Origin of the sequence: Streptomyces sp. STR69 (assembly GCF_024519455.1) — a bacterium.
In the GTDB taxonomy this organism is placed as follows: Bacteria; Actinomycetota; Actinomycetes; order Streptomycetales; family Streptomycetaceae; genus Streptomyces.
This window is the reverse complement of the sequence record NZ_JALJRY010000007.1, coordinates 347,638-403,085: the sequence shown is the minus strand read 5'-3', so window position 1 is coordinate 403,085 and position 55,448 is coordinate 347,638. Positions and strand designations below refer to the sequence as shown.

The following is a 55,448-nucleotide window of genomic DNA, read 5'->3' as shown; positions in this document are numbered from 1 at the left end:
TGTTTCCCCAGGACAGACTCCGTCCGACCCCGGTCGGTTGCACCCTACTTCGCGAATCCGGGCGTCAACTCGGGCGGGACGGAACCCATTCGGTCACAGGCGTCGACGACCGCCTCCTCCACCTCGTCCAGTGGACGGCCCGCCGCCACCGCTTTGACGATCGCCAGGGCCGCGGTCTGCACGGTCAGGGCGCGGGCCGGGACGTCCAGGGCGGGCCAGGGGTCGCCGTCCGCGGGGACGGCCGGGCCGCCCGCCGCGCGGTACGCGGCAAGGAAGCGGGCCCACTCGTCGGGCGGGAGCAGCCCACAGGCGTACCAGGCGGCGGGGCGCGCGAGGTCCCACCCGGGGACTCCCACGCCCAGGTCGTCGACGTCGATCAGCAGCCAGGGGCCGTCGGGGGCCGGGTACCGGACGAGCTGGCCGAGGTGGAGGTCGCCGTGGCAGAGGGTGGTCGTGTCGGGCTGGGGTGCCTCCGCGCGGGCCCACGCCGGGAGCAGGGTCCAGGCGTGCAGAACGGGGGCGGCAGCGGGGTGGCCGCCGACGGCCTCGCGGAGGCGGGTGATCGCGCGGACCGCCTTGAGAGGGCCGCGCATGGGCGGGAGGGGGGTCGGGGCGGGGGTGCGGTGGAGGCGGGCGAGGAGGGTGGCTGCCGCTTCCCAGGGGGCCGCGTCGGGATCGTCCGGGTCCACGGGGGTGCCGTAGGGCCAGAACGTCACCTGGCGGTCGTGCAGGGTGACGGGGGCGGGGTCCAGTGGGGGCAGGAGGATGCCGGGGAGACGCGTGGCCGTGGTGAGGCGGGCGGTGAGGTCGGTGGGGTTTGTGTTCGGGGCGTGGGCCTTGGCGACGGTGGCTGCGTGGCGGACGACTGTGCCGTCTGGGCGGTCCGTGAGGGTGGCTCCGCCGGGAGTGCAGGGGCAGGCCGGGGTTTGGGTGTGCGCTGCTTTTGTGGCCCGGGCTGTCAGGTCGGGCAGCAGGTGGGTGGTGGTCACGGGGTCCCCTGGGTCGTACGGCTTTCGATGGGAGCGTACGGCTGGGCGTGTGGCTTGGCTGCCGGCCGGTGGGGGCTGGGCACGCCCACTCGGCGGAGCCGAAAATCGATACAGCCCCGCGCCACTTTGGGGCGCTCCAGTCCGGGGTGTTCTCCCGCGAGGGCAAAGCAAAGCCGGCGCAGCTCCCCAGCTGCGCCGGCTTTTTTTGCCGTCCGCCGCACCCCCGTCCCCACGGGGTTTCATGGGTTGATGTCCCCGCCCGGACCGCTCTTCCGGGCCTGGGGTCGCCGCTCAGCGCCCCAGCATCACTCCCACGGACGACGCCTGTGTGGCCACGGTCTCCCAGCCGTCGAAGACGACGAGGAGCAGGACCGCCAGGGGAAGTGCCATCAAGGTCGCCACCAGTGGGTGGCGACGGCCTGTGCGGCGGGTGCGGAACGCCGCGTTGTACGCCTTGCGTCCCTCTTCGCGGATCAATGCCCGCGGTGCCGTATGGGCCATGGTCCCTCTCCTGACCGTGCTCCGTTGACCGAACTCAGTTGTCGTTGGCAGCGGCGGGTGTCTGACCTCGGGGGACGAGTGCTGCACCCGCCGCTTGACCTCAAATCTAGGCGTGCGGCGGGTGCGGGTCGTCATGCCCTCGTACCGATTGGCGGGCCTCCCGGAGGATGAGCAATGACCTGCGAACTACTCCCCTGGGTGGAGACGAGGTCCTAGGTCTCGGGGTCTTCCCGGAGAGGGAGTCCGGTGTGCCCCGCTTTCTCTGAGCTGTCCTCGCGCGGGACCGGCTGCTCGACCAGGGCGAGGACCCGGGTCGCCATGAAGCGGGCGGTGCGGACGACGGAGCCACTGCGGGTGACTTCGCTCACTTCCACGACACCTCGTCGTACCGCCGTCTCCACCCTGCGGCCCGCCCTGCTCGCCACCACCTCGTATGTACGTGTGGTGTCGCCGGCGTCCACCACTATCTCGACGCGATCACCCTTCACGCGCTCAATCCCCCTTCTGTGATGGTTGGTTGGGGTTGGGGGCAGTACGAAGTCCTGCTGTTCGCACGGCCTCTGACCACCCTTCAAAGTTTCCCACCCGGCACTGACAATCCGTCGGTCCGAGAGGGCGCGGCCTTTGCGCGCGGGCGGCGGTGGAAACGTAAGCTGTCGCTCGTCATACGGACCGGGCAGCGGGGATGAACATGGCGATGATGCGCCTGAGGCGCGAGGACCCGCGCGTCGTCGGCTCGTTCAGGCTTCACAGACGGCTCGGCGCGGGCGGAATGGGCGTCGTCTATCTGGGTTCCGACCGCAAGGGTCAGCGGGTCGCGCTGAAGGTGATCCGGCCGGATCTGGCGGAGGACCAGGAGTTCCGTTCGCGGTTCGCGCGCGAGGTGTCGGCCGCCCGGCGGATCCGCGGCGGGTGCACGGCCCGGCTGGTCGCGGCGGATCTGGAGGCCGACCGGCCGTGGTTCGCCACGCAGTACGTGCCCGGGCCCTCCCTGCACGACAAGGTCGCCGACGAGGGCGCGCTCGGCGCGGCCGAGGTCGCCGCGATCGGGGCCGCGCTGTCCGAGGGGCTAGTCGCCGTTCACGAGGCGGGTGTCGTCCACCGGGATCTCAAGCCGTCGAACATCCTCCTCTCCCCCAAGGGCCCGCGGATCATCGACTTCGGTATCGCCTGGGCGACCGGTGCCTCGACGCTCACGCACGTCGGTACGGCGGTCGGTTCGCCCGGCTTTCTCGCGCCCGAGCAGGTGCGCGGGGCGGCGGTCACGCCGGCCACGGACGTGTTCTCGCTCGGTGCCACGCTGGCGTACGCCTCGACGTCCGACTCGCCCTTCGGGCACGGCAGTTCAGAGGTGATGCTGTACCGCGTGGTGCACGAGGAGGCGCAACTGCACGGCGTACCGGACGCGCTCGCGCCGCTGGTCCGCGCGTGCCTGGCAAAGGACCCCGAGGAGCGGCCCAGCACCCTCCAACTGTCCTTGCGCCTCAAGGAGATCGCCGCCCGCGAGGCCCAGGGTCTGTCGGACGTACGACCGCCCGCGCCGCGTGGTGGCGAAGCGGACCGGCCCACCGGGCGGCTCACCGAGAGCTATCCCGAGCAGCAGCGCACGCAGGGCGGTCGGCGTCCGCAGGGCTCGCAGGGGCCGCAGGGGACCCCGGCTCCGCGCGGTGCGGCTCCACCCTCGCGGGGCGGTGGCAGTCCCTCCCGTGGAGGCGGCGGCGTTCCTTCCCGGCCGGGCTCGGCACGGCCGACTCCGGCCGGGCGCAACACCACCCGGTCCGGCAACGGCAGCGGCAGCCGTCCCGCCCCGCGCAGTGGCACCGGTCGGCCTGGCCCGCGTACCACGGGCACCGGTCGGCGACCTGCCAACCCGCGCCTGCTGCGGCAGCGGCTGTTCGTGTTCGTCGTGGTGACGTTGCTGGTCGCGCTCGGTATCGCGGTGGCCCAGGGCTGCTCGGGCCCCGCGCACGGGCTCGGTCGCACGGGGGACGGTGTACCGCAGGGGCACGAGAGGGTCGTAGCGGCGGACGGGCGGTTCGGGGCTGTGGGCGGTTTCGCCGGGTAGCGCGCGGTGCGGGTGGGGTTGTTTCGCCCCCCGCTTCGGCCCTGAGCGGGCCTCGTCCTCACACGCCGGACGGGCTGGTGGGTGTCCAGGCGCGCTTACAACGTCGGCAGGACACGCTCGAAGAACTCGCGGTCCGCGTCGAAGAGCGGGGTCATCGTCAAGAACTCGGCCGGAGTGACCCAGCGGACCTCGGAGACCTCGCCCGGGTCGGGGACGATCGTGCCGTTGCCTGTTTCGGTGGCGGTCCACCAGTGGAGGCGGAAGCGGCCGTCGTGGGCCTCGGACTCCCAGACCTTGGTCAGGGGGGAGACCGCGAGGCCGACCTCCTCGTGGACCTCTCTGACCAGGGCCTCTTCCTGAGTCTCGCCCGGTTCGAGCTTGCCGCTGAGCGGGGCCCAGTAGCCGGCGCGGTCGGAGTCCGGGCCGCGGCGGATGACCAGCACGCGCTCCGCGCGCCGCAGTACCGCCACGATCGCCTCGCGCTGGGCCAAGCCGTGCTCCTAGAGTTCGGGGCGGCCGGTGGCCACCGCGTAGAAGGCTACGGCAGCCGCGGCGCCCACGTTGAGCGAGTCGACGCCGTGGGCCATCGGGATGCGGACCCATTCGTCGGCGGCGACCAGGGCCTGGGTGGAGAGGCCGTCGCCCTCGGCGCCAAGCATCAGGGCGACCCGGTCCATGCGGTGCGGGGCGGCCTCGTCGAGGCTCTTCGCCTTCTCGTCGGGGGTGAGGGCGAGGAGCGTGAAGCCCGCTTCGCGGACCGACTCCAGGCCCTTGGGCCAGCTGTCGAGGCGGGCGTAGGGGACGGAGAACACCGCGCCCATCGAGACCTTCACGCTGCGGCGGTAGAGGGGGTCCGCGCAGTCGGGGGACAGCAGGACCGCGTCCATGCCCAGCGCCGCCGCCGAGCGGAAGATCGCGCCGATGTTGGTGTGGTCGTTGACCGACTCCATGACGACGACCCTGCGGGTCGTCTGGAGGAGTTCGTGCGCGGTGGGGAGCGGTTTGCGCTGCATGGAGGCGAGGGCGCCCCGGTGGACGTGATAGCCGGTGACGCGTTCGGCGAGTTCGGGGCTCACCGCGTAAACGGGGGCCGGGAGTTCGTCGATGACGTCCCGCATGACGTCGACCCACTTCGCGGACAGCAGCATGGAGCGCATCTCGTAGCCCGCGTCCTTGGCCCGTCTGATGACCTTCTCGCCCTCGGCGATGAACAGGCCCTCGGCCGGTTCGCGCTTGCGGCGCAGCTCTACGTCGGTCAGGCCCGTGTAATCACGCAGGCGCGGGTCGTCGGGATCCTCAACGGTGATGAGATCGGCCACAGGGTGATACTGCCTTGTCCTGGGTGTCGTGCCAACGGCTGGGAACGGGTTGTGTTACCCCGGGTTACGCAGATGTCTTCGGGCCTACGGTGACTACCGCGCCGATGACGATCACCGACGGCGGCTTCACGTCCTCTGCGCGTGCCGTCTCGCCGACCGTCGCGAGGGTCGCGTCCACGCGGCGCTGGGCGGCCGTCGTGCCCTCCTGGATCAGGGCGACGGGCGTGTCCGCCGGCTTGCCGTGCGCGATCAGGGTTTCGGCGATCTTCCCGATCTTGTCCACGCCCATGAGGACCACCAGCGTGCCGGTGAGCTTGGCGAGGGACGGCCAGTCCACCAGGGAGCGCTCGTCGTCAGGGGCGACATGGCCGCTGACCACCGTGAACTCGTGTGCGACCCCGCGATGGGTGACCGGGATACCCGCGGCTCCGGGGACCGAGATCGAGCTGGAGATGCCGGGCACCACCGTGCACGGGATGCCGGCCTCGGCGAGCGCCTGGACCTCCTCCATGCCACGGCCGTAGACGTACGGGTCGCCGCCCTTCAGCCGTACGACCGACTTGCCCTGCTTGGCGTGTTCGATCAGCGCGTTGTTGATGGCCTCCTGGGCCATGTAGCGGCCGTAGGGGATCTTCGCCGCGTCGATCACCTCGACGTGCGGGGGGAGTTCGGCGAGGAGGTCGCGGGGGCCGAGGCGGTCGGCGATGACGACGTCGGCCTCGGCGAGGAGTCGACGGCCGCGGACCGTGATGAGGTCCGGGTCGCCGGGGCCGCCGCCGACGAGGGCGACGCCCAGGGTTCGGGTGCGGTGGTGGGGGGCGACGAGGGTGCCGTCGCGCAGGCCCGCGACGACCGCGTCCCGGATCGCGGCGGTGTGCCGGGGGTCCCGGCCGCGCGCGTCCGTGGTGAGCACGGCGACGGTGACGCCCTCGCTGTGGCCGGTCGCCGGGGTCCACGCGGTGGCCTCGTCGGCGTCGTCCGAGCGCACGCACCAGACGCGGTGGGCCTCGGCCTCGGCGGAGGCGGCCGTGTTGGCCTCGGGATCGGTGGTGGCGATCAGGGCGTACCAGGCGTCCGCCAAGTCGCCGTCCGCGTACGGGCGTCGCTCCCAGGAGATCTCGCCCGCGTCCGCCATCGCCTCGACGGACGGGGTCGCCTCGGGGGACACGAGCACGATGTCCGCGCCCGCCGCGATCAGCGCCGGCAGCCGCCGCTGGGCGACCTGGCCGCCGCCCAGGACGACGACCCGGCGGCCGGTGAGGCGGAGGCCTACGGGGTAGGCGGGGTTTTCGGCCATGAGGGTGCGGCTCCTCTTTTACGGCGGGTGTGCCCGACGTGCTGTACGACGTGCGGTGGCCCTGACGTGCAGATTTTACGGGCAGGGGGCTGTGGCGGCTCAGCCGGTCCACTGGCTGAGCCGCCACAGTCCCCTGCGGGCGCCTACTTCTCGGTCACCCCGGCAGAATCGAACGTCGCCACCTCGTGCATCGCCCGCGCCGTGCTCTGCACCAGCGGCAGGGCCAGCAGCGCGCCCGTGCCCTCGCCGAGGCGGAGGTCGAGGTCGACCAGGGGGCGCAGGCCGAGCTTGTTGAGCGCGGCCACGTGACCCGGCTCGGCGCTGCGGTGGCCCGCGATGCAGGCCGCGAGGACCTCGGGGGCGATCGCGCGGGCCACCAGGGCGGCGGCGCCGGCGCTGACGCCGTCCAGGATCACCGGCGTACGCAAGGACGCGCCGCCGAGCAACAGGCCTACCATCGCCGCGTGTTCGAAGCCGCCGACCGCGGCGAGAACGCCGATGGGGTCGGCCGGGTCCGGCTGGTGGAGTTCGATCGCGCGGCGCACGACCTCCGTCTTGCGGGCCAGGGTCTCGTCGTTGATGCCGGTCCCCCGGCCGGTGACCTCGGCGGGGTCGGTGTCCGTGAACACCGAGATCAGGGCGGCGGACGCGGTCGTGTTCGCGATGCCCATCTCCCCTGTGAGCAAAGCCTTGTTGCCCGCCGCCACGAGGTCGCGGGCCGTCTCGATGCCCACCTCGATGGCCTGCTTGGCCTCCTCGCGGGACATCGCGGGACCGGTCGTCATGTCGGACGTACCGGCCCGGATCTTGCGGGGCAACAGGCCCGGTGTGGCCGGGAGTTCGGACGCCACGCCGACGTCCACGACACACACCTCGGCGCCCACCTGGCTCGCGAAGGCATTGCAAACGGCGCCGCCACCAAGGAAGTTGGCGACCATCTGGGCCGTCACCTCCTGCGGCCAGGGCGTGACGCCCTGCGCGTGCACACCGTGGTCGCCCGCGAAGATCGCGACGGCCGCGGGCTCCGGGATCGGCGGCGGGCACTGCCGGGAAAGACCGGACAACTGCGCGGAGATGATCTCCAGCATGCCGAGCGAGCCCGGCGGCTTCGTCATCCGCTTCTGCCGCTCCCACGCCTCGCCGAGCGCCTTCGCGTCCAGCGGGCGGATCCCGGCGACCGTCTCCGCGAGCAGGTCGTGCGGGTCCTCACCGGGCAGGGCACGGCGGCCGTACGTCTCCTCGTGCACGACCCACGACAGCGGGCGGCGCTTGGACCAGCCGGCCTGCATCAGCTCGGGCTCGTCCGGGAACTCGTCGACGTAGCCGACGCAGAGGTACGCGATGACCTCCAGGTGCTCCGGCAGGCCGAGCGCGCGGACCATCTCGCGCTCGTCGAAGAAGCTGACCCAGCCGACCCCGAGGCCCTCGGCGCGCGCCGCGAGCCACAGGTTCTCCACCGCGAGGGCGGCGGAGTACGGCGCCATCTGCGGCTGTGTGTGACGGCCGAGGGTGTGCCGGCCGCCACGGGTCGGATCGGCGGTGACGACGATGTTCACCGGGGTGTCGAGGATCGCCTCGATCTTCAGTTCCTTGAACTGCTTCGCCCGGCCCTTGGGCAGCGACTTCGCGTAAGCCTCGCGCTGGCTCTGGGCCAGTTCGTGCATGGCTCGGCGGGTGTCGGCGGAACGGATGACCACGAAGTCCCACGGCTGGGAGTGCCCGACGGACGGAGCGGTGTGCGCCGCCTCCAGCACGCGCAGCAGCACGTCGTGCGGGATCGGGTCACTGCGGAAGCCGTTGCGGATGTCACGGCGTTCGCGCATCACCTTCAGCACGGCCTCGCGCTCGGCGTCGTCGTAGCCGGGTGCCGCAGGGCCGGTGGACTCTCGTACGTCTTCCACTGCGGCCGTGCTCTCTTCTTCCTGGTCCGCGGCCCGGGTGTCCAGGTCGTCCGCGTGCTGTACGAGTTCGGGCTCACCGTCGGCATCGGCCTCACGGGGGCCGGGGACGGTGGCGAAGGATTCCGGACCGCCGGACGGGTCCTCCGTGGGGAGGATGAGGGGGTGCGGCGGGGTCGGTGCGAGGTGCGGGGTGGTGGGCACCGTGCCCTCCACCGGCACGAACCGGCCGAGGGAGTCGTCTGGGTTGGGTGCCACGGGCACGGCCTGCGGCACCTCGGCGAACTCGACGAACTCGGCGTCCGGGGTGGCGGGTTGGGCGAGGGGGTGTGTCTGCGGGGCGGCGGCTTCCGCTCCACGGCCCTCGGCGGTGGTCGGCTGCGGCGCGAGTGCCGGCTCCGCCTCGACCGTGAACTGCTGGTCCGCTACGGCTTCGGGCGCGGCGGTGGGCTGGGAGGTCGGGTCGCCCGAGGCCGCGTCGAGGAGGGCGGGTGAGCCTTCGGCGAGTGGAGCGGGGACGGCCTCGGCGGGCGTGACCGCGCTGTCGGGGTGCACCGCGTCCGGGACCGGGTAGGCCTCGGCGAGCGGAGCCGAGTCGGCGGCCGTGGGTGCGTGCTGTGTCGTATCCACGGCGGTGGCGACAGGCTCGGCCTCGTAAGCGATCGGGGTCTCGACTCCCGTGGGAACAGGGGGAGTTGCCCCGGCGTCCTGAACCTCGTCCGCTCCGTCGAGGAGAGCGGTCTCCTGGACCTGAGCAGCGTCGGGAACCTGGTCGGCACCGGGGACGAACGCGACGCCCTGCACCTGGACCGGCTCCGCAGCGGCTACGTCTTCCGCGGCCGGGGCGGCGACGAACGCGCCCTCGGCGACCTGGCCGGTGGTCTGAGCCGACGCGGAATCGGAAACGGGGGCGTCGTCGACTTGCGCGAGCGCGACTTCGGACACGGGGGTGCCGGCTTGCGCGAGTGCGGCATCGAGGGCTGAGCCTGCCACGTGCAGCAGTGCGGCCTCGGAGCCAGATCCGTCACCGTGCGCGACGGCGGCCTCAGGACCGGAGCCCTCGCCGTGCGCGAGTACGTCCTCGGGGCCGGAGCCCTCGCCGTGGGCGACTGCGGCCTCGATGCCGGAGCCGTCACCGTGCACGACGACGGCCTCAGGACCGGTGCCATCACCGTGGACGACCGCGGCCTCAGGGCCGGACCCGTCACCGTGGACGACTGCGCCCTCAGTGCCGGGGCCGACGCCATGCGGGAGCCCGGCCTCCGCGCCGGGTCCGGCACCGTGCACGGCCTCAGGGCCGACAGCGGTGCCGTCACCGTGCGGGAACTCCGCCATCTCGGAGCCCGCGTGGGCGCCCTGCGTCAGGACGTCCTCGGCGCTCGGGCCGACGCCCTGTCCGAGTGCGGCCTCCGGAACCGTGCCATCGCCGGAGCCGAACGCGGCCTCGGGGGCTGTGCCGTCGCCGTGCGTGAATCCGGCCTCCGGCGCTGCGCCGACACCGTGGACGAATCCGGTCTCGGGGTCCACCCCGGCATGGTGGCCGGGCAGCGCCTCGGCGCCGAGGGCTTCGGCATGGTGAGCGCCGTCGGCCTGGGCGACCTGCCCGGCGCTGTAAGCCACGCCTGCATGGTCGTGTCCGTTGACGAACCCGGCGTCGGCGGTCTCCCCGGCCCCCGGCACCGACCCGGCACCGGAGACGAACGCCTCCTCGGCTCCCGGCACCTGACCGGCGGCAGAGGCCGAAGCGCCGTCCTGGACCTGCCCTGCGCTCAACTCCTCGGCACCCTCAGGCAGTTGACCCGTCTCAGGGTCGCCAGCGGTTCCAGAGCTCTCCGTGCTCGCGTGCACCGAAGAAGCGGAAGAAGTCGAGGGAGCCGAAGCGGACGCCGTCGCCGTCGCGGCCGCCATCGCCGTCTCCACCGCGTACAGCTGACCGTGCCCCTGCCAGGCCTCCCCCGCGTCGGGGGCCGTGGCGACCGCCCCGTTCACCGCTTCCGTGGCGAGCCTCGCGACCGCGGCCTGGGCCGCGCCGCCGGGCTCCGTGCCCGGTTCGGGCGCCGGTGCCGGAGCAACCGTTTCCGCCGTTCGCACCCCTGCGCCGGCCGACGCCTGGGCGCCCCAGGGGGCCGCGCCCTGCGGGGGCAGGTCGCGGAGTTGGGATGTGTCGAGGTACTCGGGGCCGGTCGTCGGCGGGCCGGGCTGCCGTACCGGCGCGCCCGCGGGGCCGCGGTCGGCGAGGGAGCGGACGGGGCTCGCGGAGGTGTCGGGGAGGGGCGGGCCGAGGTGCAGCGGGCGGCGCGGGGTGACCGGCGCGGGCGGCGGTTCGGCGAGCCGGACGGCGCCGAGGTCGACGGAGCCACTGTCGCGGCCGGCCGTCTCGTGCGGCCCCGGCTCGTGCGGAGCGGGTTCCTGGACGGTCTCGACGACGGGCTCGGGGACGGGGGGCGGGACCTCGTTGCCCCAGGCGCCCTGGGCGCCCGGCAGCAGCAACAGGTCCTCGTCCTCGGCGGTGGTCTCGGAGTGGTAGGTGTACGCGCCGTGTGCGGGAACGCTCGGCTGTTCCACCATGCCTGCGTTCTCCGGCAACCCCTCGGCCGGGACCTGGCCGGTGTCGGTCATGCGTACCCCTCGCCCATCGGTTAGTGCTTCTTCGACCCGCTCTCCGGGAACGGCGCACCGACCGCCCCGCAGTGGAGAACGAGCGTGCCTGTCCAGCGGCACGAACGACCCGACGCCAAAAAGCGACAAAGCCATTTAGACGACAAAGCCATTGAATGGCATTGTCGCGGCCGTTGCGCCGTCACGGCAGCTTGATCCGCGATGGCCCGCTGTGGACTGCGCCACGTTGCGCGTCCTCCGGTTCCGCTGTACCACACACACCCCAAAACGGGCGGGTTTTCCGGACATTGGCGAACGAAGCGCCGGTCCACCCTGTGCGGTACAACGGTCCGCCAGCCTACCGCGCGCAGTACGACAACAGGATCACGGGGACGGTACGGGGGGTCACGAAACGCGCTCCGGAAGGAGGCCGCTGAGCAGGAACGCGACACTCCGTTCCGTCTCCGTCCAGGCCCTGGTGTCGAGTTCGACGGACTGGAGGAGGGCGCACTCGACGTGGTAGCCGTGCTCCGTCAGGTCGCGGCCGACGAGTTCGGCCTCGTCGCGGGTGGAGGCGTGCGCCACGATGCGCTGCGGGCGCCGGTCGGCGACCGCGGAGACGACGGCCACTCCCCCGCCGCCGACCCGTACTACGTCGGGTTCGGGGAGGTTCTCCAGGATGTGCGGGGCGTCGCCCTTGACGATCTGGAGGTGCACGCCGAAGCTGCGGGCCGCGGAGTCGGTGCGGGCGCAGGCCTGGGCGTCGCGGTCGACGGCGATGACGGCGGCTCCGGCGCGGGCCGCCTCGATGGCGAAGGCGCCGCTGCCGCAGCCGATGTCCCACACCAGGTCCCCGACGCGCGGGCCGAGGCGGGCGAGTTGGGCGGCCCGGAGCAAGTCCGTCTCGCCCTCGCCGAGTTCACCGCCGTAGGCCTCGGCGGGCAGGGTCCAGCCGCGGGCGACGGCGGCCGGGTCGCGGCCGGCGATCCACCCCTCGCCCGGGCCGGCGGTGACGGCGGGGCCGACCGGGCCGCCCAGGACGATGACGACGTTGGGGTCGCGCCAGGTACGGTCGGCTGCCTTGTCGGAGGTGAGGACGGTGACCTGCTCGTGCTCGGTGCCCAGTTCCTCGCAGATGACGAAGGTGCGGTGGACGCCTTCCAGCAGCAGGCCGAGTTCGGCGGGGCCGGCGCCCGGTGAAGTGAGGACGGCGACTTTGGTGTGGGCCCGGCATACGTTCACCGCGCGTCGCAGGGTGCGCCGGTGTGCGACGACCACCTGTGCGTCGTCCCAGGGCATTCCGGCGCGGGCGAAGGCGGCGGCCACCGAGGAGACGGCGGGGACGACCTCCACCTCCAGGCCGAACTCGGGTGCGCGCAGGGTGCGTACGACCCCGAAGAAGCCCGGGTCGCCGTCGGCGAACACCACCGCGGTACCCCGGCGGCCGGCGATACGGCGGGCGGCGAGGGCCACGCTGCCGAGGCGGATGCGTTCGGCGCGCGCCGGTACCTCGGGCAGCTCCAGATGGTGGGGCGCGCCGGCCACCAGGGTGGCGGCGCTCAGGGCGGAGCGTGCCGCAGCTGTCAGCGGAGAGCCGTCCCAGCCGATCACCGTGACGCGGTCGGCCATCGTCGTCAGTCTCCAGGGGTACATCGCAGGTCGTCAGGGGCAGCGGCCCGTACGCGGGCACCGTGAGGGTACCTGGTGCGGCTGGGCGGTGCTCCCGTGGTCGTACCCGCCGAATTCAGTTCCAGTCGGCGAGTGACGTGAAACCGTCGACGTCGGCGAGCTGCTCCGCCGTGCCCTCCAGGTCCTCCGGGAGGAGGCTCCACACGATGAAGTCGGTGCGGACGTCGATCCAGGTGCCGTCGTCGGCGTGGACGTGCGCTATGCACGCGCTCCGCAGGACGCCCTCGCTGATGCAGCCGATCTTCTGGGCCACCTGCTGGGAGGCGGTGTTGTCGGCGGCGGTGCGCAGTTCGATGCGCTCCAACTTCTGGTCGCCGAACAGCCATTGGGCGGTGGCGAGCGCGGCTTCGGATGCGTAGCCCTCGCCTCGGGCCCAGGGGGCGATGATGTACGACAGCTCGGTGGACCGGACATGCCAGTCGGTCTTGGTCAACTGGACGATGCCGACCAGTCGTTGGGTGAGGAACTCGGTGACGGCGAGGTCGAGGCCGCGGCCCGAAGTCCGTTCGGCGGGCGCGTAGTTGGTGATCCACTCGCGGGCGCCGGCGACGGTGAACGGCTGGGGAACGTCGGTCCAGGCCGCGACCTGCTCGTCGTTCATCATCTCGGCCAGGGCCTGCACATCGTCCTCGTCGAGGGGCCGCAGCACCAACCGCTCCGTGCTGATGGAGATGTTGGGGAAGGTGCTAGTCATGCGCCACTCCGTAACCTTTGGAAAATGTTCAGGGCAACCTGAACTGCCCAGCATGCAGCATGGAAGCAGTGAACCGCACCACGGGGTCCACCCGCGGTGAGCGAGTGGACCCCGTGCGTGGTGATACGCCGTATACGCCCCCGTCAGCCGGAACTGACCGGCAGGACAGAGCCCTTGTACTTCTCCGCTATGAACTTCTTCACGTCGGCGGAGACGAGCAGCTTCGCGAGCTTCTCGACCCGGGCGTCGTCCTCGTTGCCGCGTTTGACGGCCAGGAGGTTGGCGTAGGGGTTGTCCTTCGCCGACTCCAGGAGGATCGCGTCCTTGGCGTAGTTGTTGTTGATGACAGCCACGTCCACGTCGCCGAGCTTCGCGATGTCCTTGACCTTCTTGGAGTACACGCCCATCGGCGGCAGGTACGGCGGTGGCGCCGACGACGAGGGTGCCGTCGTCCTTGCCACCGCCCTTGCCGGAGTCGGAGCCCGAGCAGGTTCAGAAGGACGGGATGACGGAGCCGGCGTACTTGTCCTCGATGAACTTCTTCACCTCGGGCGAGGTCAGCAGCTTCGCGAGCTTCTTGACGCGCGGGTCCTTCTCGTTGCCCTTCTTCACGGCGAGGAAGTTGCCGTACGGGTTGTTCGTCGCGGACTCCAGGACGAGGGCGTCCTTGGCGGGCTTCAGGCCCGAGGAGATGGCGTAGTTGCCGTTGATGACGGCCGCGTCGACGTCGTCCAGGGAGCGCGGGGTCTGGGCCGCCTCCAGCTCCTTGAACTTGAGGTTCTTGGGGTTCTTGGTGATGTCGGCGGGGGTCGCCTCGTTGCCGACACCGGACTTGAGGGTGATCAGCCCGTTCACCGCGAGCAGCTTGAGGGCGCGGGCCTCGTTGACACTGTCGTTCGGGACGGCGATCGTCGCGCCGCTCTTCAGGGCGTCGGCGCTCTTCACCTTGTGGGAGTAGAGGCCGAGCGGCTCCAGGTGGACCGTGACGACGGGCACGATGTGGGTGCCGTTCTTCTTGTTGAAGTCGTCCAGGTACGGCTGGTTCTGGAAGTAGTTGGCGCCCACCGAGCCGTCCTCGGTCGCCGTGTTCGGCGTGACGTAGTCGGTGAACTCCTTGACCTCCAGGTCGAGTCCGGCCTTCTTCGCCAGGTGGTCCTTGACGTAGTCGAGGATCTCGGCGTGCGGGGTGGGGCTCGCGGCGACGACCAGCGGTCCGCTGTAGTCGGAGGAGGCCGAGGAGGAGCCCTTGTCCGAACCGCAGGCGGAGAGCGCGAAGGTGAGGGCTCCGGCGGCGAGGACGGCGGTGGTGAGCTTTGCGGTGTTACGCACGAAAAGTGCCTTTCCTGAAGGGTGTCGCGTACTACGACCCCGCGTTGGGTGGTGCGGGGAGCCTTTGGGGTGGGGGTGCCGGGACGGGCCTACGCGGCCTTCAACAGCCGCAGCCTCGGCGCGGGGCCCGACCGTCCGCCGCGCCGGTGCACGGAGCGGGCCGCGTAGTCGCCGGCGAACTGGATGAGGGAGATGACGACCGCGAGGATCGCCACGGTGATCCACATCAGCTGGGTCTCGAAGCGCTGGTAGCCGTAGCGGATGGCGATGTCGCCGAGGCCGCCCGCGCCGACCGTGCCCGCCATCGCCGAGTAGCCGATGAGCGCGACGATCGTGGTGGTGGTGCTGGAGATCAGCGAGGGCAGCGACTCCGGTACGAGGACCTTGCGCACGATCGTCCAGGTGTTGCCGCCCATCGACTGCACGGCCTCGACGAGCCCGCCGTCCACTTCGCGGACAGCCGTCTCAACAAGGCGCGCGAAGAAGGGAATTGCCCCGATGGCGAGCGGCACGATCGCGGCCTCGCGGCCGATGGTCGTGCCCGTGATGGTCCGGGTGAAGTTCATCAGCGCGACCATGAGGATGATGAACGGCAGCGAGCGGGCCACGTTCACGATCTGCCCGATGACCTTGTTGGCGGCGACGTTCTGGAGCAGTCCGCCGCGGTCGGTCAGGACGAGCAGGATGCCGAGCGGGAGTCCGCCGACGACGGCGATGACCGTGGACCAGCCGACCATGTACAGCGTGTCCCAACACGCCTGGGACAGCAGCGGCTGCATCTCCGACCAGGTCACTTGGCACCTTCCTTCAGCAGTACGGGCTCCTGGCCCAACACGTCGATCTGCAGGCCCTGTTCGCGCAGGAAACCGATCGGCACGACGTTGTCCTCGTAGCGGCCGGGCAGTTCGATGCGCATGCGGCCGACCTGGAGTCCACCGACGGTGTCGATGGCGGCGCCGAGGATCGAGATGTCGATGTTGTAGGTGCGCGAGAGCTGGGAGATGACGGGCTGGGTCGCGGCCTCGCCGTGGAAGGTGACGTCGACGACGGTCCGGTCCGCGCCGCCCGCCTCACCGCTGACCGGGAAGAGCGCGGAGGCCAGCTCGGAGCCGGGGGTGGCGAGCAGTTCGCTGACGGTCCCGGACTCGACGATCCGCCCGTTCTGCATGAGCGCGGCGGAGTCGCAGACCGACTTCACGACGTCCATCTCGTGGGTGATGAGCAGGACGGTCAGGCCCAGTTGCCGGTTCAGGTCGCGCAGCAGCTGGAGGATCGAGCGGGTGGTCTCCGGGTCGAGGGCACTGGTGGCCTCGTCGGAGAGCAACACCTTGGGGTCGCCGGCCAGGGCGCGGGCGATGCCGACGCGCTGCTTCTGACCGCCGGAGAGCTGGGCCGGGTAGGCCTTCGCCTTGTCGCCGAGCCCGACGAGGTCGAGGAGTTCGAGGGCCTTGGCGGATCGTTCCTTCCCCGACTTCCCGAGGATTTCGAGCGGCAGCTCGACGTTGTCCAGCACGGTCCGCGAGGACAGCAGGTTGAAGTGCTGGAAGACCATGCCGATACGGCTGCGCGCCTGCCGGAGTTCCCGTCCGGCACGCGGTCCGCGCCCGGCGAGGGCGGTGAGGTCCTGCCCGTCGACGGTGACCGTGCCCGCGGTGGGCTTCTCCAGCAGGTTGACGCAACGGATGAGCGAGGACTTGCCGGCGCCGGACTGGCCGATGACGCCGTACACCTCGCCTTCGCGGACGTGGAGGTCGACGCCGTCGAGGGCGGTGACCTCACGGCCGCGTGAGCGGTAGACCTTGGTCAGGCCCGATGTGGTGATCACTGGGGTTCCATGACTGTTGAGCACGCGGGCGTGGGTGTGCCCTCGTACGGATGGGAAATGTGCGCGGGGCGGCGTCGGTCACATACGACACGGGGTGCATGGACACGCCACAACGGCTCGCTTCGGGGCGCGAGGCTCGGGGCGCTAAGCCCGGGGGGGGTGGTGCGAGGGCCCTCTAGAAGGCGCACATTCGACACATACAACGAGCACCGGGCGTCAGGGTCGCCTCGGTCGCAAGGGTGCGGCAGCTCGTCGTGGTCATGGAATCAGTAAAGCAGACGTACGGTCCTGACAAAGTGCCGCTGTCCGTATGCCGGACAGCGGCACGACGGCCGTCAGCGGCGCACGGAGATCTCCACTCCCCCGTCGCTGACCAGCGCGGACAAGGCTGACAGGTCACTCACAACAAGGTCGGCGTCGAGCTCGTGGGCCTGGTGCGTTGTGGCCAATGCCACGGTGATCATTCCGGCCGCACGTCCCGCCCGGAGTCCCGCGGGGGCGTCCTCGAAGACGACACAGCGGGCCGGGTCGACGCCCAGTTGGCGGGCGGCGAGGAGGTAGGGCTCGGGGTCGGGCTTGCCGCGCGTGACGTCCTCGGCGACCACGAGGGTCTTGGGGAGGATGTCGGCGTGCGCGAGCCGCGCCTCGGCGAGCCGGCGGGTGGCGGAGGTGACGACGGCCCAGCGGTCGGCGGGCAGCGAGTCGAGGAAGTCGCGTGTGCCGGGAAGCAGGACGGCACCCCCGTTGGCCACGTCCTCCACCTCCAGCGCCTCGATCCGTGCGACCGCCACCGGCACGACATCGGCGGGCAGCAGATCGGCGGCTATCGCCACGGCGGTCCGCCCGTGCAGTTCGACCCGGGCGAAGTCCTCGGCGGTGATCCCGAACTCTTCCGCCCAGCGCGTCCAGCACCTGCGCACGGATTCGAGGGAGGAGACGAGCGTGCCGTCGTTGTCGAACAGGAGGGCCTCAGCATGGATCTTCATGTTCCCGACCCTACGGTCACCGGGTCTTTTGGCCCGTAATAGGGTCGCGGCATGCTTGATGCCCTGACGCTGGCGATCGGTGTCGCCGCGCTGCTGCTCGCCGCCTGGACCGGGTGGGCGGCCTACCGCGACCAGTCGACGAAGGACTGGCACTTCATCGGCATGGCCGTGGTCACCCTGCTGGCCACGGTCCAACTGGTGGTCGGCATCGTGCAGTTGGCACGCGGTGAGAAGGCGGAGCAGGGCACGGCGATCTTCGTGGCGTATCTGCTGGGCGCGTTCGCGGCGGTCCCGGCGGCCGGTTTCATGTCCCTGGCGGAGCGCACCCGCTGGGGCACGGCGACGGTCGCCGCCGGCGCCGTGGTCCTCGCCGTGCTCGAAGTCCGGCTCTACGACATCTGGGGAAGCTGAGATGACGACCGTGGAAGAGAGCACCGTGGAAGAGAAGCCGAAGCGGCTCATCAGCGGCCCCGGCATGCTGCTCGTCTGGTTCTACGGCGTGATGGTCGTCGGCGCGGTGTCGCGCTCCGTCTACCAGATCGCCACCGAGTTCGACCGGGCGCCGCTCGCCTACTCCCTGTCGGCGGTCGCGGGTGTGGTGTACGGATTCATCACGTACTCCCTGATCCGCGGCGGCGAGAGGGCCCGCAGGGCGGCACAGGCGTGCTGCGCCGCCGAACTCGCGGGTGTCCTGATCGTCGGCACGCTGACCGTGATCGACAGCTCGGCCTTCCCGGACGCGACGGTCTGGTCGTACTACGGCGCGGGGTACATCTTCATCCCCGTGCTGCTGCCGCTGTCCGCGCTCTACTGGCTCCGGAAGAACCGCGACGCCGTCGGTCAGTAGCGGTCACGCCGTAGCGACGTACGCCTCGACCGGCTTCTCCAGGACGATCATCGGTACGCCGTCGTCGCCCTGGGAGGTGCCTACGGTCTCGTAGCCGACGCGCCGGTAGAGGCGGAGGTTGCCCTCGCTGCGGTGGCCGGTGTGGAGGCGGAACTTCTTGGCACCGCGTTCCTCGGCGAGGGCCGATTCGGCGGCGCGCAGAAGGCGGGCGCCGATGCCGTGACCCTGGAGGCGCGGGTGGACGCAGAGTTTACCGATGGCCGCGGCCCCGTCCTCGGTCACCGTGCCACGGACCGAGCCGACCACCTCCTCGCCCAGCCGCGCCACGAAGACGCAGTCGGAGCCGAGTTCGGCCCGGACCGAGTCGAGGCTCTGGACGAGCGGGTCGATGCGGTAGTTGCCGTACAACGCGGCCTCGCTCTGGAAGCACAGGTACTGCAGCCTGAAGATCTGCTCCGCGTCCTGCTCGGTCGCCACCGAGATGGTCACACTCATGCCCATGTGCGCACGCCTCCCGCTCACCTGATCGCCATGTGGTTCTCACTCCTATCCCCGTGCTTCGTGGGCCGCAACCTCCGGCGTCAGCAATCGGCGAAGACATCCCAGACATCTGGAACGTTCCGGGCCGAGACTGCCCTGTGAGATACCCAACTCCCCGGCGATCTCGCGGTAGGTGAGGTCCTTGGGCGACAGCAGCGCCTCCATCAGACGCGGGCAGCGACCCGGCAGCCGACGCACCGCGTCGTGCAGCGCGCGATGCCGCGCCGCCGTGAGGGCGACCTGCTCGGGGCCGCGGTCGCTGTCGTCGGCGGGATCATCGTCGTACGCCTGTTCCAGGCGCGCCGTACGACGGGTGCGCTGGGCCTCCGAGCGGACCGCGCGGCGGAGCCAGCGCTGGGGGTCGACCGGTGGGCCGGAGGCGTCGAGGCGTTCCAGGAGGCGGAGCCAGACGGCCTGTTCGAGGTCGGCCGGTTCGGTTCCGGAGGCATATGCCTCGGCGGAGGCCTCGGCGGCGAGCAGTGGGCGCAAGGTGGCGACGAGTTGGTGTGTCATATGCGGCACGACGTGGCCGCCCCGGCGGAAGGTTGCCGGGGCGGCCGTCTGTCACTCCAACGGGGCGCGGGGCTCAGCCGTTGACGAAGTCCGCGCGGGCCAGCAGACCGGTGTCGGCGTTGTCGGTGAAGACACCGTCGATGCCGGTGGCGAAGTAGCGCTTGAACGCGCCGAACGCGTCGCCGTAGGCGTCCACGGCGGTGCCCTTGCGGTACTCCAGCGGCAGGAAGGGGTTCTCGTTGCGCATGGTGTAGGGGTGCAGGATCAGGCCCACCTTGTGCGCGTCGGCGACCAGGGTGGTCTCCTTGTTCAGGCTGCCGTCGGCGTTCTTCGTGATGATCAGGTCGAGCGTCGGGCCCAGACCCTGCGCGTACGACGCGATCTCGGCGAGGCCCTTGGGGGTGACGAGGTCGTCGACCGTGCGCGGGTCGCCCAGGTCGATGAAGTCGAAGGGGCGGGTGCCCGTGCCGGACAGCAGCACCACGAGGTTGTTGCGGACCAGCTTGCTGATCTTCTGGATGCTGGTCGGCTCGAAGGACTGGATGAGGACCGGCGAGTTCCGCTTGTCCTTGCCGTGCTTGCGCAGGGCCGAGGAGAGCAGCTTCTCCATCTCGAAGCCGCGCTTGCGGAAGTAGGTGGGGTGCTTCATCTCGGGGTAGATCCAGACCTGCTTGCCGCGCTTACGGGTCTGCTCGTCCTGCCACTTGAGGACCTCTTCGAAGGTCGGGATCTCCCAGCGGCCGTTGTAGAGCGTGTTGTGCGGGCGGTTGGCCGGAATGCGCTCGATCGCGCGCAGGGTCTTCAGCTCGGCGAGCGTGAAGTCCTCGGTGAACCAGCCGGTCGTGGAGACGCCGTCGAGCAGCTTGGTGGTCTTGCGGCTCGCGAACTCGGGGTGGTCGGCGACGTTGGTCGTGCCGCCGATCTCCGGCTCGTGCCGGCAGACCAGGTGACCGTCCTTGGTGGGGACGAGGTCACCTGCCTCGACGATGTCGGCGCCCAGGTCGAGGGCCAGGTTGTACGAGCCGAAGGTGTGCTCCGGGCGGTAGCCGCTGGTTCCCCGGTGCCCGACGATCGTCGGCTTGGGCAGGTCCTTCAGACCGCCGCCGTGCCGGGCCGACGTGGCCTCGGCGGCTCTCGCCGTGCCCGCCGGTCCCAGTGCGGCCACTCCCGCACCGAGCACTGCCGCGCCGAGGAGCGCCCGTCGTCCCGTGCCGTTGGCTCGCTCGTTCGGCCCCTGCGTTCCCTGCGTGTCCATGAAACCTCCTGGCGTCGCCCCGTCGGTGCGCGCCGATCGTAGGTGCGCGTACATGACGAACGGGAGACCTCGGCCGGAACACGGCGGTGACGCTGGATGTCGTACGGACGGACAGGTTTGACACGCCATCAGCGAGGAACGCGAGATGTGTCACAACATGGCGGCCCGGTTACGGGACGGCTCCGGAGCGACACCGCAGGTAAACGTGCGTCAACACTGCGTAAGACCTCGGTGAACCCGATGTGCAATACGCGGGGCACCGCGAGTATCGTCCTCACCTGCACAGTTTTATGTCGACCCCTTGACACCGGAGGGCCCGTTGTCCCGCTTCGTGCTCATCAAGGCAGTGCTCGGACCGATCATGCGCCTGATGTTCCGCACACGGGTGGAGGGCGCGGAGCACATCCCCGACGACGGCCCGGTGATCCTCGCCGGCAACCACCTCACGTTCATCGACTCGATGATCCTTCCGCTGGTCTGCGACCGGCAGGTGCTCTTCATCGGCAAGGACGAGTACGTCACCGGCAAGGGGTTCAAGGGCCGCCTCATGGCCTGGTTCTTCACCGGCGTCGGCATGATCCCGGTGGACCGGGACGGTGCCAACGGCGGCGTCGCCGCGCTGATGACCGGCCGCCGCATCCTGGAGGAGGGCAAGGTCTTCGGGATCTACCCCGAGGGCACGCGCTCCCCCGACGGCCGCCTGTACCGGGGGCGTACCGGGATCGCCCGGCTCACGATGATGACGGGCGCGCCGGTCGTTCCGTTCGCGATGATCGGTACGGACAAGTTGCAGCCGGGGGGTGCGGGGATGCCCCGCCCTGGGCGGGTCACTGTTCGGTTCGGTGAGGCGATGGAGTTCTCCCGGTACGAGGGGATGGACCGGGATCGGTATGTGCTGCGGGCTGTTACCGACTCTGTGATGACTGAGGTCATGCGGCTGTCTGGGCAGGAGTACGTGGACATGTATGCGACCAAGGCGAAGGCTGCGTAACGCTGTTTGTCGGGCGCGGGTGCGTGGGGGCTGGTCGCGCAGTTCCCCGCGCCCCTAAAAGCATCGCCGTTAGCCTGCGTCTTCCAGTTTCTGGCTCTTCAGCATGAACCATGCCGCAACCGCCGTTGCCAGCAAAACCGTTGCGCCGACCGCCGACGCCACGCTGAGGCCGCTGACGAAGGCTTCTCTCGCCGACGTCAACATTTCCTGAGCTGCCTGTGTCGGCATGCTGCCCGCCGCTTCCACCGCACCGCCCAACGACTCGTGCGCCCCGCTCGGCGTTCCCGCCGGAGCTGCGAAGCCCCGGTAGACGCCCGTCACGATCGAGCCGAGTACGGCGATGCCGAGGGCCGCGCCCAGTTCGTAGGCCGTTTCCGAGACCGCCGATGCCGCGCCTGCCTGTTCCTTCGGTACGGAGGAGAGGATGACGTCGGCTGTCACCGTGAAGGAGAAGCCGGCGCCGACGCCGACCACCAGCAGTGCGGCGCCGAGGAGTGGGTAGCCGGTCGACTGGTTCAGGGTCGTCAGTACGGCCAGGGCCAGGCCGACTGCGGCGAGGCCGCCCGCGACCACCGCGCGGACCGAGAAGCGGCGGGCTGCCCGGCCCGCGATCAGACCGGCCGTCACCGCGCCCACCGCGGCGGGGATTTCGGCCAGGCCCGCCTCGAACGGGCCCCTGCCCTGGACCAGTTGCAGGTACTGGGAGAGGAAGAACACCAGCCCGGACAGGCCGAGGATGGTCAGCAGGTCGGCCAGGACGGCCGCGCTGAAGCCCCGGTTGCGGAACAGGCGCATGTCCAACAGTGGTGCGGGAAGCGTGAGTTGGCGGCGGACGAACCAGTAGAGGGCCGCCGCGCCCAACGCGCCCACAGCGAGTGCGGGCAACTCGAAGCCGTGGGTCGCGGCCTCCTTGACCGCGTAGACGACGCCAATCACACCCACCAGGGACAGCGCCACGCTGATCATGTCCCAGGGCCCGGGGTTGGGGTTCTTCGACTCCGGGAGCATCTTGATGCCGACCAGGACGAGGACCGCCATCACGGGCAGGTTGATGAGGAACACCGAGCCCCACCAGAAGTGTTCGAGCAGGAAGCCGCCGGCGACCGGGCCGACTGCCGTACCGGCGGAGGCGGTTGCGCCCCAGATGCCGACCGCGAGGCTGCGTTCGCGCGGGTCGTGGAAGAGGTTGCGGATCAGGGCGAGGGTGGCAGGCATCAGGGTCGCGCCCGCGACACCGAGCAGCGCCCGGGCCAGGATCATCAACTCCGGTGTCGTGGCATAGGCGTTGAGGACCGAGATCGCGCCGAAGGCGGTGGCTCCGACGAGCAGGATGCGCTTGCGGCCTATTCGGTCGCCGAGGCTGCCCATCGACACGAGCAGGCCCGCGATGACGAAGGAGTAGACGTCGCCGATCCAGAGGAGCTGGGTGCCGGACGGCTTCAGATCCTCGCTGATGTAAGGGGTTGCCAGGCCGAGGACGGTCGCGTCCACGGCCACCAGCAGCACGGCGAGCACGAGGACGGAGAGCGCGAGCCAACGGCCCGGGCGCTTCTCCGTCTCCGTCACAGCCGCCGGCTGCAGGGTGCTGGTCATGATTCCTCTCTCCGTGTTGCGTCTCTGCGTAGTGCGCCGCCGAGCAACAGCTCGACGGTCATGTGCGTGAAGTCCTTGGGGGCGCCCTTGCCGCTCTGCACCAGCCAGACACCGGAGGCCAGCAGGCCGAACAGCGCCTCGGTGAGCCAGGCGGGCGTGAGATCGATGCGGAACTCGCCGCTCTGCTGGCCGCGCCGGAACAGGGCGGTGATCCGGTCGTCGATCCTGGCCCAGCCGGCGTGCTGCTCCTCGCCCTCGAACAGCTGGTTCTCGGTGTAGAGGAAGGCGAGCAGACCGGCCGCCGGTTCGGCCTCGCGGACGAGTCGCCGTACGGCGTCCTCGGCGGGGCCGTCGTCCAGCCGCGCCGCGTCCAGGGCGGTCTCGCACTCGGCGATACCGAGCGCCTCCAACGCCCGTACGAGCGCGTCGCGCCCCGCGAACTGGCGGTGCAGGGTGGCCCGGCTGATCCCGGCCGCCTTGGCGACCTCGTCCATCGTCGCGGTGGACTTGCGGGTCAGCAGGGCGGCGGCAGCACGGAGTACGTGGTCGCGGTCGAGAGCCATGAGACAACCATAACCCACATGAGACATTCATGTCTCATCACGGGCGCGAACGTCTCACGGGTGGTCGATCACCGGGATCACTCAGTTCAGTGCCAGGGCAGCTGCCCGCGCTTCTCCCAGTACGTCCGCGGGTCCTCGGCGAGCGCGGCGAGGCGGGCGAGCCGGTCGTCGTCCAGGTCCACGACCGCCGCGTGCAGGTTGGAGGCGAGCTGGCCGATCGTCGCCGCACCGGAGAGGACCACACCCGCCCACGGCTCGCGCAGGATCAGGGCCAGGGCAATCGCGTCGGCACCCAAGGACGCCTCTTCCGCTACGGCCTTCAGGGCGTCCGGCGCGTACGGCCCCGCCAGCCGCCCGTTGGCCATGCCCTCCTTGACGATCACCGTGAGTCCGGCGTCGTGGGCCTCGGCGAGGGCGGGGCCTGCCGAGGTCTCCAGGGCGTTGTACGTCGACTGGACGGTGCGGAAGAGGGGCACGCCGTCGACCGCCACGGTGAGCGCGGCGCGGATGGCGTCCGCCTGGGCCGGTCCGCTCGTCGAGAAGCCGATGGTCACGCCTCCGGCGGCGGCCTCGGCGAGCCTCGCGTGGAGTTCCTTGTCGGTGAGCGCCGGGCTGTCGGGGGTCACCGAGTGGATCTGGTAGAGGTCGAGGCGGTCGCCCAGCAGTTCGGCGGTTTCGCTGCTCTGGCGGTCGTAGGTCTGGACGGTGTGGTCCTTGACCTCGTGTTTCTCGGCGTCGGTGGTCCAGTCGGCGGTGTAGGTGTAGCCCCATTTGCTGCCGATGACTACGTCGTCGATGTCGGGGCGGGCGCTGAGCCAGGCCGCGAGGAACTCCTCCGAGCGGCCGTAGGAGCGGGCCGCGTCGAAGTAGCGGACGCCCTGCGCGTACGCGGCGTCGAGGAGTTCATGGGTGCGGGTGCGGAGGGTTTCTACGGTGCGGTTCTCTCCGAGGTCTTCGTCCCGGCCGAGGTTGATGTAGCCGGGGCGGCCTACTGCGGCGAGGCCGAGTCCGAGGTGGCTGGTGGGGGTTGTTGCTGTGGCCAGTCGGGCGAAGGGCATCGCGGGCTCCGTTCGGGTCGGCTCCGGTACGGCTTCCGACCAACGTAACCCGCGATGACCTTCGCTTCAGAGCTCGGGTTCTTGCGGTTGTTCGGCGGGTGCGGGTGCGTTGTGGTTGCTCGCGCAGTTCCCCGCGCCCCTGAATACTCCTAGCGCTTCGCCGTTGACCAGGCGTGCTGTACCGCCAAGTCCCGCTTCACCTCTGCCAGTTGGATTGCCACCGCGCTCGGGGCCGTGCCGCCTCGGCCGTTGCGGGAGGCGAGGGCGCCGGGGACGTTGAGGACCGTGCGGACCTCGGGGGTCAGGTGGGCGGAGATCTTCGCGAACTGTTCGTCCGTGAGGTCGTTCAGTTCGATGCCCTCGGACTCCGCGACCTTGACGCACTCGCCGGCGACCTCGTGGGCGACACGGAACGGGACGCCCTGCTTGACCAGCCACTCGGCGATGTCGGTGGCGAGGGAGAAGCCGGCCGGGGCCAGTTCCTCCATGCGGTCGCGGTGGATCGTCAGGGTGGCCATCATGCCGGTGAACGCCGGGAGCAGGACCTCGAGTTGGTCGATGGAGTCGAAGACCGGCTCCTTGTCCTCCTGGAGGTCGCGGTTGTACGCGAGGGGGAGCGCCTTGAGCGTCGCCATCAGGCCGGTCAGGTTGCCGATCAGGCGGCCCGACTTGCCGCGTGCCAGCTCCGCGATGTCCGGGTTCTTCTTCTGCGGCATGATCGACGAGCCCGTGGAGAACGCGTCGTGCAGGGTCACGAAGGAGAACTCCTTCGTGTTCCAGATGATGATCTCCTCGGCGATCCGGGAGAGGTTCACCCCGATCATCGCGGTGATGAAGGCGAACTCGGCGACGAAGTCACGCGAGGCCGTACCGTCGATCGAGTTCGCGACGGAGCCGTGCTCGAAGCCGAGGTCCTTCGCCACCGCCTCCGGGTCCAGGCCGAGGGAGGAGCCCGCGAGCGCGCCGGATCCGTACGGGGAGACCGCTGTGCGCTCGTCCCACTGGCGCAGCCGCTCCGCGTCCCGGGACAGGGACTGGACGTGGGCCAGGACGTGGTGGGCGAACAGCACCGGCTGGGCGTGCTGGAGGTGGGTGCGGCCGGGCATCGCCACGTCCGGGTGGGCCTCCGCGAGGCCGACCAGGGCGTCCTGGAGGTCGGCGATCAGGCCGCCGATCGACCGGGCGTGGTCGCGCAGGCACATGCGGAAGAGGGTGGCCACCTGGTCGTTGCGGGAGCGCCCGGCCCGGAGCTTGCCGCCGAGGTCGGGGCCGAGGATGGTCAACAGGCCGCGTTCCAGGGCCGTATGGACGTCCTCGTCGGCGATCGTGCCCACGAAGGAGCCGTCGGCGACGTCGGCTTCGAGTTGGTCGAGGCCCGCGAGCATGCGGGTCAGCTCGTCGTCGTCGAGGAGGTTCGCCTTGTGCAGCACGCGTGCGTGGGCGCGGGAACCGGCGATGTCGTAGGGCGCGAGCCGCCAGTCGAAGTGGACGGACGCGGACAGCTTCGCCAGGGCCTCGGCGGGACCGTCGGCGAAACGACCGCCCCAGAGCCGTACGTCACCGCTGTTGCTGCTCACTTGCGCTGCTCCTCAAAGGCCGTGGACGGGGTTCGTCGTTCTGTGCTGTCCCTGCATTGTCTCGCATGCATGATTATGCAGAGCGCTGCATGATTCGTCAATTTCCAAAGACCCCTGAACAACCTTGAACACCGGCAACCGCTTTCCCGTACCTCTCGCCGAACGCAGGCGCCGCGTTTCCCCCACGAGTCACCCCCAGTTCACCCCTGACCCGAGTGAGGCATTCGCATGTCCAGGGCTCTCCCCAAGTACAACAAGCGTCGCGTCGTGTTCATCGGCGGTGCCGCCGCCGTGGCGCTCACCGGTGCTGTCATCGCCGGCACCGCTCTTGCCGGGACGCCGGACAAGAGCAGCACCACGCAGAGCGCCCGGACGTTGTCCGACCCCGGGACGATCACCTGCCCCGACGTGAAGTCGCAGCTCCCCGCCGTGCCGGCGTCGGCGCAGGCCGAGGTCGACCGCAACCTCACGCTGCTCGACACGCAGATCGCCGAGGCCAACAAGCGACTCGTCGACACCGTCGGACAGGGCGGCGCCAACTTCGTCCAGAACGCCATCCTCGGCCCGCTGAAGGACAAGCGCGTCTCCACCATCGACCGCATCGCCATCGCCATCGGGCGCAAGGGCACCAAGCCGACGGGGCTCGACTCGCTCGCCGCGTGCACCCTGAACGCGGCCGGTGCTACGGGCTCGACCGGTGCGACGGACACCGCGACCGCCACCCCGAGCGCCACGGCTGCCGCCACGCAGGCGGCCGGGGGGACGGACGACACCGCCGCCGGGTCGAGTGCCGTCGGGACGATCTCCTGCCCGGACGTGAAGTCGCAGCTGCCGGCGGTTCCGGCGTCGGCGCAGGCCGAGGTCGACCGCAACCTCGCTCTCCTCGACACGCAGATCGCCGAGGCCAACAAGCGACTCGTCGACACCGTCGGACAGGGCGGCGCCAACTTCGTCCAGAACGCCATCCTCGGCCCGCTGAAGGACAAGCGCGTCTCCACCATCGACCGCATCGCCATCGCCATCGGGCGTCAGGGCACCAAGCCGACCGGGCTGGACTCCCTGGCCGCCTGCACGCTCACCAAGTGACGTGACAGGCAGCCGTGGCCGCCCCGATGAACGCCGGCCGGGGCGGCCACGGTGATGTCCGGAACGGGGCGCGTTGCCTGTTCGGCCCGTCTGAGGTGCCGTCAGCGTGTGCGCGCTCTAGCGTCTGGGGCATGCGTCCCGGTGTCGTCGCCCTCGCGTCCCTTCTGCTCCTGCTCGGTGCGGTGCCCGCGCGGGCGGTGGAGCCGTCGCCCTTGTCGCTCGCGGACACCGGGGGTGGGAGTCAACTGATCCTGGCTCAGGCGCCGCGTGCCAACTCCACTTCGGGGACGCTCAGTTGGTGGGAGCGGCGGCGGGGTGGGAAGTGGGTGAAGGTCGGTTCCGCCCTCGCTCGGTTCGGGGCGAAGGGGCTGGTCGAGGGGCGGGCTCGTAAGCAGGGGTCCTACACGACTCCCACCGGGTTGTACGACCTGCCGTACGCCTTCGGGATCAAGGGTGCGCCGGGTGGGACCCAGGTCAAGTACCGGCGGGTGCGCGGGAGTTCTTGGTGGTGTGAGGACACTCGGTCGCGGGTCTACAACCGGTGGAGTGAGCCGTTGGCTCGTGACTGTCGGGCGTCCGAGTCCGAGCGGATGATCTCTTATGCGACGCAGTACGCGTACGGGATGGTCATTGGGTACAACTACGCCGAGCCTGTGAAGGGGCGTGGGGCAGGGATCTTTTTGCATGTCAACGGGCGTGGGGCTACCGCCGGTTGTGTGTCTGTGCCGGTGGGGGCGATGCGGAGGATCCTGCGGTGGGTTGATCCTGGGAGGGCGCCGCATATTGCTATCGGGACGGCAAGTGGGGTTACGGCTGTCACTCGGTACTGATTCGCCTCGGCGCCGTTCAGTGTCGGTTGTACGGCGAGTGCAGGCCGGATGTGGCTGGTCGCGCCCACGCGGCGGAGCCGAACATCTACACAGCCCCGCGCCCCTTAGGCGGATCCCCCCGACGGAAGCTTCACCGTGAACGTCGTCGAGCCTGGACGGCTCTCCAACCCCACGCTTCCCCCGTGCGCCTCCGTCACCGCCGCCACGATCGACAGACCCAGGCCCGCTCCCCCTCCCGTTGCCGCTCCCCCACCCTCTGCCCGGCGGCGGTCTGCCCTGGTGAAGCGTTCGAAGACGCCCGGCTGAACCTCCGCCGGAACGCCCGGGCCGTCGTCGTGGACCACCAGGGAAGTCGCGTCGACGCCCGTCTCCACCGCCACCGTCACCTTCGTGCCAACAGGTGTGTGCAAACGTGCGTTGGCCAACAGGTTGGCCAACACCTGTTGGAGGCGGTGGGCGTCGCCCGTGACCGTGACCGGGTCCTCGGGGAGTTGGAGGGCCCAGCGGTGGTCGGGGCCGGCGGCACGGGCGTCGGCGACGGCGTCGAGGACCAAGCGGGTCAGGTCGACGGGGTGGCGTTCCAGGGGGCGGCCCGCGTCCAAGCGGGCGAGCAGGAGCATCTCGTCGACCATCACGCCCATGCGTGCGGACTCGGCCGCGATGCGTTCCAGTGCCCGGTTCACCTTGGGCGGGACGGGGTCCGGGTGCAGCAGCGCGAGTTCGGCGTGGCCCCGGATCGACGCCACCGGCGTCCGCAGTTCGTGGCTGGCGTCGGCCGCGAAGCTGCGCAGGCGTTCCTCGCTCGCGTGCCGGTGGGTGAGCGCGTCCTCGACATGGCCGAGCATGCGGTTGAAGGCACCGGCGACCTGGCCCACCTCGCTGCGCGGGTCGGACTCGGGTGCCCGGGACGGCAACGCCACCTCGCCGCTGGCCAACGGGAGTTCGCTGACCCGGGTGGCGGTGGCGGCGACCCGGCTGAGCGGTCGCAGCGACCAGCGCACCCAGAGCGCGCCCGCGAACCCGGTGATCAGGAGGGCGGCGCCGAAGACGATCGCGGCCACCGCTTCCAGCCGGTGGACGGCGGCCTCCACAGACTCCAGCGGGAGCCCGGTGATCATCACGTCGCCGTCCCGGCCCTTGGCGGCGAGGACGCGGTACTTGCCGAGGGAGGACAGGTGGATGGTGCGGGCCGTGCCGCCGACCGGCACCGCGGCGAGTTCCCTGCGGTCCCGTGCGGTCAGCGGGACCTTGAGGTCCGTCGTGCTGTCGTCCTTGTCCGCGGGCACGACCCCCGAGTTGGTGACGACGCCGTCGACCAGGCGGGCGCCGAAGGTGTGCGGTGCCTGCCGGCGGGTGTCGCCGCGTTCCCGGTCGTCGGCGTCGTGGTCGGTGAGCGTCTGGTCCTTGTGCTCCAGGCTGGCCGGGAACTGCGTTCCGACCTCGGTGAGCTGCTGGTCGAGGCGACCGGTGAGGAAGCCGTCCAGTTCGATGACGGCGGCCACTCCGACGGCCGCGCAGCTGACCGCGAGCAGCACCACCAGGCCCGCCGTCAGCCGGGCCCGCAGGGTGTGCGGCCGGGGCAGTCTCCGCACCCACCGTCCGACGGCCCGCAGCGCCCTGCCCATCAGAGGACCGGCTTCAGCACGTACCCGGCCCCGCGCACGGTGTGGATCATGGGCGCCCGGCCGGCGTCCACCTTCTTGCGCAGGTACGAGATGTACAGCTCGACGACATGGGCCTGGCCGCCGAAGTCGTAGGACCAGACGCGGTCGAGGATCTGGGCCTTGCTGAGGACGCGGCGCGGGTTGCGCATCAGGAAACGGAGCAGTTCGAACTCGGTCGGCGACAGCTCGATGAGGTCGCCCGCGCGGGTCACCTCGCGGGCCTCCTCGTCCATGACCAGGTCCCCGACGGTCATCCGCGGGCCCTCCTCCTGCTGGCGGGCCATGCCCGCGCGGCGCAGCAGTCCGCGCAGCCGGGCGACGACCTCCTCCAGGCTGAAGGGTTTCGTGACGTAGTCGTCGCCGCCCGCGGTGATGCCGGCGATGCGGTCCTCGACCGTGTCCCGGGCGGTGAGGAAGAGCACGCAGACGTCGGGCTTCACCTCGTGCAGGGAGCGCAGTACGGCGAAGCCGTCGGTGTCCGGGAGCATCACGTCGAGGACGACGGCGTCCGGCCGCAGTTCGCGCGCCCCGGCGAGCGCGGCGGCTCCGTCGCCCGCCGTGCGGACCTCCCAGCCCTCGTAGCGCAGGGCGCCGGAGAGCACTTCGGCCAGGTCGGGGTCGTCGTCGACGACGAGGACGCGCACGGGGGTGCCGTCGGGGCGGGTGAGGGCCGGTCGTCCGGAGCGGGTCGTGTTCATGGCACTTACCAGCATCGCCCCTCACGGCGTTCCGGGCCGCCGTGAGGGCCTCTGAGTTTCCTCTGAGAACTCTGAGAAAGGCGTCCGCTCAGAGATCCCTCAGAGGTTGTGCCCGCACAGTGCATGGAGGACAGGTGAAAGGACGCACACATGACCACCGTGTACGAGCAGCGGAAGGCGCCGCCCGTGGCGCCGGTTCCCCTGCGCTCGCCGGCTGGCCCGGTACTCGCCCTGCTGTGGGCCGGAGCTGCGGCCTCGGTCGCCCTCTGGTGGGCGGACACCGGCTCGGTCGTCGGGGCCGCGGGCTGGCTGACCGGGGTCGGGCGGATCGCCGGGCTGCTGTGCGGGTACGCCTGCGCGGTGCTCGTGGGACTGATGGCGCGGGTGCCGCTGCTGGAGCGGCGGATCGGCTCGGACCGGGTGGCGCGCTGGCACGCGATGGCCGGCCGCTACACGATCTGCCTGCTGGTCGTGCACGTCGTGTTCATCCTGTTCGGTTACGCCGCCCAGGACCGCGCCTCGATCGTGCACGAGACGGTCACGGTGGTCCTGGACTACCCGGACATGCTCAAGGGCACGTTCGGCGCGGTCATCCTGTTCGCGGTCGGCATCACCTCGGCCCGCGCCGCGCGCCGCAGGCTGAGCTACGAGTTCTGGTACTACGTCCATCTCCTCACGTATGCCGCCGTGTTCCTCGCCTTCTTCCACCAACTGAGCCTGGGCAACGAGTTCAACGGCCACGCCGGGGCGACGGCAGCCTGGTACGGCCTGTACCTCGGTGTCGCGGCCCTCGTCCTCTGGTACCGGATCCTCGCCCCGGTGCGGCTCAACCTGCGGCACCGACTGCGGGTCGAGTCCGTGCACAAGGAGGCGCCGGGCGTGTACTCCGTCGTCGTACGAGGGCGGCATGTCGACGAACTCGGCGCGCAGGCAGGGCAGTTCTTCCGCTGGCGGTTCTTCGGCGAGGGCATGGGCTGGGCGTCGACGCCGTACTCGCTGTCGGCGCCGCCCCGCCGGGACCTGCTGCGGATCACGGTCAAGGCGCTCGGTGACCACAGCGCGGCGGTGCCGCTGCTGCGGCCGGGTGCCCGGGTGTGGGCGGAGGGACCGTACGGCGCGATGACCGCGGACCGGCGCACCGCGCACAAGTCGCTGCTGATCGCGGCCGGGGTCGGGATCACCCCGCTGCGGGCGCTGTTCGAGACGCTGCCCGGCGAGGTGACGCTGCTGTACCGGGCGCGTACGGCCGAAGACCTGGCACTGGGCGGCGAGTTGGAGGCCATCGCGCAGTGGCGCGGCGCGAAGGTGCTGTACGCGCTCAACGGGCCGCAGGGGCAGCGGCCGATGCTGACCGCCGCGTCCCTGCGCGAGGCCGTGCCCGATCTCGCCGGGCACGACGTGTACATCTGCGGTCCGCACGCCTTCGCCCAGGAGCTGTACGGGGCGCTGTCCGCCGCAGGTGTGCCGGACCGCCGTATCCACCACGAGTCGTTCGAGCTGTGAGGCAGTCGTGCATCCGTTGAAGAAGAACAGTCCGCTGCGCCGGATCGTGCTGGCGAGCGCCGTCACCGCGTCGGGCCTGGTGATGCTGCTCGCGCTGAAGCCGCACACGGCGCCCGAGGTGACGGCGGCGCCCGCGCCCACCAGCTCCAGCTCCTCCGGCTCCAGTTCCTCCGGCTCCAGTTCCTCCGGCTCAGGTTCCAACTCCGGTACCGGGTCGGGTGGTTCGACCACCACCGGCACGAAGACCGTCACCGGCGACACCGTGCAGACGCGTTGGGGACCCGTCCAGGTGAAGATCACCGTGACGAACGGCAAGATCACCGATGTCACCGCGGTCCAGTCGCCGTCGGACAATCCGCGCGACCAGGAGATCAACTCCTATGCCCTGCCCCAGTTGAAGAGCGAGGCGCTGGCCGCACAGAGCGCGAAGATCGACACGGTGTCGGGGGCCACGTACACAAGTGACGGTTACCGCCAGTCACTCCAGTCCGCACTGGACTCCGCGGGACTCTGAACGCACAGCCTCCACGGCACGTACTTCAGGGCCAAGGGGCCACGCCACCCCCCTTGTGCCCCGTCCACGGAGGAACCGTGACCACCACGCTCGCAGGCGGACGTGCCGCCCGCCGACAGACGATGCGCCGCATCCGCCCGCGCCGCTCCCCAGCGACCCTGCTGCTGCTCGCCGTCTGGGCGGGAGCGGTCGGGGTGCTGTGGCTGTGGTGGCACAACACGCCGTCCATCGCCGACCAGAACGGCAAGATCCTCAACGCGGGCCGAATCACCGGTCTGTTGGCGGGCTATCTGATGGCACTCGTCGTGCTCCAGATGGCCCGGGTGCCCGCCCTGGAGCGGCGGGTCGGCTCGGACCGGGTCGCCCGCTGGCACGCGATGAGCGGCCGGTACACGCTCTGTCTGGTCTTCGCGCACGTCTTCCTCATCATGTGGGGCTACGCCCTCCAGGCGGGCAAGACGCTGAGCGACATCGTCCAGCAGACCATCGACTCGGTGAACCAGCTGCCCGACATGGGCAAGGCCGCCATCGGCACCGGGCTGTTCCTGCTCATCGGCCTCTCCTCGATCGGCGCCGTCCGCCGCCGGCTGCCGTACGACACCTGGTACCACGTGCACCTGCTGACGTACGGCGCGGTGTTCCTGACCTTCTGGCACCAGATCACCACCGGCAACGACTTCGCGCTGACGCCGATCGCCAAGACCGTCTGGTACGGCCTGTACGGCACGGTGACCGCGCTGGTGGTCTGGTACCGGATCCTCACCCCGATCCGGCTCAACCTCCGCCACCGGATGTACGTCGAGGCGGTCATCGAGGAGACGCCCGGCATCGTGTCCGTGCTCATCGGCGGGCGGAAGCTGCACCGGATGGGCGCGGAGGCCGGACAGTTCTTCCGGTGGCGGTTCCTCGCGCCGGGGATGCGGTTCAGCTCGCACCCGTACTCGCTGTCGGCGGCGCCGCGTCCGAACATGCTGCGGATCACGGTCAAGGCGATCGGCGACCACAGCGCCCGGCTGCGCGAACTGCGGCCCGGCATGAAGGTGTGGGCCGAGGGCCCGTACGGCGCGATGACCTCGCAGCGGCGCACCCGCGGCAAGGTGCTGCTGGTCGCGGGCGGCGTCGGCATCACGCCGATGCGGGCCCTGTTCGAGACGCTGCCCGGCGCGGCCGGCGACATCACGCTGCTCTACCGGGCCAACACCACTCAGGACCTGGCGCTGTGGGACGAGCTGGCGAAGATCGCCGACGAGCGCGGCGCCCGCCTGATGTACGCGGTCAACAGCCCCGACGGTGAGCGCCCCGACATCTCGGCGGACTCGCTGCGCCGGAAGCTGCCCGACATCGACAACCACGACGTCTTCATGTGCGGGCCTCCCGGCTTCGCGCAGTCGGTCTACGAAGCACTGCGCGGCGCGGGGGTCCCCGCCCGCCGTATCCATCACGAGTCGTTCGAGATGTGAGCGACGGGAGTCAGGAGCAATGAAGAAGAGCCACCCCATCCGGCGTGTTCTGCTCGCGAGCGCCGCCACCGTGTCCGGGATCGTTCTGCTGCTCTCCCTGAAGCCGGCGACCGACTCCTCCTCGGCGTCCGCGCAGGGGGCGGCCCAGGGAGCCGCCGCCGCGCAGGAATCGCCCCAGGGCGGTACCGCGGCGGCCGGGACCTCGACGGTCACCGGCACCGCCACCCAGACCGAGTACGGGGTCGTCCAGGTGCGCCTGACGGTCGCCAACGGGAAGATCACCAAGGCGGAGGCCGTCCAGGCGCCGCACGGCGGCACCAGCGACCAGAAGACCGCGCTGTCCGTCCCCAAGCTCAACCAGGAGGTGGTCGCCACGCAGAGCGCGGACATCACCTCCGTGACCGGGGCGACGTACACCAGCGGCGGCTACAAGAAGTCCCTGCAGTCGGCCATCGACAAGATGAAGGCCGCGAACTCGGCGGCCCCGTCCCAGAGTTCGGCAGCCGCGGCGCCCGCCGCGCAGGCCAAGACCGTCACCGGCAATGTGGCGACGACCATGTACGGGCCGGTCCAGGTCCGGATCACGGTCGCGAACGGCAAGATCACCAAGGCCGAGGCGGTGCAGGCCCCGAGCGGCGGCACCAGCGACCAGAAGACGGCGCTGGCGATCCCCAAGCTCAACCAGGAGGCCGTGGCGGCCGGGAACGCGAACATCGACTCCGTGTCGAGTGCCACGTACACGAGCGGCGGTTACAAGCAGTCCCTGCAGTCGGCACTGGACAAGGCCGGTGGCTGACACGGTGACCGATCCCGCGGAGGCTCCCGCCGCGCTGCGGCACGCCGAGGAGGTCATGGGGACGGTGTTCTCCTTCGACATCCGCGGCGGGGAGCCCGAGGCCGTCCAGGCGGTACTGGAGCAGGCGGTCGCCCAACTGCACCGGGTCAACGAGGTGTTCAGCACCTACCGCGACGACAGCCAGGTCTCCCGGCTGGCCCGCGGTGAGCTGACCGTGGCGGAGTGCGACGCCGAGGTCGCCGAGGTGCTGGAGCTGGGCGCCGAGGCGGAGCGGGTCAGCTCCGGATGGTTCAGCACGAACTACGAGGGGCGTCTCGACCCGACCGGCATCGTGAAGGGCTGGGCGACCGAGCGGGCGGCCGAGCTGATCGCGACGGCGGCCGGGGTGAGCGGGGTCAGCGTGAACGGCGGCGGCGACGTCCAGATGTTCGGCACCCCTGGACCGCACCGGCCCTGGCGCGTCGGCGTCTCCGACCCGCTCCGCCCGGGCGGTCTCGCGGCCGTGATCTCCGCGGCGGGCACCGACGAACTGGCGGTCGCGACCTCGGGTACGGCGGAGCGCGGGGCTCACATCGTGGACCCGTCCACCGGCAAGTCCGCGGTGACCGACCTGGTCGCCGTCACCGTGGTGGCACCCCGCCTCACCTGGGCCGACTGCTGGGCCACGGCCGCGTTCGCGATGGGCTCACGGGAGGGCCTGGCCTGGCTGGAATCACTCCCGGACGTGGAAGCCCTGCTCATCACGGCAGGCGACGAAGTGCGCTGCACGGGCGGACTGGCGGGCCGCCTCGGGTAGGGATCCCCATGCGAGTCGGGGGCGCACCGGAATTCTCCGGTGCGCCCCCGACTCGTAGCCCGTCGGTCGTACGGGTACGTCAGTGGTCGTTCTGCGCCAGCCGCAGCAGATGGTCCGCGAGGGCCTGTCCGCCGAGCGGGTCCCGGCTGATCAGCAGGAGCGTGTCGTCGCCGGCGATGGTGCCGAGGATGTCCTGCAGTTCCGCCTGGTCGATCGCCGAGGCGAGGAACTGGGCGGCGCCCGGCGGGGTGCGCAGGACCACGAGGTTGGCGGAGGCCTCCGCGGAGATCAGCAGCTCGGAGGAGAGCCGCCGCATCCGCTCCTCCTTCGCCGACTCCCCCAGCGGCACCCGCGGGGTGCGGAAGCCGCCCTCGCTCGGTACCGCGTAGATGAGGTCGCCGTCGTTGTTGCGGATCTTCACCGCGTTCAGCTCGTCCAGGTCCCGGGAGAGCGTCGCCTGGGTGACGCTCAGCCCGTCGTCGGACAGCAGCTTCGCCAACTGGCTCTGGGAGCGCACCGGTTGCCGGTTGAGGATGTCCACGATCCGGCGGTGGCGGGCGGTGCGGGTCTGCGGCACGGCCGGCCCCGCGGGGTGGTCGTGCTCCTGCGCCTGACTCATCGTCGACTCATTCTCCGGATCATCCGTCCCCCTTGGCCACGTCCAGGACACCGGGCAGCACCCGGAGGAACGCGTCCGTCTCGTCGTCGCCGAGGTTCAGCGGCGGCATCAGCCGTACGACATCGGGAGCGGGCGCGTTGACCAGGAAACCGGCGTCCTGAGCCGCCTGTTGCACCTGGGGCGCGAGCGGCTCGGTGAGCACGATACCCAGGAGGAGGCCCGCACCCCGGACATAATCGATCAACGGATGGCCCAGCGACTCGATTCCGTCCCGCAGCTTCTCGCTCTGCCGCTTCACGTTGTCGAGCAGGCCCTCGGCCTCGATCGTGTCGAGTACGGCGAGACCCGCGGCGCAGGCGACCGGGTTGCCGCCGAACGTCGTGCCGTGCTGGCCCGGCTGGAGCAGGTCGGCGGCGCGTCCGAAGGCGACGGTGGCGCCGAGCGGCAGCCCGCCGCCGAGTCCCTTCGCGAGCGTCACTACATCGGGCAGGACGCCTTCGTGGGCCTGGTACTCGAACCAGTGCCCGGTACGGCCGATTCCGGTCTGCACCTCGTCCAGGACGAGCAGCGCGCCGTGCGCGGCGGTGATCGCGCGGGCCGCCTTGAGATATCCGGCGGGTGGTACGACGACCCCGTTCTCGCCCTGGATGGGCTCGATGATGACGAGCGCGGTGTCGTCGGTGACGGCGGCGGCGAGGGCCTGCGCGTCACCGTAGGGCACATGGGTGACATCGCCGGGCAGCGGCAGGAACGGCTCCCGCTTGCCGGGCTGCCCGGTGAGGGCGAGGGAGCCCATCGTCCGGCCGTGGAAGCCGCCTTGCGTGGCGACCATGTGCTGACGGCCCGTCAACCGGCCGATCTTGAAGGCGCCTTCGTTGGCCTCGGCGCCCGAGTTGCAGAAGAAAACCTTGCCGTCCCGGCCGAAGCGCTCCAGCAGCCGTTCGGCGAGGGCGACGGGCGGTTCGGCGATGAACAGGTTGGAGACATGGCCGAGTTCGGCGATCTGCCTGCTCACGGCCTCGACGATGGCCGGGTGGGCGTGGCCGAGCGCGTTGACCGCGATACCGCCGACGAAGTCGGTGTACTCGTTGCCCTCGGCGTCCCAGAGCCTGGCGCCCGCACCGCGGACGAGAGGGAGCTTCGGGGTGCCGTAGTTGTTCATGAGCGACCCCTGCCACCGCTGGGTCAGCGCTGCGTTCGTCCCGGTCTCGCTCATTCGGCATCCCCCTGCTTCTCGTCGGGCACGACCATCGTGCCGATGCCCTCGTCGGTGAAGATCTCCAGCAGGATCGAGTGCTGGACCCGCCCGTCGATGACGCGGGCGGTGGTCACGCCGTTGCGGACGGCGTGCAGACAGCCCTCCATCTTCGGCACCATCCCGGAGCTCAACTCCGGGAGCAGCTTCTCCAGTTGGGAAGCGGTGAGGCGGCTGATCACCTCGTCGCTGTGGGGCCAGTCCTCGTAGAGGCCCTCGACGTCCGTGAGGACCATGAGGGTCTCGGCGCCCAGCGCGGCAGCGAGTGCCGCAGCCGCCGTATCAGCATTGACGTTGTAGACATGTCCGTCGTCCTCGCTCCTCGCGATCGACGAGACGACCGGGATACGGCCGTCGGCGAGCAGTGCCTCGATCGCGCCGGTGTCGATGGCGGTGATCTCGCCCACCCGCCCGATGTCGACCAACTCCCCGTCGATCTCGGGCAGATGCTTGGTGGCGGTGATGGTGTGCGCGTCCTCGCCGGTCAACCCGATGGCGAGCGGCCCGTGTTGGTTGAGCAGCCCGACCAACTCGCGCTGGACCTGGCCCGCGAGCACCATCCGTACGACGTCCATGGCGTCCTCGGTGGTGACGCGCAGGCCGGCCTTGAACTCGCTGACGATGCCGTGCTTGTCGAGGGCGGCGCTGATCTGCGGGCCGCCGCCGTGCACGACGACGGGCTTGAGGCCCGCGTGGTGCAGGAACACGACGTCCTGGGCGAACGCGGCCTTCAGGTCCTCGTCGATCATGGCGTTGCCGCCGAACTTGATGACGACGGTCTTGCCGTTGTGCCGGGTCAGCCAGGGCAGCGCCTCGATGAGGATCTGCGCCTTGGGCAGCGCGGTGTGCTTGCGAGTAGTGCTCATGACGAGTACGCGCTGTTCTCGTGGACGTAGTCGGCGGTCAGGTCGTTGGTCCAGATCGTCGCGGTCTCGGACCCGGCGGCCAGGTCGGCGACGATGTGCACCTCGCGGTAGCGCATGTCGACCTTGTCGCGGTCCTCGCCGACTCCGCCGCTCTTGCACACCCAGACGCCGTTGATGGCGACATTGAGCCGATCCGGCTCGAAGGCCGCCTTCGTCGTGCCGATCGCGGACAACACCCGTCCCCAGTTGGGGTCTTCACCGTGGATCGCGCACTTGAGGAGGTTGTTGCGGGCGATGGAACGCCCCACCTCGACGGCGTCGTCCTCGCTCGCCGCGTTGACGACCTCGATCCTGATGTCCTTGCTGGCGCCCTCGGCGTCCCGGATCAGCTGCTGACCGAGGTCGTCGCAGACGGCGCGGACGGCTTCGGAGAACTCGGCGTACTCCGGGGTGACTCGGGAGGCTCCGGAGGCGAGCAGCAGCACGGTGTCGTTGGTGGACATGCAGCCGTCGGAGTCGACCCGGTCGAAGGTGGTGCGGGTGGCGGCCCGAAGTGCCTTGTCCAGTACGTCGGTCTCGACGTCGGCGTCGGTGGTGAGGACGACGAGCATGGTGGCGAGCCCGGGGGCGAGCATGCCGGCGCCCTTGGCCATACCGCCGACGGTCCAGCCGCCCTCGGTGGTCACGACGGCGGTCTTGTGGACGGAGTCCGTGGTCTTGATGGCGATGGCGGCCTTCTCGCCCCCGTGCGGGGAGAGTTGACCGGCGGCTGTCTCAACTCCCGCGAGCAGCTTGTCCATCGGCAGCAGCAGCCCGATGAGACCGGTGGAGGCGACGGCGACCTCGGCCGCGTTCAGCCCGAGAGTGTCGGCGACCTTCTCGGCCGTGGCGTGCGTGTCCTGGAAGCCCTTCGGTCCCGTACAGGCGTTGGCGCCACCGGAGTTGAGGATCACGGCGGAGACCTGTCCGCCCTTCAGCACCTGCTCGGACCACAGCACCGGCGCGGCTTTGACGCGGTTGGAGGTGAAGACGCCCGCGGCGGCGAGGCGGGGCCCGGTGTTGACCACGAGGGCCAGGTCCGGGTTGCCGTTCTCCTTGATTCCGGCGGCGATGCCCGCGGCCGTGAATCCCTGTGCTGCCGTCACACTCACGGCGCGACTCCGATCGTAGAGAGCCCGGTGGTCTCGTCGAGCCCGAGGGCGAGGTTCATGCTCTGGACGGCACCGCCCGCGGTGCCCTTGGTCAGGTTGTCGATGGCGCTGATCGCGATGATGCGGCCCGCGGCCTCGTCGTACGCGACCTGCACCTGAACGGCGTTGGAACCGTAGACGGACGCCGTCGCCGGCCACTGCCCCTCGGGGAGGAGGTATACGAACGGCTCGTCGGCGAAGGCCTTCTCGTAGGCGGCGCGGACCGACTCGGCGGTGACCCCGGGCTTCGCCTTGGCGCTGCAGGTGGCGAGGATGCCGCGGGGCATCGGCGCGAGGGTGGGCGTGAAGGAGACGGTGACGGTCTCACCGGCCGCCCCACCCAGATTCTGGATGATCTCGGGGGTGTGCCGGTGGCCGCCGCCGACGCCGTACGGCGACATGGAGCCCATGACCTCGGAGCCGAGGAGGTGGGCCTTGGGCGCCTTACCGGCACCCGACGTGCCGGAGGCGGCGACGATCACGGCCTCGTTCTCGGCGAGCCCGGCGGTGTACGCCGGGAAGAGCGCGAGGGAGGCGGCCGTCGGATAGCAACCGGGCACCGCGATGCGCTTGGACCCCTCCAACGCGGCGCGGGCGCCCGGCAGTTCGGGAAGGCCGTAGGGCCAGGTGCCGGCGTGCGCGGAGCCGTAGAACTTCTCCCAGTCGGCCGCGTCCTTCAGCCGGAAGTCGGCACCCATGTCGACGACGAGGACGTCCGGGCCGAGTTGCTCGGCGACGGCGGCGGACTGGCCGTGCGGCAGGGCGAGAAAAACGACGTCGTGTCCGGCGAGGACTTCCGGGGTAGTTTCCTGGAGGACTCGACCGGCCAGCGGCAGCAGATGCGGTTGGAGCGCGCCGAGTTTCTGTCCGGCGTTGGAGTTGCCGGTCAGGGCACCGATCTCGACCTCGGGGTGGGCCAGGAGCAGACGCAGGAGTTCGCCACCCGCGTATCCACTCGCTCCGGCCACTGCCGCACGTACCGCCATGGAACCCTCCTCATCGATGGCATGACTATACGTATCGCTGCACTTTTATGCAATCCAGCACTGTGGGTACGGGGAGCGGGTGAATAGGATCCCGGCATGACGCTGCGACCCGTCCTGGTGAACATCAAGGCCGTCGACGACACGGCGGTCGGCCGGTTCTGGGCGGAGGCGCTCGGGTGGGCCGTTTCCAGCGCGGAACCCGGCGCGACGGCCGTCAAACCGGCCGGCTTCGACTGGCTGGACCCGGTCGGAGTCTGCGTCGACGTGATCGCCGTACCGGAACCCAGGACGGCGACGAAGAACCGCGTGCACCTCGATCTCGCCACCACCTCCGCCGCCCATCGGACGGAGCTGGTCGCGCGGCTCCGCTCGCTCGGCGCGACGCCCGTCGACGTGGGCCAGGGCGAGGTGCCGTGGACGGTCCTCGCGGACCCGGAGGGCAACGAGTTCTGTGTGCTGGAGCCCAGGGAGGTCTACCGGGACACCGGGCCGATCGCCGCCGTGGTGATCGACTGCGTGGATCCGCGGGCCATGGCCCGGTTCTGGGGCGGGGCGACGGACTGGACGCTGCACGAGGTGAGCGACGACCACGCGACGTTCCGCTCCGCCAGGGGCGACGGCCCGTATTTCGAGTTCCTCCGCACTCCCGGCGCGAAGACCGTGCCGGACCGCGTCCACCTCGACCTGCTGCGGTACCCGAGCGACGATCAGGAGGCCGAGGTGACCCGGCTGCGGGCCCTCGGCGCCACCGACCTCGACGTCGGCCAGGGCGACGATGTGCCGTGGCGGTGCCTGTCCGACCCGGAGGGCCACGAGTTCTGCGTGCTGGCCCGCTCCTGAGGCGGAGACCCGGTGACGGCCCGGTGCGTGACTCCGGTCGGCTTCCGGAGCACGCGCGGCTCGGGCACAATCCGGAGCCGTGCCCACACCTCCCGCTCCCTCCGTCCTGTACCCCGATGTCGCGGCCCACGACAGCCTCGCCGCAGCGCTCCGGGACACGGCGGACGGCCGCCTCGACGCCGTTCCCGTCAGTTCCCCGGACGGCGCTCCGCTGATGCACGCGAGTATCGGGTCCACCCTGCCGCATCGCGAGTCGTTGCTGGTCAGCGCATGGACGTATGAACGGAAGTGGTCGATCCGCGGCACCGAGTCGTTCCAGCACCTGGCCCTCGTCGACGGCGACACGGACAGCTTGGCGGAGGTCGTCGAAGCCGCCCGGGCCTGGCACGACGGGGCGTCGCTGGACGAGATCCACCGGGCGGCCCCCTTCGTCCACCTGACCGGCCGGTTCGAGGTGCCCGACCGCGATCCCGCGCGCCTGACGGAGTCCGAGTGGCAGCACCTGCACCGCGAGGCAGGCGAACTGGAGTATCCGTGGCGGGACTCGCACCTGCTCCTGATCGAGACGGCGTACGCCGAGCCGCCACTGCGTGCCCTCTACCCGTTCACGAGTCACTGGGTCCTGCGCTTCGCGACCGCCACCCGCCCCCGCATGACCGTCGTGGGACCGTCGCTGTTCGCGCACAGCGACGGCTCGTTCGGAGTGGGCGGGAGTTTCATGGACAGCGATCTGGGCCGGTTCGCCACCGCGCACGAGGCCGTGGCGCTGGCCCTCCGCCAACTGCCGTCCGGCCTCGGCCCGGTCACGCTCGGCGGATGACGCCATACGACGGGCCCCCCGCCCGCACGTCGCGGGCGGGGGCGACGCTCTACTCTCGTCGCCATGACGGAGCCAGTGGCACAGACCCGCCCGCACGAGAACGACCCGAGCGCGACCCGCCTCCTCGCCCTGTCCGACGGCATCTACGCCATCGCGATGACACTGCTCGTCATCGACGTGGCCGTCCCCGCGCACCTGGACGACGCCGGATTCCACAAGGCCCTCGGCGAGGCCCTGCCCAGCGTCGGCGCCTTCGCGCTGAGTTTCTCCCTGCTCTCCGGGTTCTGGCGCGACCACCGGCGCATCCTCACCGCACTGCCCACCGAGACCACCCTGGTCACGCGCCTGATACTGCTGGGTCTCGGCCTGGTCGCCCTGCTGCCCTTCCCCACCGGGCTGCTGGCCGAGTACGCCTCCCATCCCGAAGCCGTCGCCCTCTACGCGGGTGCCATGACCGCGATCCACGGGGTGCACGTGACCCTGCTGCTGCTCACGCAACGCCAGGTGCACCCCTCGCCCGAGTCGCCGGCCGCGCTGGCCCGCCGCCGCTTCACCGCACAACTCGGTGCCAGCGCGCTGGTCTTCGCCCTGTCCATCCCGCTGGCCTACGTCAACACGACCGCGGCGATGTGCTTCTGGGTCACGCTCGTGCCCACCCACTACCTCATCGGCCACTACTGGCGCCGGCTCCCGCGACCGTGAGGCGCCGGCGGTCTCAGTCGGCGATCATCCGGTTGCCCAGGTTGCCGAACCGGCCGATGCGCTCGGTGTCGCGCTCACGCTGTCGCCGTACGACGTACCGGCCGGGCGCGATGCCCGTGCCGCCGTGTTCGGGGTGGATGAGGTAGGCGACCGCCGAGGTCTCGATCATGCCGAGGGCCAGCCCCATGGTGTCGCGGACGTCCTCGGTCCAGCGGCAGGTGCCGGGGTCGGCGACGAGGGTGTGCGGATTGCCGCCGGCCGCGCTGCGCAGCAACTCCACGCCCTCAGCGAGCACTTCCCGCCAGGTCGTGCTCAGCGGGGTGACGGCACGCGCGACGAACGCGTACGGGACGACGATCAGGTCGCCCTGGGCCTGGAGGCCGTCGACGACGGGGATGGCGACCTCGCGCTCCAGATGGTCGAGGACGTCGAGACCGGAGCGCCGGGAAAGGTCGGCGAGAGTTGTGGGGGCGGATGCGGGCATGGGCGTGAACACAGGCGTCACCTCTGGTACTTGAAGGAATGCAGCAGGAGTTCAGGTGCGGCGGACGAGCCGCGCGTAGTGCTCGCCGGACAGTCCGTACGTCCAACCGGCCGCCGCCACCGGGTCGTCGAAGTGCGCGGGGACGCTGAGGCCGTAGCGGCGGTGGCTGCCGTCGGGCTCGACGGAACCGTTGACGACGAGAAGGAGACGGGCGGGGCGGCGCCACAACTCGCGCGGGACGTCGTAGAGATGGAGCGCGGAGCCGGGGTTGCCGGGATCACCGGCCGTGGCGATGCGGCGGAGGCCGGCCTGTGCGATGTAGGTGTCCCAGCCGATGCGTTCGATGGCGCTGCGGCGGACCTCGACGTTGCGTTCGGCGTGGATGCGCTCGACGGACGGGTCCGTCATCACCCAGGTCGGGACGTGGGTGCCGTGCAGGACGTGGACCTGGGTGTCGTCGGCGAAGCGGACGGCGGGGCCGTCGTCGCGGTGCAGCCGCACTTCGCCGTTGTGGGCGTTGGGAAGGGGTTCGGTGTGCACCTCGGTGGGGCGCTCCGACATCACACAACGGCCCTCACCCGGCCACCACCAGCCGGTGGAACGCGCCAACTCGGCCAACAGGGCGAGCAGTTCGGCGTCGGGGCGGCGGTAGGTCGCCAGGCCGAGCCGGGCGTACACGTCGTAGTGGGCGATCCAGTGGGCATCGTGCTGCCCGTACCAGGTCAGGCCGTCCGTGCCGCCGGTCGTGGGCATCAACTCGGTGCGCATGGGGGCGCGTACGCAGTTGCGCAGGGTGGTGTACAGCGCGTCATGGGCGACCATGTCGACGATGCGCGGCATCGACACCCCTGCGGTCAGGGCCTGTTCGGCGACGGTGGCGAGCGGGCGCCACGAGTAGTCCCTGGTCGCGGTGTGACCGATGGCTCGGTCGAGGCTGCGGCGCAGGTCCTGCACGAGGTTGGCCAGAAGTGCCGCCGGAGGCCAATTCTCCGGATATCGGGGCAGGTTGGGGCCCCGGAAGTGGACGGGTGGGAAGGTCTGCGGGTCGTCGTGGACGAGCGACAGGGCCGCGGCGGGCGAGGGCGCCCAGACGAACTCCGGGGCCGGGGCGTCGATCAGTCGGTACAGGGCGGCGACGGCCGCTTCGGCCGCGGGCCGGTCGGCGGGACGCGCCGCGAGACCGTGCGCTCGCCATTCGTCGCTCAGCCGTCGGGCCGACGCGACACGGTGGGCTCCCGCACGGAGAGCTGACACGGGGGTCACCGGAGGACTTCGAGGTCCGCCTTTCGATTCATCATGCGGGGAGCGTGACAGCACCGGCGTCGCAGCGCAAGGGAGTTACTCCTTGACCTGGAGTGCGCTCCAGGTTCTACCGTGGTGTTCATGACCAGCGCAGAGACCGGTGGACAGCCCCTGAAGTCCCACCCGTCGGACCGGGAACCCACCCTGACCATCGCCCAGGTCGCCGAGCGCACCGGACTCTCGCACGACACCTTGCGCTACTACGAGAAGGCCGGCCTGATCGAACGGGTCGGCCGGAGCACCGGCAACCAACGGCGTTATCAGGCAGCGGACTTGGCCTGGCTGGAGTTTCTGCTGCGGCTGCGTGAGACGGGTATGTCGATCGCCGACATGCAGCGGTTCGCCGCGCTGCGGGCGGCGGGGAACGTCACGGTCGCCGACCGGCTGGCGATGCTCCGCGAGCACCGCGCCGAACTCGCCGACCGCATACGGGCGTTGCGCCGCAACGCGACCGTACTGGACAACAAGATCGATCACTACGAACAGCTGCTCCTCGAGGAATCCGAGCACGAGCGGCCGGGAACGGACGGAACGACATGAGCGCGAGCACCACCCGTGAAGAGCGGTTCAGCCACGGCCTGGAGGTCCTGAAGCGGGTCGACGGCGAGGCCGGGCAGCGGGTCGTCGACTCGCTCGACGACATCAACCCCGAGCTGGGTCACCAGGTCGTCGCCTGGGCCTTCGGCGAGATCTACGACCGTCCCGGACTCGCCCCGCGCGACCGCCAGTTGGTGACGCTGGGCATGCTGACTGCGCTCGGCGGCTGCGAGGCCCAGCTCGATGTGCACGTGAACGCGGCACTGAACGTGGGCCTGACGCCCGAGGAGATCGTCGAGGCCCTGACGCACTCGGCGGTGTACTGCGGTATGCCGAGGGCCCTGAACGCGACCTTCGCCGCGAAGAAGGTCTTCGCCGAGCGCGGGCTGCTGCCGCTGGGACAGCAGCCCACGTCGGATGCGGCGGACTCGGAAGCTACTTCTGCTTGATCCTCAGGAACGTCACGGAGTTCGCCGGGAAGGTGTAACTGAACCTGTCGGCAACACCGTTGAAGGTCGACAGGACCGGCGCGACCGCCGTGGCCGTCTCGCTGTTCACCGCGTCGGGCGCCGCCGCGAGCGTAGTCACCTTCGCCTTGGACGCGACCTTGGCACCACCCAGGTCGATCGCCGTACGGGCCGCCGAGGACTGGGCGTTGACGACCTTGACGATCAGGTCACCGGTCTTCGCGTCCTTGGTCACCACCTGGCGGAACGGCTCGGCCGGCTTGTCGTCGGTGAAGCTCCCCCACTCCTGCCCGTCGAGGTACAGGGTGACCTGACGGCCCCTCACCTTGATGTCGACGTCGTAGGCGCGGCCCGTCTCGATGGTCCCCGGCTTGGCGATCAGCGTCGACTTGCCGCCGTCCACGGCCTGTTCGACGGCGGTCTGGGTGTTGTTCCAGCCGCCCAGGTTCCACCAGTAGTAGTTGCCGGTGTCCTTGACGCCGAACGCGACCAGGAAGCCTTCCTTCCCGGAGCGCTTCGTCGCCTTCACGTGCAGGTCGTAGTCGTGCCAGGCCGGGTCGCCCGCCGACACCATGGTGTTCTCGGCGGCGGTGTCGGTCTGGACGTACTGCCCGTCCTGGAGGCTCCAACTCCCGCTTCCCGTATGGGTCCACCGGGCCGCGTCACCGGAGAAGTCGTCGGAGAGCAGCGCCGAACCGTCCGCCGCCGTCACCTTCACATCGTCGTACGCCGCGCTCGTCGCCCAGGTCGAAAGACCGACCGCGCCGGAGATCGGAGCGACAAGTGACGGCGTCCCGGTGGCTGTTGAGGGCACGACCCGGGTGCCGACGTTGTTCATGAACAGCTTCTGGACCTCGTAGTCGGCCGAGCCCCAGGAGGCGTGGTTGTTGAACCACACCAGGTCCGGGCGCCACTGGACGTAGTCCTCGTTGGCGAACAGCGGTGCGTAGGAGGCGAGTTTGACGACATCCGCGTTGCGTTCCAGGCCGGTCATGTAGGCCGCTTCGGCGAGGCCGTTCTTGAACGCGTTGCCGCCGGAGGCGTATTCGCCGAGAAAGACCTTCGGGCCGGTGCGGTCGTAGGAGTCGTAGCGGTTGTTGTTCTGCAGGAACCACTGCGGGCTGTTGTAGTAGTGCTCGTCGACCATGTCGACCTTGGCGTCCTTGTTGAGCTCCCAGGCCGTGTCGAAGGTCGAACCGCTGTCGTCCGGGCCCGCGTTGGAGATCACGGTCATGTACGGGTACTCGGCCTCGATCGCCGTACGGAACTGGGTGAAGCGGGCGAAGAACTCCGCGGGGAGGTTCTCCTCGTTGCCGACCTCGATGTGGGTGAGGTGGAAGGGCTTGGGGTGGCCCATCCCGGCCCGCAGCCCGCCCCACTTCGAGGTGACCGGGCCGTTGGCGAACTCGATGAGATCCAGGGTGTCCTGGATGTGCCGCTTGAGCAGTGCGGGGTCGTCGACGGCCTTGTTCTGGCCGCAGCCGGTCACCAGGGCCGGTACGACGGGCAGCGGCATCGCGCCGATGTCCTCGGCGAGACGGAAGTACTCGTAGTAGCCGAGGCCGTAACTCTGGTTGTAGCCCCAGAAGTTGGAGTTCGTGGCGCGGGTCTCGACCGGGCCGACGGTGTCCTTCCACTGGTACGCGCGCTTGCGCTGGTAGCCGGAGGCCGCGCTGTAGTCGTCCATGGAGCCGGTGTTGACCAGGCAGCCACCGGGGAAGCGCACGAAGCCCGGGTGCAGGGCGGCGATCTTCTCCGCGAGGTCCTTGCGCAGGCCGTTCGGCTCGTGCTTGTAGGTGTCGCGGGGAAAGAGGGAGACCATGTCGAGGGCGGTCGCGGCGGAGGAGGCGACGGTGAGGCGGCCGGTGGTGCTGGTGCGGGTCGCGGTGAACGTGGCCCTGTACTTGGCCCAGCCGTTCTTCCGCACGGCGACCTGGTGGGCGGTCGCAAGGGTGCCGCCGGTGTCCTGGAGACTCACGGTGAGCGAGGTGCCGCCGTCGGCGCGGGCCCACACCGAGAAGTCGTACTTCGCGCCGTCCGTCACGGCGATGCCGGTGTTGTAGCCGGCGTCGGTGACGGCCGAACCGGCCGCCAGGGAAAGGTAGTTGCGGTTGGTCTCGTTGAGACGGCCGTCGTCGTTCACCACCTGGGCCGTACCGGCGACCGTCCAACCGGTGAGCGGCGTGTACGACTTGTTGTCGTCGGTGGAGTACTCGAAGGACCGGTTCTGGACGAGTTCGGCGTACAGGCCGCCGTCGGCCGCGCGGTTGATGTCCTCGAAGAAGACGCCGTACATCGTCTTGTCGATCCTGGCGCCCTGGGTCGTGGGGTCGACGGTGATCGCGTAGTCGGTGACGTCGGCGGCGCGGGCGGGGACGGGGACGACGGCCGTCGCCAGCAGGAAAGCGCTTGCCCCCAAGGCAAGTCTCAGGCGGGTGCGGCTGGTGCGTGACATGGATACTCCGCGGCTCGTATCGGATCGTGCGCGACGCTCGAATGCGTCGTTCGAAATATCAGACGTTGGTCAACACGTCGAACGGCAAGATAGGCAAGCGCCGTGGGCACGTCAATGGGACCGGCGCGGGCGGAGACGTAGGGCCGAGGGCGTGTCCACGTTGTTGCCGTACCTCGTCCCGCTTGGTGTGCCGACCGCGACGGCGTGGGAAGGGGTGGCGCAGGAAGGGATGGCAGTGGGCGAGTTCTGGCCGGTTCCCGATGTCCTGGCGTATCTGTCCGGGAGTTGGCGGGTGCGGCGGTCGGTGCGGGATCTAGCGAGCGGGGACGAGGGCGAGTTCTCGGGTACGACCGTCTTCGGCGCGCTGGCCGAAGGAGGCCTGCTGCACGCCGAGTCGGGCACCTTCACCTGGCGGGGCGTGGCCCGTCCCGCCGAGCGGACGCTACGGTTCCTGCCGGGCACGGCGCCCGGTACGGCCGATGTGCGCTTCGGCGACGGGCGACCCTTCCACGCGCTGGATCTGACGTCGGGACGGCATGTCGCCGACCATCCCTGCTCGGCGGACCTGTACCGGGGAGAGTTCACGGTCCTGGACGCGGACCGGTGGCGGACCGTGTGGCGGGTGGGCGGGCCCGCGAAGGACCTGGTGCTCAGCACGGACTATGTGCGCGTCGGCTGAACCCGGTCCCCTGTCCCCGAGTCGACCGGCTAGACCCGCCTCGACTGAACCGCCGCTCCGTCGAAGCGCAGGTTCCAGCGGCCCGCGCTGCCGGTGACCGTGGTGGTCGACAGGGGGCGTACGTCGAGGTTCCAGTAGGTCGAGGGCGGGGCCTTGAGGGCGTAGACCAACGCGGCCCGGATGACGGAGGGTTCGGCGACGGCGACTATCCGGCCGCCGTCCTCGCCGGGCCGGGTGTCCAGCCAGCCGCCCACCCGGGCGATGAAGGAGAGCAGCGACTCACCGCCGTGCGGGGTCGAGCGCGGGTCGGCGAGCCAGGCGTCCACCAGTGCCGGTTCGCGGGCCATCGCCTCGCCGAGCGTCAGCCCGCGCCAGCGGCCCATGTCGCAGTCCCGCAGGGCGAGTTGCACCAGCGGGGTGTACCCGAGGCCGTCGCCGGTGGTCCGGCTGCGCGGGGTCGGCGAACAGTAGCGCAGCTCCGCCGCCGCCAGCGGCAGCAGAATCGGGGCGGCGCGCTGCACCTCGTCCCAGCCCGCCTGGTCCAGCGGCCGGTCGTCCTCGAAGCGCTCCGCGAGCAGCGGGGAGCTGCGCGCGGCGGCGACGAACGTGACCCGAAGTTGCATGCGGCGATGGTGATCCGCCGAAGTACGCAGGTCAAGGGGGGCCGGGTGAGAGTTACCCAGGGTGGGCGAAACCTTACTTCGAAGTCAGGACCAGGCGGACAAGTCACTCGAAATACAGGGCCATCCACTGGTCGGGCCGTGCCAGTGGCTTGAATCCGACCTTCTCGTACACCCCGTGGGCGTCGTGCGTGGCGAGCAGGATCCGGCGCAGTCCGAACGGCCGCAACTCCTCGCGAACGGCGCCGATGAACGCCGTACCGATTCCCTTGCCGCGTGCCGACGGGTCGACGTACACATCGCACAGCCACGCGAACAACGCCCCGTCGGTCACCACGCGCGCGTACGCCACCTGCTCGCCCGACGCCGTGTCGTACACCCCGAAGTTCATCGAGGACGCGACCGCGCGCTCGTGCTGCTCGCGGGGGCGGCCCTTCGCCCAGTAGGCGTCGGTCGACAGCCAGTGGTAGGTGCGGTCGAGGTCGACGCGGGCGGATTCGGCGGAGAACTCATAGCCGTCGGGGAGGCTCGGGATGTCGTTCATGGCGGGAGAATCGCAGGCCAGGGGCTGGGGTGTCGAGCGGTTTTGGCCGGTGGAGCGGGCGTTGTCAGTGGTGGGTGGCAGGCTTCGAGACATGACACGAACGCCGACCGCCGCCGACTACACCTGGCTCCAGACGGAGCTTTCCCCGCTGATGCATGCCTACTGCGTCACGCTGGTCCGGGAGATCACACCGGACCGGCTGCTCCACGAGCTGGGAGCGGAGCCGGAGAAGATACGGGTCAAGGGTGTCGAGCCCCTGCGCGAGCCGTCGTACAACGCCTGGGACGAGCACTACGGGGACCCGCTCTTCGTCGGTGTCGCCGCGGTCGGCGACTGGTCGCTGATGGTCGAGCACAACGGATATCTGGGCGTCACCAGCGCGGCCATGCTCCCCGTCTCGCGCGGGCGCACAGTGGTCTCCCACTTCCGCAACGTGAACGCGGTGGACCGCTTCTATTGGTTGGAGGACGGGGAGATACGGCTGCGCTTCGAGCCGCTCTTCGCCTATTCCCGGGAGGGCAGTCACGCGGACGAACCCGAACTCCTCACCGGGATGCGGGAGTCGGGCTTCGATCTGAGGGAAGACGACGACCGGAGCTACGACCTGCACACCGAGGCCGCCTTCGCGCTCGCCCATCGCCTCACGGGAGTCCGTCTGACGCCGGAGTTGCTCGCGTCCCTGGAGTTCACCGGCGCCCTGGTCTAGCGCACCTCGTCACAGGCCGCCCGCAACCGCCGTACCCCCTCCACGATCTCCCCCGTCCCCGCGACCGCCGCGAAGCTCAACCGGATGTGGGCGGCCGGGGGTTCGGCGCTGAAGTAGGGGCGGCCCGGGGTGAGGGAGACGCCTGCGCGCAGGGCCGCAGTCGTGAGGGACTGCTCCTCCGTGCCGGCCGGGAGGCGGAGCCAGAGGTGGTAGCCGCCGGAGGGGATGTGCGGGAGGGCGAAGTCGGGGAGTTGCAGGCGCAGGGCCGCCGTCATCGTGTCCCGGCGGGTCTTCAACTCGGCCGAGATGGCGCGCAGATGGCGTGGCCAGGCCGGTGAGCCGACGAGTTCGAGGGCCGCTTCCTGGAGCGGCCGGGGGACGAAGAAGGTGTCGACGACCTGGATGGCGCGCAGGCGTTCCAGTACCGGTCCGTGTGCGGCGAGTGCGCTGACCCGGAAGCTGGGTGAGGTGGCCTTGGTGAGGGAGCCGACGTGGACGACGACTCCGTCGGGATCGTCGGCTGCCAGCGGGCTAGGCAGCGGGCCCGCGTCCTCGTGCACCAGCCGTCGTACGAAGTCGTCCTCGATGACGAACGCGCCCGCGTCACGGGCGATGCGCAGGACCTCGGGGCGGCGGGCCGGGGCCAGGACAGCGCCGGTCGGGTTCTGGAAGAGGGGCTGGCAGACGAACACCCGGGCACCGGTCGCGTGGAACGCGTCGGCGAGCAGGGCGGGACGTACGCCGTCCGCATCGACCGGCACGGGGACCGGGCGCAGGCCGGCCGCCCGCGCGATCGCCAACATGCCCGGATAGGTGGGTGATTCGACGAGAACGGGTGCGCCGGGGGGTGCCAGGGCGCGCAGTGCGGTGGTCAGCGCGGTCTGACCGCCCGCGCTGACGAGGACGTCGGCGGCGGTGACGGCTCCGCCGATGCCGCGCGCGAACCACTCGCGCAGTTCCGGCAGTCCCTCCATCGGCGGCCGGCTCCAGGCGCCGGGGCGGCGCCCGGCCCGGGACAGGGCCGCGGCCATCGCGCGCTCGGGCTGCAGGGACGGGTGCAGATAGCCGCCGTTGAACTCGATCACGCCCGGCGGCGGGACGGCCAGCGTGGCCAGGACGGCGGACGCGTCGACCGTGCGCGGTACGACGTCGGCGGCACCGTCCGCGCTGAGTGCGACCTCCTGCCAGGAGGTGTCTCCCGTGGCGGTGGTCGCGGGGCGTGGCGCGGCCCGGAACGCGCCGGCGCCGGGGCGGGTGACCACCAGTCCCTCGGCGGTCAGCTGTGCGAGGGCGCGCGTGACGGTCACCGGGCTCACCCGGAACCGCTCGACGAGCGCCCGGCTCGACGGCAGCTTTCCACCGGGAGAGTAGCGGTCGAGTTCACGCCGTAGGTGATTCGCCAGTTCGCCCACGCTGCTACGCTCTTGCATGAGAGCACACGATAGCGCTACTGCGCCGAGCCCGATAGCGGTCGGCACCGCCCCCGCCACCCCTGGGACGGCCAAGGCGGCGAAGACCCCCGCCGGTACGGTCCTCGCCGCGCTCGGTGTGATCGCCTTCTCCCTCACCTTCCCCGCCACCGCCTGGGGGCTCGAAGGCTTCGGCCCCTGGTCGTTGGTGTCCGTGCGCTGCGTCCTCGCCGCGCTGATGGCGGGCGGCTGTCTGCTGGCGCTGCGCGTGCCCGTGCCCGCCCGCCGGCACTGGGCCGGGCTGGCCGTCGTGGCGGCCGGAGTGGTGGTCGGGTTCCCGATGCTGACCACGCTCGCGCTGGAGACGTCGACCACCGCGCACGCAGCGGTCGTCGTCGGCCTGCTGCCGCTGACGACCGCGGCCCTGTCCGCGCTGCGCACCGGCATCCGCCCCTCGCGCACCTTCTGGACGGCCGCGCTCGCGGGTGCGGGCGCGGTGCTCGCCTTCACGATCGAGCAGAGCGGCGGCGCGCTGACCACCGCCGACCTGTATCTCCTCGCGGCTCTGCTGGTCTGCGCGGCCGGCTACACCGAGGGCGGCCGTCTGGCCCGGGTGATGCCCGGCTGGCAGGTCATCGCCTGGGCACTGGTCCTGTGCCTCCCGCTGAGCGTGCCCGCCGCCGCGGTCGCGCTGTCGTACGACACCCCGCAGCTCACCGCGCACAGTGTGGCCGGGGTGCTGTGGGTCGCCGCCGGTTCGCAGTTCCTGGGGCTTGTCGTCTGGTACCGGGGCATGGCGGCCATCGGGGTCCCGAAGGCCAGCCAGTTGCAGTTGGCGCAGCCGCTGCTCACGCTGGTGTGGTCGGTGTTCCTGCTGGGCGAGCGGCTGCCGGTGGCCGCTCCGCTGACGGCGGCGGCCGTGCTGGTGTGCATCGCCGTCACCCAGCGCGCCCGGAGTTGAGGAGCGTGCGCGACCCGGTCCCGGCCGGGCGGGCCGCCGTAGACTCGAAAGGCATGGACCGCTGCTCCCGGATTCGGTGAGGAGGCGCTGCAAATGCGTGCGACCGTTGGCGACAGGCTCGTCCAGCACGGCAGGGTGGTCGGCCGGCACGACCAGGTCTCAGAGGTCGTCGAGGTGATGGGCACGGAGGGCAACCCGCCCTACCGGGTCCGCTTCCCCGACGGGCACGAGGCCGTGATGTCACCCGGCCCCGACTGCGAAATCAGGCACCAGGACACGGACCAGTAGCTCAGCGCGGTGGTTTCGCCGACTGCCCGTAGTGGTCGGCGACCACCCGCGCCATGGCCCCAATGCGGTCCACCACGACGTCCCGGGCGGCGAAGAAGACATGACCGCCGACCTCCGGGTAACGGTCGGCGAGGGTGAGGTGCCGGGAGAGTTCGGCCGGGTCCTGCCAGGCCGCGGGCTGCGCCGGGTCGCCCGCCTTGTAGAGCGCCTCACCCGCGTACAGCCGCGTCTTCGAGCCGCGCGCGACCGCCGCCCACCAGGACAGCAACTTCGCGTAGTCGGCGGGGGCGAAGCCGATGTTCCAGTACAGCTGAGGAACGATGTAGTCGATCCAGCCCTCGCGCACCCACTTCCGGGTGTCCGCGCAGAGATCGTCGTACGTCTGCACGCCCGCCGTGGTGTCGGAGCCGCGCGGGTCGGTCGCGGCGTTGCGCCACACGCCGAAGGGGCTGATGCCGAAGCGCGTGCCCGGCCGGATCCGCTTGATACGGGCGGCGGTCTCGCGGATCAGTTTGTCGATGTTGTCCCGGCGCCAGGCGGCCCGGTCGGTGAAGGCGCCGCCGTACTCGTCGTAGGCCGCGTCGTCGTCGAAGGTCTGGCCGGCGACCGGGTACGGGTAGAAGTAGTCGTCGAAGTGGACCGCGTCCACGGGGTACTTGCGCACCGCGTCGAGGATCGCGTTCTCGACGAAGTGGCGGACCCGGGGCAGCCCGGGGTTGTAGTAGAGCTTCCCGCCGTACGTCACGACCCAGTCGGGGTGCTTGCGCGCGGGGTGCGAGGCGACGAGCTTCGTCAGGTCGGTGTGGTTGGCGATGCGGTACGGGTTGAACCAGGCGTGCAGTTGCAGCCCCCGCACATGCGCTTCCGCTACGGCCGTCTTCAGCGGGTCCCAGCCGGGGGCGACGCCCTGGGTGCCGGTCAGGTACTGGGACCAGGGTTCGTACGGCGAGGGCCACAACGCGTCGGCGGTGGGCCGGACTTGGAAGATCACCGTGTTGAGCCGGTCGCGGACCGCGGTGTCGAGGTGGGCGATCAGTTCGGTGCGCTGCTGCGCGGCGGTCAGGCCCGGGCGGGAGGGCCAGTCGCGGTTGGCCACCGTCGCCAGCCACACGCCCCGCATCTCGGTGACCGCGCGCGGACGCCCGGCCGCTGCCGGCGCGCGCCCGGTGTCCGCCGCCGCGCTGCCTGTCGTGGCCAGCGTGGACAGCGCCGCCATCGCGAACGTCCGACGTGACAATCGGCCCATTCGTACACCCCCATACGCTGCGGATCCGTGCGGCCACGGATCGTCTCCGCGCCCCAGGATGCCCGACCCCGGCGATCGATCATCGATACTTGCGGGTAACGTGCACGATCGGAGCAGGAACCGGACAACGGGCTCCTGTCACTGCGTGGATCTCAGCGAAGGGGACGATGTGACCGACATCGAGCGGGTCGGAGTGGTCGGCTGCGGCCAGATGGGCGCCGGTATCGCCGAGGTGTGCGCCCGCGCCGGCCTGGACGTGAAGGTCGCCGAGACCACCGGCGAGGCCCTGGAGATCGGCCGGACCCGGCTGTTCAACTCCCTGTCCAAGGCCGCCGAACGCGGCAAGATCTCCGCCGAGGAACTGGCCGAGACACAGGCGCGGCTCAGCTTCACCACCGACCTCGGCGAGTTCGCCGACCGCGACCTCGTCATCGAGGCCGTCGTCGAGAACGAGCAGGTGAAGACCGAGATCTTCCAGGTGCTCGACCAGGTCGTGACCCGTCCCGACGCGATCCTCGCCTCCAACACCTCCTCGATCCCGCTGGTGCGGCTCGCGGTCACCACCTCGCGCCCCGACCAGGTCATCGGCATCCACTTCTTCAACCCGGCCCCGGTGCAGCAACTCGTCGAGCTGATCCCGGCGTTGACCACCTCCGAGGGCACGCTCAGCCGCGCCCAGCTGTTCACCGAGAAGGTGCTGGGCAAGCACGCCATCCGCGCCCAGGACCGCTCCGGGTTCGTGGTCAACGCGCTGCTGATCCCCTATCTCCTGTCCGCGATCCGGATGTTCGAGTCGGGCATCGCGAGCCGCGAGGACATCGACAACGGCATGGAGCTGGGCTGCGCCCACCCGATGGGCCCGCTGAAGCTGTCCGACCTGATCGGCCTGGACACGGTCGCCTCGGTCGCGTACTCGATGTACGAGGAGTACAAGGAGCCGCTGTACGCCGCTCCCCCGCTGCTCCAGCGCATGGTCGACGCGGGCCGCCTCGGCCGTA

The 55,448-nt window shown here is 70.6% G+C and carries 55 protein-coding genes and 1 pseudogene; 21 read left to right on the top strand and 35 right to left on the bottom strand.

What is annotated here, in order from left to right:
- Positions 1-44: 44 nt before the first annotated feature.
- From OC490_RS16240 to OC490_RS16230, 3 genes are all read right to left on the bottom strand, one after another.
- Positions 45-989: a phosphotransferase family protein gene (locus tag OC490_RS16240; protein WP_262058628.1), complete on the bottom strand. Its 945-nt coding sequence runs from the start codon at positions 987-989 to the stop codon at positions 45-47.
- 291 nt (positions 990-1,280) lie between these two features.
- Entirely contained in the window at positions 1,281-1,490 is a 210-nt protein-coding gene (locus tag OC490_RS16235) for a hypothetical protein (protein ID WP_026178166.1), read from the bottom strand.
- A 212-nt stretch (positions 1,491-1,702) separates the two neighbouring features.
- A complete protein-coding gene (locus OC490_RS16230) occupies positions 1,703-1,978 on the bottom strand; it encodes a hypothetical protein (RefSeq protein ID WP_033282228.1) in 276 nt (91 codons plus the stop codon).
- 197 nt (positions 1,979-2,175) lie between these two features.
- Between OC490_RS16230 and OC490_RS16225 the strand changes: the two genes are divergently transcribed.
- Complete coding sequence (locus OC490_RS16225; protein ID WP_262058627.1) at positions 2,176-3,555, top strand: serine/threonine-protein kinase; 1,380 nt, start codon at positions 2,176-2,178, stop codon at positions 3,553-3,555.
- Positions 3,556-3,650: 95 nt separating this feature from the next.
- Here the strand turns inward: OC490_RS16225 and OC490_RS16220 are convergent, their stop codons facing one another.
- The 11 genes and pseudogenes from OC490_RS16220 to OC490_RS16170 form a co-directional block, all read right to left on the bottom strand.
- Positions 3,651-4,046, bottom strand: a complete 396-nt coding sequence (locus tag OC490_RS16220; protein WP_262058626.1) for an NUDIX domain-containing protein — start codon at positions 4,044-4,046, stop codon at positions 3,651-3,653.
- Between the two features lie 9 nt (positions 4,047-4,055).
- Positions 4,056-4,874 (bottom strand): TrmH family RNA methyltransferase, encoded by an 819-nt coding sequence (locus tag OC490_RS16215; RefSeq protein WP_093624585.1) that lies wholly within the window; start codon positions 4,872-4,874, stop codon positions 4,056-4,058.
- Positions 4,875-4,938: 64 nt separating this feature from the next.
- Positions 4,939-6,171, bottom strand: a complete 1,233-nt coding sequence (cobA, locus tag OC490_RS16210; protein ID WP_262058625.1) for a uroporphyrinogen-III C-methyltransferase — start codon at positions 6,169-6,171, stop codon at positions 4,939-4,941.
- A gap of 143 nt (positions 6,172-6,314) precedes the next feature.
- Positions 6,315-10,688, bottom strand: coding sequence for a nicotinate-nucleotide--dimethylbenzimidazole phosphoribosyltransferase (gene cobT / locus OC490_RS16205; RefSeq protein ID WP_262058624.1), 4,374 nt, complete (start codon positions 10,686-10,688; stop codon positions 6,315-6,317).
- Between the two features lie 384 nt (positions 10,689-11,072).
- A complete protein-coding gene (gene cbiE / locus OC490_RS16200; RefSeq protein WP_262058623.1) occupies positions 11,073-12,296 on the bottom strand; it encodes a precorrin-6y C5,15-methyltransferase (decarboxylating) subunit CbiE in 1,224 nt (407 codons plus the stop codon).
- A 115-nt stretch (positions 12,297-12,411) separates the two neighbouring features.
- Positions 12,412-13,050 carry a GNAT family N-acetyltransferase gene (locus OC490_RS16195; protein WP_262058622.1) on the bottom strand — a complete coding sequence of 213 codons (639 nt, stop codon included), beginning with the start codon at positions 13,048-13,050 and terminating at the stop codon, positions 12,412-12,414.
- A 143-nt stretch (positions 13,051-13,193) separates the two neighbouring features.
- Positions 13,194-13,418 (bottom strand): annotated as a pseudogene (locus tag OC490_RS16190) (MetQ/NlpA family ABC transporter substrate-binding protein); the annotation flags it as partial.
- A 124-nt stretch (positions 13,419-13,542) separates the two neighbouring features.
- Positions 13,543-14,379, bottom strand: coding sequence for a MetQ/NlpA family ABC transporter substrate-binding protein (locus OC490_RS16185; protein WP_262058621.1), 837 nt, complete (start codon positions 14,377-14,379; stop codon positions 13,543-13,545).
- 89 nt (positions 14,380-14,468) lie between these two features.
- Positions 14,469-15,173 (bottom strand): methionine ABC transporter permease, encoded by a 705-nt coding sequence (locus OC490_RS16180; protein ID WP_262058620.1) that lies wholly within the window; start codon positions 15,171-15,173, stop codon positions 14,469-14,471.
- Positions 15,170-16,204 (bottom strand): methionine ABC transporter ATP-binding protein, encoded by a 1,035-nt coding sequence (locus tag OC490_RS16175; protein ID WP_262058619.1) that lies wholly within the window; start codon positions 16,202-16,204, stop codon positions 15,170-15,172. Before OC490_RS16175 ends, OC490_RS16180 begins: the two co-directional genes overlap by 4 nt.
- 335 nt (positions 16,205-16,539) lie before the next feature.
- Positions 16,540-17,190, bottom strand: a complete 651-nt coding sequence (locus OC490_RS16170) for an HAD family hydrolase (RefSeq protein ID WP_262058618.1) — start codon at positions 17,188-17,190, stop codon at positions 16,540-16,542.
- A 51-nt stretch (positions 17,191-17,241) separates the two neighbouring features.
- Here OC490_RS16170 and OC490_RS16165 point away from each other — a divergent pair, with 51 nt between their 5' ends.
- Together OC490_RS16165 and OC490_RS16160 are read left to right on the top strand one after the other, a co-directional pair.
- Positions 17,242-17,601, top strand: coding sequence for a hypothetical protein (locus OC490_RS16165; protein ID WP_019066313.1), 360 nt, complete (start codon positions 17,242-17,244; stop codon positions 17,599-17,601).
- A 1-nt stretch (position 17,602) separates the two neighbouring features.
- A complete protein-coding gene (locus OC490_RS16160) occupies positions 17,603-18,037 on the top strand; it encodes a hypothetical protein (protein WP_262058617.1) in 435 nt (144 codons plus the stop codon).
- 3 nt (positions 18,038-18,040) lie between these two features.
- On the opposite strand, the gene OC490_RS16155 is transcribed toward OC490_RS16160, so the two are convergent.
- The 3 genes from OC490_RS16155 to OC490_RS16145 all read right to left on the bottom strand — a co-directional run bounded on the left by OC490_RS16155 (position 18,041) and on the right by OC490_RS16145 (position 20,345).
- Positions 18,041-18,538, bottom strand: a complete 498-nt coding sequence (locus OC490_RS16155; protein WP_019066311.1) for a GNAT family N-acetyltransferase — start codon at positions 18,536-18,538, stop codon at positions 18,041-18,043.
- Positions 18,539-18,583: 45 nt separating this feature from the next.
- Positions 18,584-19,090, bottom strand: coding sequence for a sigma-70 family RNA polymerase sigma factor (locus OC490_RS16150; protein ID WP_262058616.1), 507 nt, complete (start codon positions 19,088-19,090; stop codon positions 18,584-18,586).
- A 73-nt stretch (positions 19,091-19,163) separates the two neighbouring features.
- Positions 19,164-20,345, bottom strand: a complete 1,182-nt coding sequence (locus OC490_RS16145) for a glycerophosphodiester phosphodiesterase (RefSeq protein ID WP_262058615.1) — start codon at positions 20,343-20,345, stop codon at positions 19,164-19,166.
- Positions 20,346-20,646: 301 nt separating this feature from the next.
- On the opposite strand from OC490_RS16145, the gene OC490_RS16140 reads away from it, so the two are divergent.
- Positions 20,647-21,336 (top strand): lysophospholipid acyltransferase family protein, encoded by a 690-nt coding sequence (locus tag OC490_RS16140; protein ID WP_410098628.1) that lies wholly within the window; start codon positions 20,647-20,649, stop codon positions 21,334-21,336.
- Between the two features lie 69 nt (positions 21,337-21,405).
- Here OC490_RS16140 and OC490_RS16135 read toward each other — a convergent pair whose 3' ends face one another.
- The 4 genes from OC490_RS16135 to argH form a co-directional block, all read right to left on the bottom strand.
- Positions 21,406-22,929, bottom strand: coding sequence for an MFS transporter (locus OC490_RS16135; RefSeq protein WP_262058613.1), 1,524 nt, complete (start codon positions 22,927-22,929; stop codon positions 21,406-21,408).
- Positions 22,926-23,492 (bottom strand): TetR/AcrR family transcriptional regulator, encoded by a 567-nt coding sequence (locus tag OC490_RS16130; protein WP_262058612.1) that lies wholly within the window; start codon positions 23,490-23,492, stop codon positions 22,926-22,928. The genes OC490_RS16135 and OC490_RS16130 overlap by 4 nt, the downstream gene beginning before the upstream one ends.
- A gap of 86 nt (positions 23,493-23,578) precedes the next feature.
- A complete protein-coding gene (locus OC490_RS16125) occupies positions 23,579-24,550 on the bottom strand; it encodes an aldo/keto reductase (protein ID WP_262058611.1) in 972 nt (323 codons plus the stop codon).
- A gap of 149 nt (positions 24,551-24,699) precedes the next feature.
- Positions 24,700-26,127, bottom strand: a complete 1,428-nt coding sequence (gene argH, locus OC490_RS16120) for an argininosuccinate lyase (protein ID WP_262058610.1) — start codon at positions 26,125-26,127, stop codon at positions 24,700-24,702.
- 228 nt (positions 26,128-26,355) lie between these two features.
- Here argH and OC490_RS16115 point away from each other — a divergent pair, with 228 nt between their 5' ends.
- Together OC490_RS16115 and OC490_RS16110 are read left to right on the top strand one after the other, a co-directional pair.
- Positions 26,356-27,213 (top strand): hypothetical protein, encoded by an 858-nt coding sequence (locus tag OC490_RS16115; RefSeq protein WP_262058609.1) that lies wholly within the window; start codon positions 26,356-26,358, stop codon positions 27,211-27,213.
- A 131-nt stretch (positions 27,214-27,344) separates the two neighbouring features.
- Positions 27,345-28,043, top strand: coding sequence for a L,D-transpeptidase (locus tag OC490_RS16110; RefSeq protein ID WP_262058608.1), 699 nt, complete (start codon positions 27,345-27,347; stop codon positions 28,041-28,043).
- A gap of 104 nt (positions 28,044-28,147) precedes the next feature.
- Here the strand turns inward: OC490_RS16110 and OC490_RS16105 are convergent, their stop codons facing one another.
- Entirely contained in the window at positions 28,148-29,668 is a 1,521-nt protein-coding gene (locus tag OC490_RS16105; RefSeq protein ID WP_262058607.1) for a sensor histidine kinase, read from the bottom strand.
- Positions 29,668-30,405 carry a response regulator transcription factor gene (locus tag OC490_RS16100; RefSeq protein WP_262058606.1) on the bottom strand — a complete coding sequence of 246 codons (738 nt, stop codon included), beginning with the start codon at positions 30,403-30,405 and terminating at the stop codon, positions 29,668-29,670. The genes OC490_RS16105 and OC490_RS16100 overlap by 1 nt, the downstream gene beginning before the upstream one ends.
- 150 nt (positions 30,406-30,555) lie before the next feature.
- On the opposite strand from OC490_RS16100, the gene OC490_RS16095 reads away from it, so the two are divergent.
- The 5 genes from OC490_RS16095 to OC490_RS16075 all read left to right on the top strand — a co-directional run bounded on the left by OC490_RS16095 (position 30,556) and on the right by OC490_RS16075 (position 35,474).
- Positions 30,556-31,908, top strand: coding sequence for a ferredoxin reductase family protein (locus tag OC490_RS16095; protein WP_262058605.1), 1,353 nt, complete (start codon positions 30,556-30,558; stop codon positions 31,906-31,908).
- Positions 31,909-31,915: 7 nt separating this feature from the next.
- Positions 31,916-32,422, top strand: coding sequence for an FMN-binding protein (locus OC490_RS16090; protein ID WP_262058604.1), 507 nt, complete (start codon positions 31,916-31,918; stop codon positions 32,420-32,422).
- Between the two features lie 77 nt (positions 32,423-32,499).
- On the top strand, positions 32,500-33,882 hold the full coding sequence (locus OC490_RS16085; RefSeq protein WP_262058603.1) for a ferredoxin reductase family protein: 1,383 nt from the start codon (positions 32,500-32,502) through the stop codon (positions 33,880-33,882).
- A gap of 19 nt (positions 33,883-33,901) precedes the next feature.
- Positions 33,902-34,678: an FMN-binding protein gene (locus OC490_RS16080; protein WP_262058602.1), complete on the top strand. Its 777-nt coding sequence runs from the start codon at positions 33,902-33,904 to the stop codon at positions 34,676-34,678.
- Entirely contained in the window at positions 34,671-35,474 is an 804-nt protein-coding gene (locus tag OC490_RS16075) for an FAD:protein FMN transferase (protein WP_262058601.1), read from the top strand. The genes OC490_RS16080 and OC490_RS16075 overlap by 8 nt, the downstream gene beginning before the upstream one ends.
- Before the next feature lie 79 nt (positions 35,475-35,553).
- Here OC490_RS16075 and OC490_RS16070 read toward each other — a convergent pair whose 3' ends face one another.
- The 5 genes from OC490_RS16070 to argC are packed head-to-tail and all read right to left on the bottom strand — an operon-like array spanning position 35,554 to position 40,390.
- Positions 35,554-36,093 (bottom strand): arginine repressor, encoded by a 540-nt coding sequence (locus OC490_RS16070; protein WP_262058600.1) that lies wholly within the window; start codon positions 36,091-36,093, stop codon positions 35,554-35,556.
- A gap of 19 nt (positions 36,094-36,112) precedes the next feature.
- The gene (locus OC490_RS16065) at positions 36,113-37,309 is read right to left on the bottom strand and encodes an acetylornithine transaminase (RefSeq protein WP_262058599.1); all 1,197 of its coding nucleotides are present in this window, start codon (positions 37,307-37,309) and stop codon (positions 36,113-36,115) included.
- Positions 37,306-38,214 (bottom strand): acetylglutamate kinase, encoded by a 909-nt coding sequence (gene argB, locus OC490_RS16060; RefSeq protein ID WP_262058598.1) that lies wholly within the window; start codon positions 38,212-38,214, stop codon positions 37,306-37,308. The genes OC490_RS16065 and argB overlap by 4 nt, the downstream gene beginning before the upstream one ends.
- Complete coding sequence (gene argJ / locus OC490_RS16055; protein WP_262058597.1) at positions 38,211-39,365, bottom strand: bifunctional glutamate N-acetyltransferase/amino-acid acetyltransferase ArgJ; 1,155 nt, start codon at positions 39,363-39,365, stop codon at positions 38,211-38,213. The genes argB and argJ overlap by 4 nt, the downstream gene beginning before the upstream one ends.
- Positions 39,362-40,390 (bottom strand): N-acetyl-gamma-glutamyl-phosphate reductase, encoded by a 1,029-nt coding sequence (gene argC, locus OC490_RS16050; RefSeq protein WP_262058596.1) that lies wholly within the window; start codon positions 40,388-40,390, stop codon positions 39,362-39,364. Before argC ends, argJ begins: the two co-directional genes overlap by 4 nt.
- 96 nt (positions 40,391-40,486) lie before the next feature.
- Here argC and OC490_RS16045 point away from each other — a divergent pair, with 96 nt between their 5' ends.
- From OC490_RS16045 to OC490_RS16035, 3 genes are all read left to right on the top strand, one after another.
- Complete coding sequence (locus tag OC490_RS16045; RefSeq protein WP_262058595.1) at positions 40,487-41,230, top strand: VOC family protein; 744 nt, start codon at positions 40,487-40,489, stop codon at positions 41,228-41,230.
- A gap of 79 nt (positions 41,231-41,309) precedes the next feature.
- Positions 41,310-42,050, top strand: coding sequence for a DUF6193 family natural product biosynthesis protein (locus OC490_RS16040; protein ID WP_262058594.1), 741 nt, complete (start codon positions 41,310-41,312; stop codon positions 42,048-42,050).
- Between the two features lie 63 nt (positions 42,051-42,113).
- A complete protein-coding gene (locus OC490_RS16035; RefSeq protein ID WP_262058593.1) occupies positions 42,114-42,752 on the top strand; it encodes a TMEM175 family protein in 639 nt (212 codons plus the stop codon).
- A 13-nt stretch (positions 42,753-42,765) separates the two neighbouring features.
- Here the strand turns inward: OC490_RS16035 and OC490_RS16030 are convergent, their stop codons facing one another.
- Both OC490_RS16030 and OC490_RS16025 read right to left on the bottom strand, forming a co-directional pair.
- Positions 42,766-43,236: a hypothetical protein gene (locus tag OC490_RS16030; RefSeq protein WP_262058592.1), complete on the bottom strand. Its 471-nt coding sequence runs from the start codon at positions 43,234-43,236 to the stop codon at positions 42,766-42,768.
- A gap of 51 nt (positions 43,237-43,287) precedes the next feature.
- Complete coding sequence (locus tag OC490_RS16025; protein WP_262058591.1) at positions 43,288-44,490, bottom strand: DUF6745 domain-containing protein; 1,203 nt, start codon at positions 44,488-44,490, stop codon at positions 43,288-43,290.
- A 129-nt stretch (positions 44,491-44,619) separates the two neighbouring features.
- Here OC490_RS16025 and OC490_RS16020 point away from each other — a divergent pair, with 129 nt between their 5' ends.
- Both OC490_RS16020 and OC490_RS16015 read left to right on the top strand, forming a co-directional pair.
- Positions 44,620-45,078, top strand: coding sequence for a MerR family transcriptional regulator (locus tag OC490_RS16020; protein WP_262058590.1), 459 nt, complete (start codon positions 44,620-44,622; stop codon positions 45,076-45,078).
- Complete coding sequence (locus OC490_RS16015) at positions 45,075-45,524, top strand: carboxymuconolactone decarboxylase family protein (protein ID WP_262058589.1); 450 nt, start codon at positions 45,075-45,077, stop codon at positions 45,522-45,524. The genes OC490_RS16020 and OC490_RS16015 overlap by 4 nt, the downstream gene beginning before the upstream one ends.
- On the opposite strand, the gene OC490_RS16010 is transcribed toward OC490_RS16015, so the two are convergent.
- Positions 45,511-47,997: an alpha-L-arabinofuranosidase C-terminal domain-containing protein gene (locus tag OC490_RS16010; RefSeq protein ID WP_262058588.1), complete on the bottom strand. Its 2,487-nt coding sequence runs from the start codon at positions 47,995-47,997 to the stop codon at positions 45,511-45,513. The two genes, OC490_RS16015 and OC490_RS16010, sit on opposite strands and share 14 nt — an antisense overlap.
- A gap of 235 nt (positions 47,998-48,232) precedes the next feature.
- On the opposite strand from OC490_RS16010, the gene OC490_RS16005 reads away from it, so the two are divergent.
- A complete protein-coding gene (locus OC490_RS16005) occupies positions 48,233-48,676 on the top strand; it encodes a DUF6314 family protein (RefSeq protein ID WP_262058648.1) in 444 nt (147 codons plus the stop codon).
- Positions 48,677-48,705: 29 nt separating this feature from the next.
- Here OC490_RS16005 and OC490_RS16000 read toward each other — a convergent pair whose 3' ends face one another.
- Positions 48,706-49,299 carry a histidine phosphatase family protein gene (locus OC490_RS16000; protein WP_262058587.1) on the bottom strand — a complete coding sequence of 198 codons (594 nt, stop codon included), beginning with the start codon at positions 49,297-49,299 and terminating at the stop codon, positions 48,706-48,708.
- A gap of 103 nt (positions 49,300-49,402) precedes the next feature.
- The gene (locus OC490_RS15995) at positions 49,403-49,840 is read right to left on the bottom strand and encodes a GNAT family N-acetyltransferase (protein ID WP_262058586.1); all 438 of its coding nucleotides are present in this window, start codon (positions 49,838-49,840) and stop codon (positions 49,403-49,405) included.
- Between the two features lie 91 nt (positions 49,841-49,931).
- On the opposite strand from OC490_RS15995, the gene OC490_RS15990 reads away from it, so the two are divergent.
- Positions 49,932-50,546, top strand: coding sequence for a DUF6461 domain-containing protein (locus OC490_RS15990; protein ID WP_262058585.1), 615 nt, complete (start codon positions 49,932-49,934; stop codon positions 50,544-50,546).
- Here the strand turns inward: OC490_RS15990 and OC490_RS15985 are convergent.
- Positions 50,543-51,976, bottom strand: coding sequence for a PLP-dependent aminotransferase family protein (locus OC490_RS15985; RefSeq protein ID WP_262058584.1), 1,434 nt, complete (start codon positions 51,974-51,976; stop codon positions 50,543-50,545). The genes OC490_RS15990 and OC490_RS15985 overlap by 4 nt on opposite strands.
- Between OC490_RS15985 and OC490_RS15980 the strand changes: the two genes are divergently transcribed.
- Positions 51,975-52,916, top strand: coding sequence for a DMT family transporter (locus OC490_RS15980; RefSeq protein ID WP_262058583.1), 942 nt, complete (start codon positions 51,975-51,977; stop codon positions 52,914-52,916). The genes OC490_RS15985 and OC490_RS15980 overlap by 2 nt on opposite strands.
- 93 nt (positions 52,917-53,009) lie before the next feature.
- Positions 53,010-53,204, top strand: coding sequence for a DUF1918 domain-containing protein (locus OC490_RS15975; RefSeq protein WP_262058582.1), 195 nt, complete (start codon positions 53,010-53,012; stop codon positions 53,202-53,204).
- Position 53,205: 1 nt separating this feature from the next.
- Here the strand turns inward: OC490_RS15975 and OC490_RS15970 are convergent, their stop codons facing one another.
- Positions 53,206-54,450 carry a glycoside hydrolase family 10 protein gene (locus tag OC490_RS15970; protein ID WP_262058581.1) on the bottom strand — a complete coding sequence of 415 codons (1,245 nt, stop codon included), beginning with the start codon at positions 54,448-54,450 and terminating at the stop codon, positions 53,206-53,208.
- A gap of 169 nt (positions 54,451-54,619) precedes the next feature.
- Here OC490_RS15970 and OC490_RS15965 point away from each other — a divergent pair.
- Positions 54,620-55,448, top strand: an 829-nt coding sequence (locus tag OC490_RS15965) for a 3-hydroxybutyryl-CoA dehydrogenase (protein WP_262058647.1), incomplete at its 3' end; no start/stop codon positions are given.

What these genes read in the sequence shown, in the direction of transcription:
- argB (WP_262058598.1), bottom strand. Translation starts at nt 38,214, where the DNA reads ATGAGCACTACTCGCAAGCACACCGCGCTGCCCAAGGCGCAGATCCTC.
- OC490_RS16010 (WP_262058588.1), bottom strand. Translation starts at nt 47,997, where the DNA reads ATGTCACGCACCAGCCGCACCCGCCTGAGACTTGCCTTGGGGGCAAGC.
- OC490_RS16020 (WP_262058590.1), top strand. Translation starts at nt 44,620, where the DNA reads ATGACCAGCGCAGAGACCGGTGGACAGCCCCTGAAGTCCCACCCGTCG.
- cbiE (WP_262058623.1), bottom strand. Translation starts at nt 12,296, where the DNA reads ATGGCCGACCGCGTCACGGTGATCGGCTGGGACGGCTCTCCGCTGACA.
- OC490_RS16125 (WP_262058611.1), bottom strand. Translation starts at nt 24,550, where the DNA reads ATGCCCTTCGCCCGACTGGCCACAGCAACAACCCCCACCAGCCACCTC.
- argC (WP_262058596.1), bottom strand. Translation starts at nt 40,390, where the DNA reads ATGGCGGTACGTGCGGCAGTGGCCGGAGCGAGTGGATACGCGGGTGGC.
- OC490_RS16235 (WP_026178166.1), bottom strand. Translation starts at nt 1,490, where the DNA reads ATGGCCCATACGGCACCGCGGGCATTGATCCGCGAAGAGGGACGCAAG.
- OC490_RS16170 (WP_262058618.1), bottom strand. Translation starts at nt 17,190, where the DNA reads ATGAAGATCCATGCTGAGGCCCTCCTGTTCGACAACGACGGCACGCTC.
- OC490_RS16150 (WP_262058616.1), bottom strand. Translation starts at nt 19,090, where the DNA reads ATGACACACCAACTCGTCGCCACCTTGCGCCCACTGCTCGCCGCCGAG.
- OC490_RS16080 (WP_262058602.1), top strand. Translation starts at nt 33,902, where the DNA reads ATGAAGAAGAGCCACCCCATCCGGCGTGTTCTGCTCGCGAGCGCCGCC.
- OC490_RS16155 (WP_019066311.1), bottom strand. Translation starts at nt 18,538, where the DNA reads ATGGGCATGAGTGTGACCATCTCGGTGGCGACCGAGCAGGACGCGGAG.
- OC490_RS16100 (WP_262058606.1), bottom strand. Translation starts at nt 30,405, where the DNA reads ATGAACACGACCCGCTCCGGACGACCGGCCCTCACCCGCCCCGACGGC.
- OC490_RS15990 (WP_262058585.1), top strand. Translation starts at nt 49,932, where the DNA reads ATGACACGAACGCCGACCGCCGCCGACTACACCTGGCTCCAGACGGAG.
- OC490_RS16035 (WP_262058593.1), top strand. Translation starts at nt 42,114, where the DNA reads ATGACGGAGCCAGTGGCACAGACCCGCCCGCACGAGAACGACCCGAGC.
- OC490_RS16145 (WP_262058615.1), bottom strand. Translation starts at nt 20,345, where the DNA reads ATGGACACGCAGGGAACGCAGGGGCCGAACGAGCGAGCCAACGGCACG.
- OC490_RS16165 (WP_019066313.1), top strand. Translation starts at nt 17,242, where the DNA reads ATGCTTGATGCCCTGACGCTGGCGATCGGTGTCGCCGCGCTGCTGCTC.
- OC490_RS16095 (WP_262058605.1), top strand. Translation starts at nt 30,556, where the DNA reads ATGACCACCGTGTACGAGCAGCGGAAGGCGCCGCCCGTGGCGCCGGTT.
- OC490_RS16070 (WP_262058600.1), bottom strand. Translation starts at nt 36,093, where the DNA reads ATGAGTCAGGCGCAGGAGCACGACCACCCCGCGGGGCCGGCCGTGCCG.
- OC490_RS16115 (WP_262058609.1), top strand. Translation starts at nt 26,356, where the DNA reads ATGTCCAGGGCTCTCCCCAAGTACAACAAGCGTCGCGTCGTGTTCATC.
- cobA (WP_262058625.1), bottom strand. Translation starts at nt 6,171, where the DNA reads ATGGCCGAAAACCCCGCCTACCCCGTAGGCCTCCGCCTCACCGGCCGC.
- OC490_RS15970 (WP_262058581.1), bottom strand. Translation starts at nt 54,450, where the DNA reads ATGGGCCGATTGTCACGTCGGACGTTCGCGATGGCGGCGCTGTCCACG.
- OC490_RS15995 (WP_262058586.1), bottom strand. Translation starts at nt 49,840, where the DNA reads ATGAACGACATCCCGAGCCTCCCCGACGGCTATGAGTTCTCCGCCGAA.
- OC490_RS16225 (WP_262058627.1), top strand. Translation starts at nt 2,176, where the DNA reads ATGAACATGGCGATGATGCGCCTGAGGCGCGAGGACCCGCGCGTCGTC.
- OC490_RS16105 (WP_262058607.1), bottom strand. Translation starts at nt 29,668, where the DNA reads ATGGGCAGGGCGCTGCGGGCCGTCGGACGGTGGGTGCGGAGACTGCCC.
- OC490_RS16195 (WP_262058622.1), bottom strand. Translation starts at nt 13,050, where the DNA reads ATGACTAGCACCTTCCCCAACATCTCCATCAGCACGGAGCGGTTGGTG.
- OC490_RS16000 (WP_262058587.1), bottom strand. Translation starts at nt 49,299, where the DNA reads ATGCAACTTCGGGTCACGTTCGTCGCCGCCGCGCGCAGCTCCCCGCTG.
- OC490_RS16110 (WP_262058608.1), top strand. Translation starts at nt 27,345, where the DNA reads ATGCGTCCCGGTGTCGTCGCCCTCGCGTCCCTTCTGCTCCTGCTCGGT.
- cobT (WP_262058624.1), bottom strand. Translation starts at nt 10,688, where the DNA reads ATGACCGACACCGGCCAGGTCCCGGCCGAGGGGTTGCCGGAGAACGCA.
- OC490_RS16130 (WP_262058612.1), bottom strand. Translation starts at nt 23,492, where the DNA reads ATGGCTCTCGACCGCGACCACGTACTCCGTGCTGCCGCCGCCCTGCTG.
- OC490_RS16015 (WP_262058589.1), top strand. Translation starts at nt 45,075, where the DNA reads ATGAGCGCGAGCACCACCCGTGAAGAGCGGTTCAGCCACGGCCTGGAG.
- OC490_RS15975 (WP_262058582.1), top strand. Translation starts at nt 53,010, where the DNA reads ATGCGTGCGACCGTTGGCGACAGGCTCGTCCAGCACGGCAGGGTGGTC.
- OC490_RS16065 (WP_262058599.1), bottom strand. Translation starts at nt 37,309, where the DNA reads ATGAGCGAGACCGGGACGAACGCAGCGCTGACCCAGCGGTGGCAGGGG.
- OC490_RS16160 (WP_262058617.1), top strand. Translation starts at nt 17,603, where the DNA reads ATGACGACCGTGGAAGAGAGCACCGTGGAAGAGAAGCCGAAGCGGCTC.
- OC490_RS16135 (WP_262058613.1), bottom strand. Translation starts at nt 22,929, where the DNA reads ATGACCAGCACCCTGCAGCCGGCGGCTGTGACGGAGACGGAGAAGCGC.
- OC490_RS16030 (WP_262058592.1), bottom strand. Translation starts at nt 43,236, where the DNA reads ATGCCCGCATCCGCCCCCACAACTCTCGCCGACCTTTCCCGGCGCTCC.
- OC490_RS16045 (WP_262058595.1), top strand. Translation starts at nt 40,487, where the DNA reads ATGACGCTGCGACCCGTCCTGGTGAACATCAAGGCCGTCGACGACACG.
- OC490_RS15980 (WP_262058583.1), top strand. Translation starts at nt 51,975, where the DNA reads ATGAGAGCACACGATAGCGCTACTGCGCCGAGCCCGATAGCGGTCGGC.
- OC490_RS15985 (WP_262058584.1), bottom strand. Translation starts at nt 51,976, where the DNA reads ATGCAAGAGCGTAGCAGCGTGGGCGAACTGGCGAATCACCTACGGCGT.